Source organism: Paenibacillus sp. GSMTC-2017, from assembly GCF_016019935.1.
GTDB lineage: Bacteria > Bacillota > Bacilli > Paenibacillales > Paenibacillaceae > Pristimantibacillus.
On the sequence record NZ_JAECMT010000004.1, the window covers coordinates 115344 to 173014 of the forward strand.

Here is a 57671-nt window from a genome sequence, read left to right on the forward strand (position 1 = left end):
GGAGTATGCGGATTTATGCAGCTTTACAGAGTTTCTTGTGGAGCCTGAAATGTACCTCATTAAGTTTCTTGAGGGAGAGTTATAAATGAAGAACCGCACAGACGTTCATCCTGATAACAGTATTCGTAGGGAAGGTGATTAACTTATGAAGGATGCGTTAATGGAGAGATTACAGATTTTCCTTCATCGGGAGGATAATAGTACACTAGTAGGCATTCCGGCGAGCCTAGAGGAAATTGCTAATGCACAGCGACGGCTGAACGTAAACTTTCATGAAGATTACGTTCATTTTATTAGGACGTTTGGCGGAGCATATGCAGGTCTTGCGGTATATGCCTTCACTAATGGCTCTAGCCTCGGAAATGAAACAGTTATCGATTTGACGCTTGGGTTCCGAGAGCAATTTAAGGAATCTCCCATCGCAGAACTTTTACGAACAAGTTATGTCATTTCTATGGATGGTTCCGGCGATCCGATTATTATCAATCAGTCAGGAAAGGTTTTCATCTGTTATCACGATACCGGGGAGATCAAGTTAGTAGCGGATTCATTCGAGGTGCTGATCGAGGAAAATTTTTATGAATGGTGATTAGTCCAACTCGGTAGACCATCTGCTTGCGGTGGTTCAGGTGGCTTTTGTAACTCTTTTAGGCTACCCTTCTCATCGTTCATTAGCATATGATCCATCGCCTGGAGCAGGGTGGATTGCCTTTAATTTTGCCTATTTAAGAAGTGATAGTCGTCAACGTCTTGCGGAGTCGGGTAAAAACTATCGATTAACTCTTATGACGAGCAATAGTACAGCGGAAAAAAGAAAAACTGCCGTTTCGTCATCCAAATGCGACGGAGCGGCAGTTTTTTCTACTGTTGTTGAAAAAATTTTTATAAGTAAAAGCGACAGTTGAAGGACGAGTACTCCGATAAAAACTTAACCTGATGACAGAGTAACTGTCATGTGTTCGCCCCAAAATCTGTACAAAACGAAGTATCTGACGATTTTCAATAGCATCATTTATTATGTCATCAGTTAGGAATTATAGTGGTGGCCTTTCATATAAAAATTTTCCTCGCGGCCAAAAGTATCAATGAGCATTTAAACGTCCTTGATACTTTTCTTTTGATTCTGATCCAAATGATAACTAAAGAAAGTTAGCATACTTGCACAGACTGCAACGATTCCACCGACCCAAGTTACATTCATTAAATTCCCTTCATGGTACACAATTCCGCCTAATGCAGAACCAAAAGCGATACCTACGTTGCTTGCTACTGGCATAAGTGAAGCAGCGAGACCTACTGCCTTTGGCTGATAAATTCCGGCGAGATCTATTAAATAAAGCTGTGTAGATGTTGTTAAGAGAATGGCCATTAACGACATCAATCCAATGTTAGCAAGCCCGTAAATAAGATCATTAGTAGTCCAAAACAAAGTGGTCAGAACAACCGCTTGTACGAGAAAAATAAATCGAAGGCGGCCGATTGGATTGTGGCTGGCAACTTTTCCGGCGAGGATGTTGCTGAAAATAGAGATAAATCCGTAACCAAATATAATTAAACTGATTGACTGGTGGGGTACCTTCATTCCTTGCAAGATAGGAACAAGGTACGTAAAGACGGCATAGGTTGCACCAAATCCGAGAGCAGGAATGAAAAAGGCCATCAAAATTCTTGGATTGGTCATTAAAGATAACTGATCCCGTATCGAACTGCGAATTTGGCTGAGATTATTAGGCAAGACAAAAAATGACGCCAAAAATGCAAATCCACCTAGGAAAGTAGTTAATATGAAAGTGGCATTCCAGCCGTACGAATCGGCGATGACAATACCAATCGGCACCCCAACGACATTTGCGAGTGTGAAGCCACCGAAAACGAATGATATAGCAAGTCCCCGTTTTTTAATCGGCATCGTTTCACTTGCAACAATCATGGCTAAAGAGATTAATACACCTGTTACAATCGCTGTCAAAATTCGAAGTGAAAGGAGCATGATGTAGCTTGTTGAGATTATACATAAAGCATTAAGGACGATGAAAGAACCTATCAAAAATAACATCCATTTTCGCTTTGGAAAATGACTTGTTGCTGACATCACTAGTGGTGTGGCGATGGCAAATGTAATTGCAAACGCAGAAACGAGTGTACCTGCTTTTGCATTTGTCATGTGAAGGCTTGAAGAAATATCGGTTAATATTCCGACAATAACAAATTCGCTTGTCCCGAGAACAAATGTTAATAAAGAAAGTGACAATATGAGCAGCCAATGTCGCTTAGATAATGTTGTGGGGTCCATAATTACCTCTTTTCTTAGATGACTGTAAATGTGTGAATTAGTAGATATACGACCTAAACATCTTACCATAAAAATAGTATTTGCGATTAAAACCCTTTTTTATTAAATCGTCTCAAGGAATCCTTCACCAAGTCGGATAGTTCGACGTACCCAGGGAAGCATCCTAACTGACCGACGTCTTTGTAGTTCAATTAAAGGTATTTATTATAAAATGTAGAATACTACTCCAAATTCCAATTAAAAAAAAGTAATGTTAACAGGAAATAATAGCTGTAAAAAATAGGAGCATTTGCAGGGAGGTAAAGATGAATAGCAACCATTTTTTAGAGACGATTGAACAGTCAAATCTTGCAAGCCATAAAGAGTATCTACGCCAAGTTGTGAGACCAGCAATTGATATACTTAAGAAGAACGATGCTGAAGTACGAATGGGGTGCAGTCGTTTTGGAGGAGCACCTGATTTACCAGTTGGTAGCGAATGGCCGACATATGAGACGAACCCGTATCGCTTCCTCGGTCAAATCAATTTTGCAGAAACTGCATTCGCCGAAGCAAGTCTGCCATCAAAAGGTCTCCTATCTCTTTTTGTAGCAGATTATAATTCAGATGGAGACAGTTTTCTGGAGGCTTTTGAGAACGGATATATTCATGCTATATACATTCCTGAACCTATGGATCTAGTGACAATATCTCCGCCCCAGTCCGATATTAGCAAGACTACTGTGATTGAGTTTTTCCCGACGATGGATATTCCTTATGACGAATATCAGGTGAAGGATTGGCCTTTCGAGGAAGAACAGAATGACACATACACTGAGATTCGAGATTCTTTACATAAAAGCTCAGATTACCTTCTAGGCTACCCTTCTCATTGTTCACTAGCATATGATCCATCGCCTGGAGCAGGATGGATTTCTATGCTAACAATTGATTCCAATGATGATCTTGAATGGTGCTGGCATGACGGCGATAAATTGATGATATTCATAGAAACAGAACGACTAAAGAATTTGGATTTTAGTGCGCTTAAGTCTGATGCAGGTTAAAGATCTGGAAGTATAGGATAGAGAAGAAAGCAAAGCCGATTCGGATCATTGCCTCTAACACAAAATTCATAGAAAAGAGCGCTCGGCAGACTATTGTCCAGCGCTCTCCCAGTCCCCTAATTTCCCCAATTAAAATTTGCTTCAACCTGAGCGCTTGCTGCAGGTAGTTTCATTCCATCTTTCCATATCAAGATGTTGTCTTCCTTTGTTCCGAAATATAGAGCTTTCATTTTTATATTATCGCCCCAGTTAGCTTGCCAGATGTCACTTTCGGCTGGGTCAGACAGATAGTACATATTATGAAGTCCAAATTCAACTTTTGCCTTTCTTTTTATTATTGGACGGTATGGAGTGACGTACATGTTTCCGTCTTTGTCCAAATCCCCTTTTGTATAATTCAATTCATAACCATCGGTTAGTCTTACATGATAAGTGATCAAACCATTAGCCAATTGGCTTACTTCCTTTATCTCTACAACATCCATAGAAACGGGTACAATTTTCCAATGAAATAAGCCTATATAAGCGAAGAGGAGTATGGTACACGATAATGAAGCTATAATAAGGCCTTTCATAAACGCTTTTATTTTTGTGCGGTTCCAGAAATCGGACATCCCTCTTAACACTTTGACCTCGCTGTTATTGTTTTCGACGCTTACTCTAGGTATTGCGATATTATGTTGAAGCTTCTCCGCTCTATATTTACAATTACTGCATGAGTCGAAGTGTTCCTCAACCAATTGCCGGCTCTCTTCACTACAAACATTATCGATATATAAGGGCAGTAAATCGTTGATGATTTCACACTTTATTTCGTTCAAGCTATGATTCCTCCTCCAGCAAATCTAGAATTTTTTGTTTGGCCCTGTAAAATGTAACTCTTGCCCAGCTTTCAGTTTTCTCAAATAGCTGACTAATTTGTAAGAAGGATAATTCTCCAAACAGCCTTAACGTAAACACTTCTTTGTATGGCTCATGTAATTGGTGCAATGCCTTATGTATTCTGAATGCATCATCTTTATTCAGCAGAATCTCTTCGAAATTGTCCCCATGTATTTTTTCGAGTTTGTGATCCGACTCTAGCCGTTTTTGCTTGTCTAGATACGAATAATAAGTGTTTTTTGCGATTTGACACAACCAAACATTGATTTTGCACTGCCCCTTGAATGTATCAATGCTCTTTAAAGCTTTAAAAAAAGTTTCTTGTGTAATTTCTTCAGCAATAGATTCATTACGACTTAAGGAAAGCACAAACAGGTAGATGTCGCGAAAATATTGCTTGTAGACAGTTTCAAAATCCGTCAGATTCTCACCTCCTTACGTATATATGACTGCGATTCTATCATTTCGTTACATTTGAATAGAAAAATTATAAGAAACACGTTATTGAAGACATTTGGGGACTATGTCCTAATAAACATTAATCATGATTGTTTAAATAATATTACATCAAATAACATGAGATGGATGAGGATACGTGTTTGAACGAAGTTTTCTTTAGTTTGTGGGGTACCTGTATCTGGACAAAAAAAGCCCCATCCACTTTATCGTTGGAGGGGGCTGCGACGACTAGACACTGCCGTAGAGTCTAGTCAATTTTCAGTTCATTGTCTCGAAGCTTTTGGCCTTGCTGCGGGATAGGTTCAGCTTGGTTTTTGTTAAGCTGGCCTGGCGCCCCTGCAACGGATATAGTCAGTCGATTAAAGTTATTTGTTACATATTTTCTTCGTATTATGAAACAACCTCAAATTTCAAGGTGTTTCGATATACTATCATATATTCACCGGTTGATTTATTCATTACTTGTGACACTTCCTTGGTATGCGTGATCTCAAACCAATCATTTTGTATATCCACTAATAATTTTATTTCCACATTACTTTCTCCATCTTTTAAACCACTATAAAATAATTTCGTCATCGTCATCATTCCTTTTAATTAACATGTGTCAAATATGATTTTGTTACATCTCTTTAAAGTAGTTGTAACGGTAATATGAGTTATATCCAAGGATAAACATATAGGCAAAAACCAATAGCAGTAACACTATTAAATCTATACCCATCAAGGAAATGGCTAAAATTAAGGCTCCAAACACAAAAATCATCATGTCATATGCTTTCGCTTTTGCCCGATTAGCGATTGCCAAATTACGCTCATCATTCTTGTCAATCTCTAGCTGCTTTGCTGCAGCGGGATTACTGTTCATAGCGCTTCGGATGATAATTTCTCCTATACTGTGACCGAAAATAACACAACCAAGCCCAACACAGATATAAGGCAACGCTCGCAGCATACCTTGTGGATCTTCAATTGTTTTGATGAAGTACACACCACCTGCTAGTAGTCCTACACCAACAATCATAAGAAAATAAAATGGCATAGTTTTCTTCATATATTCTCATCCTCCTCATAAATAAAGATTTCTTCGATACTCATACCAAAAAAACGAGCAATTTTGAACGCTAAAAGGATCGAGGGGTTATAACGTCCGTTTTCCAGCGAACCGATAGTTTGCCTAGAGACTTCAAGAGCCGTTGCTAATTCATCTTGTTTAATTCCGCGCTGTTTGCGGATTTCTTCTAAACGGTTGTTCAATACGTTCATCCTCCTTATGGAAAGCTAGCTTTCCATAAGGGAAGTATATCGTGCAACGCAAGTAATGTAAAGTAAACTTTCCATTGCGATAAGACTAATAAATTCCAGATGGGATGATATTGTTTTTCGTAACTAGAAAGGACCATCCCGTAAAGGATGGTCCTAAAACCTGCCTAACTTTAATCTCGCTCTTATGATTCATTTAAGCCCTCTCTTGCAACAGGCATCTCGATATGTAGGGTAAACCCGTTCATCGGCTCGCTTTGGATATGGAGTTGACCACCTATAGCTTCAATTCTTTCTTTCATTGTCGTTAACCGTAACCCCAATAATATAGTGATGTTCCAGAACGGAAATTCTCATCATGCTTGGTTCCCCATGCTTTGAAAATGCGTACCACGGCTTATAGTGCAGTAGAATATCAGCAATAAAAAGATCAAAAACGAACATTTCAATTCCTGATCTGCTAGGGAGAAATATAAGAATAAGAAAAACAAACTCAATAAGAGGTAAAATGGTTGCCAGAAGATGATGTTTGGGATGAGTTGATACGGGTTTTGAGTGTCTTAGGAAGGTACATGCCGATAGCCATAAGGACTATTTCCAAACCCCGGAAATCGGATAAAACATAGTAGGTAACAATCATTGAGAAGTAAATACAGGCCAAACTGTGATAAAAAACAGTGAACGTTTTCGTATTGCTCAGAGTTTCAACTGTTGAAAATCGCAAATGGATATGACGCTTTTGTTTACTAAAGTTGATTATGGACAACAGGCTAATCCTATGAATTTTACACAACTAGTCTACAGGGAATGGAAAAGGAGTGATCCATCTAATTCGGTAATTGCACAGACCTAATTTAATTAAAAAGGAGATGTAAAAACGATGATGATGAAAGCGGCAAAAAAACATGTCTTGGTTTTTTGGCGGTTATCACGCTTCTATTTTCTTTCAGCGCTCAGGCGTCAGCTTACTGGCCTGGGTATACGGTAGTTCAGGAATATTCTATTCCAAATGCACATCCGAGTAATGTTTCATTTCCTTTCTTCAATGTTGCAGCGATAGTATCGGTTGCTTTCCAACCGGTTTTGGGATCAACTACTGGCTATGCAGTACTCACTCTCTGGAAACAGCAACCTAATGGGACGTGGAATGCAGTTCAAGGCGTTGATATTTTGGGACCAACCAATGGTCAAATCCAAACAGTTTCTTTTGCTGGTTTAAGAAATGATGGTCGTCAACCATATGCGCAATCAGGGTACAACTATCGATTAACTCTTATGACACATCAAACTTCGTCTGTGAGCTACAGTAATGTGAACTATAATCTTTATTGGTAGTGTCGCTAACTTGGTAATCGTGAAAAGAAAACTGCCGTTTCGTCGTTTATATGCGATGGAGCGGCAGTTTTTTTCTGATGCTGAAAAAATCTGTTATAATGTCGAAAATAAGATGGAAATGAACGATTTCCTATCGTAAGGATGATCTGCGGATGAAAATTTTGTTAGTCGAAGATGATAAAACGATTGCGTCCGGTCTGGAATATTCGCTGCAGCAAGATCGTTTTTCAACTGTTCTTTGCCATGATATCGCCACAGCAAAAATAGTACTAGACGAAGATATCGATCAATTCGTTTTATGCTTGTTTGATTTGTCGCTTCCAGACGGAAGCGGCTATGATCTGTGCAAAATAGTGAAAGCAAGGCGGGACATTCCGGTCATCTTCTTAACGGCGATTGACGATGAGGTCAATGTTGTGATGGGGCTGGACATGGGAGCCGACGATTATATTACGAAACCTTTTCGAATTCGCGAGCTTCTTTCTCGGATCAGATCCGTCTTGCGAAGATACCAGAAGCCGTCCCAAACGAAAACGATCGTAGACATCGGTGATGTCCGAATTCATACGCTGGAAGGCAAAGTACATAAAAAAGGCGCTGAAATTCAGCTAACCGCGTTAGAGTATCGCTTATTGTTGATATTCAGCAACCACATAGGTCAGGTGCTCAGTAGAAGTCAGCTTTTAGAGCAAATCTGGGATGTGGCCGGTGACTTTGTGAATGACAATACGTTAACGGTTTATATCAAAAGGCTTAGGGAAAAGCTGGAGGATGACCCAGGGCATCCGACATTGATCAAAACGGTTCGCGGTTTAGGCTATAAGGTTGGTGATTAGATGCTTCGCAATCGTGAAATTCAACTATTATTGCTCATCATGGGTTTGATCAGCTTAGCGGCTATCGTTGCCGCTGTTTTCATTACGCCTGTTGCTGCTGCACTCGTTTTCATTTTATCGATTCTGCTTATTGGCAGCAGTTTGTTATTCATGAGATGGAGATATCGAGAGCTAGAAAAGCTGTCTGTCTATTTGAGACAAATTAGCAACGGCAATGATTGGCTAGATGTTCGCGATAATCAAGAAGGCGAGCTTAGCATTTTAAAAAATGATATTTACAAAGTAACGCTCATGCTATCGGAGCACCGATCGCTTCTACAGCAGGACAAGATGCAACTGACGGATGCCATTTCCGATATTTCGCACCAGCTCAAAACGCCGCTCACCTCTATGACGGTAATGGCAGAGTTGTTAAGCGACCCCGACCTACCTCCCGCCAAAAGAACGAGTTCACCCGTAATATTCGCATTCAGCTTGAACGCATCGATTGGCTTGTTTCTTCCTTATTAAAGCTATCGAATACCTTTTTCGAAAATGCGTTATTTACGGAAATCGTCATTGCCGACAACGGGAAAGACATTCCAATAGAAGATTTGCCCTACATTTTTAAACGGTTCTATAAAGGGGAAAATGCCAGCGAAGGGAGCATCGGCATCGGTCTCGCGATGGCTCATAGCATTGTTGCCAGTCAAAACGGAGTAATCGATGTGACGAGCAATAGCGAAGATGGGACGCAGTTTCGGATTAAATTCTATAAGCAGGTGATTTAGCGGCTGGCCGCAAGTGACTAAATTGTCACCTTCATCGTCACTTGATCGTCATTTTAGAGGGATAAAATGATATCTATCAGCTTAGCTATGGAGGATTGACAATGGAAATCTTAAAAATCGAGCAGTTGTCTAAAATATACGGAGACGGCGAGTCGGCGGTGAAGGTGCTGGACGACGTTTCTTTTTCGATTCAAAAAGGAGAATTCGTCGAGATAATCGGCCCATCTGGCTCGGGTAAGTCAACACTTCTGCATATGCTGGGCGGGGTGGATCGGCCGACTCGCGGTAAAGTTTTCATCGAGAATACGGATATACATGCCTTGAACGAAACGCAGCTAGCCATCTTCAGGCGCAGACAAATCGGGTTAGTTTATCAGTTTTTCAATCTGATTCAACGAAGTCCATCTATACGAATGTTGGCCAAAGTATCGAGTTGTCGAATAGCGATAAAGAAACTGGTGCGAAGACGAAGACAAGCAGAGTGTCTGTCGCCGCGTTGACGGATCAAGTTCCTATGGGGATGAGCCCGATAGGAGTAGGCGGGTTAAATATTATCGTTTCGGAAAGCGTCATGAATCAATTGGCAGCAGGTGAGGATGAAGAGCTCCCCCGTACATTTCTCTATTTAAAAAGTAAGGAGCCGATGAAAATGGAGCAGGAAATCGAAGAGATGCACGTGACCAAGCTGCAAGCCTACAATTCCTATCAATCTAGAAAAAGCGAAGAACAGCAGATTTTATTGATGTTCGTCTTTTCTTACGGATTTATCGTATTAATTTCAGCAATTTCTATTGCTAACATTTTCAATACGATTACGACAGGCGTATCTCTTCGAAAACGAGAGTTTGCGATGCTGAAATCTGTTGGAATGACGCCAAAAGGCTTTACGAAAATGTTGAACTACGAAAGTATGTTTTATGGGGCTAAGTCACTGCTGTTCGGGCTTCCTATCAGCTTCGCTCTGATGTATCTGATCTATAGAGCATTTGCGAACAAATTTACCTATGGATTCTCATTACCTTGGGTGAGCATTTTATCTGTCATTGCTGCCGTATTTGTCATAGTTGGTTCCGCGATGCTATATTCCGGGGCGAAAATAAAAGGAGAAAACCTTATCGATGCTCTTAAGCAAGAGAGTATATGATAGGCAAAAATGATAAAGGAGCATCTATGACTACACCACAGCGTAAAATTATTTTTTCCATAACCCTAGTCTATACCATTATGATTCTTTATTTTATGTTTTTCGCTTTCAATAGAGCAGATACAGTAGAGGATGTGGCTGGTTACACTTTTATCTTTTTGCCGGACAGTTTTTTTAGGTTGCCAAGCTTATCCGATCTTCTAAATCCTACTTTAATGGATATTGTGGATTTTGGTAACATCGCAGCCTTCATCCCTTTTGGTATATTGATTCCGTTGTTATATCGGACTACCTTTATTCGATTCTTTATATTGTTTATCCTATCAATTTTCGTCCTTGAAACCATACAGGCATTAACTTTGCTCGGCAGTTTCGACATTAATGACGTCATTATAAACTCATTGGGCGCAGCAATCGGATTCGGGGCATATAGATTTGGTTTTCGTACCAAAAATGTATCAAGAAATATAGCGGTTATGGGTATTTCCATTGTTGTCCTTATGATCGGTGTTTGGGGGTGTTTCGGGATTGTTGACAAAGCGTACATCCAAGAAATGGGCCCATTTGTGGCGTTAAACGAACTAAAAGATAGTACCGGAAATACATCAACAGGAACAAAACGATACAGTTTCAAAATTGGCGGTCAGAACGTAGAACCCCAATATAATGTGTATAGCGTTAAAGAGAAAAATAAGGAAACGTATACGTTTACGTTAGGCAAAAAGGAGCTTTATCTCTACTTGAATTATGGGGTTCCCGATCAAGAGGATGTTCAGGGGAGTCTACGTATTTCCGTCGATGGGCATGAGTATCTGTTTGCATCTGCAGAAGATCAACGCCAAGAGCCGGAGATGTTCACAATTTATCTTGAACAGGCAAACGAGCTTACGATAACCATTGAGGGAAATGTAAAGCTATGGGATGTTCGATTTAGGGAGATGAAATATTTCTGGGATTGGTCAAAGCAACGAACGTCCTAAATTGCCGTTAATGATAACGCATATAACCGTATCATAAATAAAGTAGTCTCATCAAATCCACATGTTCCGCAAAGAAAAGGCCATCCAGCAAAGGACGGCCTTTTAAATTTGGCAGATGTATTTCGTCAGCTAGGAACCATAACGGCGTCCGTTCATATAAAAGTTGTCCTCGCGGCCAACCCTAAAGGAAATTTCTAGATCGGGTATACCTAGAGAACGGACATGTCTATCGATGGCCTCGGCCATCTTATCGCGCACTTCGTCCCCTCGCTCAAACCACCATACGTCGATAAAAGGGTACGAATCGGTATATTTCCCGTCGAATATAGCTGTGACGTGCAGACACTCCAAAGTGAAATTATCCGTTCCGCATTGGCATATTTCGGCCATCTCCGCTACGAGCGGTATGCTAATTGAACGAATGCCCTCGGCTGGAACTCCTCTAAAAATTAATTGCGGCATCTACTATTCTCCTATCGATATGAATTTAGCTATTTGTATCTTTTCATTGTATATGTACAGGTCTTTCTGTGGCAATCGGTTCGTACGACTAATAATTTGGTGCAAGTTCAATCATATTTTTATCTTGTTCAGGCCACTTTTCACGGCTTATGCGCAATTTGGCTAGGTGTACATCAATATTTTCTTTGGTCATATACGTTCCGAAATAAGAAGGTGCCTGATCAGTATCAGGGTTTAACATGCGATGTATGATATAATTACCGACTTTTTTAGAGAAATGTCCGAGATCGTTATAGTTTTCTTTGTCTTGCAAAGAGCTCATAGATATTTGATGATACCCAGAGAAGTCCCAGACAGGAGAAATCTGGACTAATTTTCTTTTCCATTCCTCATAGTTACTCCATTGATCAATTTGCCAATGAGTTTCTAATAGAATCGAGTGGAGTGGACTAATATACATATTTAGTGCAATACCATTTTGATCACAGAGTTCCTTAATTTTTTTTATATATAGCATACTATCTGAAGATAAATGGTAAGCTGTTTGGGACCAATGAAATGTATCTTGAATTGTATTAAACGGAGACACATAGGTTTCATCAACAGTACCGTCAGCTAGAAATTCATTGGTCGTATATTTGTTAGAATGATTTCTATTATCTATAAAAACTTTATAGCTATCTTTTAATGCCTTCTCAGAAAGCAGAGTAGAAAATAAATCATTTGTATAAAAGGTAGTGTTTAATCGTTTTTCATTATAACTAGAATTTATCGGATAGGATTCATTAAACGTTTCATAGTCTAACCCTATATAAACAGATTTCAAATTGTCATTTACTTTTAATGTATACTCCAAGTATTTGTAATATATATATGGAACAGAGCCATAAATACCAAGGTTATATGTGCTTTCTCCAGTTAAAGATTCAATGACGGAAGGTTGTAGTCTCATCGATCTTGATGTACCTAATATAATAGCCTCAGGTTGATGTTTTTTAATATGAAACGTTTTGAATTGAAATAAATCACGAAATGCAATTTTTTGAGCGTTATAGTGTTTACTAGAAAAGTGGTAGATGCCATATGGATCTACTAGGTAGTTTATAGTTGCTATGCTTAAAATTAAAAATGCAGTAAAAATGACAACAATACTTGTCCATTTTTTGCGAGATATCATAGTTTCACCCTGTTTACTAAAAATTAAAATATAAGAACTCTGTTGCCTTAGTTAAACTAATAATAGAATAGATTAAAAGGACTACAATAAACAGCGCATTTAATAGGGTTGGTTTAAACGTATCAAGTTTTTCAGAAGAATTCTTGAACCCTAATACAATAATAAAACTTATTATTATCAAACCTATTGCACGATATTTATCTTTTAATGGAGTAGCTTCAAAAGAAAAGCCAAAAGCCGTAAAGAAGTTTAACAGTGGAGATAACTGTTCAGGCAAAATAAAACCGTTTAGACCGAACATGGCTTTGAGCAGCAAGACGGCTTGATTCACTTCTTCTAATCTGAAAAATACTAACATTATGTTTATATAAATAAAGGTTATGCCCCATGATAGGATCGTAGGGAGTTTTATGTTTAGTTTGTTTTTTTTCCAAGTTCTATAGCTTACGATGCCAGTTCCAAAAAGAAGTCCCCAAATAATATAATTCCACCCTGCACCATGCCAAATTCCACTCAATAAAAATAGTAATATTAAGTTAAAAGATGTTTTTATATTGGTACTCAGTTTAATTGGTAAATTAGAATAAATTGTTTTCGAGAGCAAACGACTCATTGGATTAAAAACATAATCGTTTAGAAAACGACTTAAAGTAATATGCCAACGCGAAGCTAGGTCTTGAAAGTTAGTAGATTTATAGGGTGAATTGAAATTAATAGGTAATTTAATATTAAACAATAATGCAATTCCTATAGCCATATCTGAATAACCACTAAAATCAAAATATAACTGGAAAGTATAAGAAAGAATGACTGTCCATGCGTCAAAAAAGGTAATGGAATCTAAGTGGTGCATGCCATCTGATACAGTTAAAGATAAATTATCAGCGAGAATAACCTTTTTAAATAAGCCTATAGCAAATATAAATATTCCTAATGAAATATTGTCTACATTAATTTTTATTCGATTTGAACGATAAAATTGAGGCATTATCTCATGATGATATACAATAGGGCCTGCAATTAACTGCGGGAAAAAAGTAATGAATAATATATAATCGACAAAGGAATATTTATCGATTTTCCCTTTATAGCAATCAACGAGATATGATACTTGTTGAAATGTAAAGAAACTAATTGCTAAAGGCAGTATTATATTTAATAAAGGTAATTCTGTTGAAAACAAAAAGTTAATATTAGCAACCATAAAGTCTAAGTATTTATAGTATCCTAATAGACCTAAGTTAAAGATAATACCAATAGTTATTAGTGCTTTTCGTTTATGTAATATGAGAAAGTGACCGAGGATAAAATTAATGCTCATAGAGATAAAAATAAGTGCCAAGTAACCGTGGTTCCAAAAGCTGTAGAAGAAAAGTGAACATGCAACAAGCCATATTTTTGGGAGTATAGTATGAGTGGCAGTGGCTAATAGAAAATAACCAGCAAAAGCAATAGGAAGAAATATAAAAATAAATTCGGTTGAGTTAAATAACACAGTGTTATCCTTCCAATAATTATTATTTGCTTAATAAAGCATATGTATACTAAATAGTATATCAAGTTCCAGTTAAAAAGTATCTACTTTTTAGTTTAAGTAGTACTAGAGTTGCATTAATTTTATATAATTGTAACTTTGTAAAAAATATACAACATAAATCAATTCCATTTTAAAGAAAAAGATAGTGATTTAAAATAATAGTCTTTGTGAATATAAATTATATTGTAATCAGCATAACTAACTGTTTAAATGAAATTGGTGAGAACTTAGCGAAAAAATCCATATACGAGGTTAGTACTAGGTAGAAGATATATTAGTTTCACTAAACCCCACCAACGATTGGCATAACAAACAGGGAGGCTTACATAAGTGTTAAGTTCATTCAAAAAAGCTACATCAATCGCACTCGTTTTAAGTTTATTAATTAGCATGTTTCCTCAGATGATATTTGCAAGTGCAGGGAGTTCGGCGAAGGAGTTTCTTTCATTTTCAGTAGAGGGAAATCCAAGTGTTATTGATAACGTGAACCATACAATTGAGGTTGTGGTACCTTATCGTTCTGCGGTCAATAATATGTTTGAAATCTTTGAAGTATCTGAGGGAGCAACTGTACTTAATCATACAAGTAATGTGACTCGCACGAATTATTCTAGTCCTGTTATATTAACGGTTGTTGCCGAGGATAATAGTAGACAAGATTATACGGTGACGGTAACGATTGGACCAAGCAACTTAAAGTCTATCACGGCATTTAACTTAGTCGCTCCGGTAGCAAAAAGTTTTATTGACGACGAAGCCTTTGCAATCTATCTCACCGTTCCAAAAGGTACGGATGTAACTGCGTTAACGCCTACATTTTCGACAGATGACAGTGGTGCTCAATTATTAGTAAATGGTGATGTTCAAACGAGTGGTGTCAGCATACAAGATTTTTCACAGCCTTTAATTTATACAGTAAAAGCGTTGGACGGAAGCACACGAGACTATAGAGTAACCGTCAATATTCATATAGAACCTAGTACGGCAAAAGAAATTACCTACTTTGCTCTCGCTTCACACTCTTCCATCGGTATTATTGATGAATCTAACCAGACGATAACGCTTACGGTTCCTCACGGTACAAATAGGGCAGCGTTAGTGCCTACTTTTATTACTACTGGTACTAGAGTTCTTTTATATGGAAATCAGCAAGTTAGCGGGGAAGCAGTTGTTAATTTTACAAATCCCGTAGATTATACCGTTGAAGATGAAGCAGGCAATTCTCTTATCTATCAAGTTACTGTAAAAGAAGCTGCTAGCACTGCCAGTACAACTAAGGTATTACAAACGTTTAGCATTGATGGCGTAGAGGGTCTCATAGATGAGGATGCGAAAACAATATCTGTTGTTTTGCCGACTGGATCTACACGACAAAACAAAACCGCAACATTCACGACTAACGGTCAATCCGTATATATCGGAAACACGTCACAAACGTCTGGTGCTACGGCAAACGACTTTACAACTCCACAAACGTACACCGTATTTGCCGAAAACGGATTAACGCAAAATTATGTGGTGTCCGTAACACTAGCAAATGAACTAAAATCCTATGATCTTATCTCCCCTATACAAGCGGTAGGTAAAATCGATCCCTTAAATCATACGATTACTTTTGATATTCCTTATGGAACAGATCTAAGCGTAACGAAAGCGGTATATGTTACGACGGGAGATCATATTAAAATTAACGAAGTAGTACAACAATCGGGTGTGACGGAAACGGATCTACGGTTGTCTCCAATTATTTATACAGTAGATTCTGATAATGTATCTGTTCCCTATAGGGTTATTTTGAACATAGGTTTAAATCCTGCGAAGGAGCTTACCACCTTCAAAATAACAAATCCAGAACGTATTGGAGTTGTGGATCAGGCTGGGCGTACGATTTCAATAACGGTACCTCACGGTACAAATGTAACTCAATTGGCTCCGATTTTTACGAGCACAGGCTCACATGTAAAGGTAGGAAATGAGAATCAAGTTAGCGGGGTTACGACGCAAAACTTTACTAATCCGGTAACGTACACGGTATTCGCAGCTGATGGCACTAGGCAAGACTACGTCGTGACGGTTACGGTAGCACCGCGCGAGTCTTCCAATAATGGTACTTATTTGCCTGTACCAACTAAGCCGACTACTAATCCGTCACCTTTTTATCCTGTTGTTAATCAAGAGAAGTTGAAGGCATACTTGAAGGACAAGATTGAACAGGCATCAACTGACCCAGTTAGCGGCATATTCTCTGATGTTAATCAACATTGGAGCAAGACGAATATTGATCTTTTCGTAAAAATGGGTTTTGTTAAGGGTTATGAAGACGACACTTTCCGCCCGAATGGTTCAATTACACGTGCTGAGTTTGCTGCCATGATAGTTAGAGTATTCAATATCGAAGCTCAAAAAAATGCAACGAGTTTCACTGACGTGAAGGAAGCTCATTGGGCGATTAAATATATTGAAGCATTAGCAGTCAGCGGCATAATAACGGGTTACGTGGATGGTACGTTCAAACCGAATGACGTTATTTCTCGAGCTGAAATCATTGCAATTATTAGTCGTATAGTGGACTTCAATGCGATAGGGAAAAATAAAACGGCGGACTTCAATGACATTGCTGGCTCATGGAATGCGGACGAGATTCGTGCGGCGGCAGCTGCCGGAATTATCAATGGTCGTAAGGTAGGTTCATTTGCTCCACAAGAACAATCGACTAGAGCGGAAGCTTTGAGTATTATATTGCGTGTACTGAATTTGAATGCTGACGTTAGATTATTACTAGATCAGCCTAAAACCTAGTATAGTCAGGTTATATGCTAAGAAACCATGCTTTTGTAAATGGAGGAACATCTATTTACATTAGCGTGGTTTCTTTTTACCTTCATATAGTTGACGATCTTATAGAAAATAAAAAATGCTTAATATAAAATATAGGGGATAAACACTGGTATATTATTGCCTAATAACCATTCTATGATCATTGACAACCGTCTACTTCATACAGCATACTTAAATCAATTGAATAACACCTCACGCTAATTGTGAGGTAGAGGCGCGGTATTTAACAGTTTGTAGCAGAGCTTGAGAGGCGATGAAGCTACGAAGAAGGAAATTCCGCCGAAGTGGGTAATACTCTCCGTATTATTTGCTGGGCTTGCAGTTAATAACTGTAAGACTGTCTCAATGAATCTCCCAGTTCATTGAGTTGTGCTATCTCCAAAGGGAAAGCGGAGGCGTCTAATGTACTATAAACATAGTGCGGCCTGAGCATATCTCGGGTCGCATTTTTTTATTTTCAAGTAAAAAATAGCTAGTAATTATAGGGGGAAAAGAAAATGAAAAAGACAAAACTATTTTCGATGATGCTGATTACTGCAATGATTTTTATAGCTGGATGTGGGTCAAATGGTTCTGGTTCGAAAGATTCCGGATCTGCTGCAAAAGATACATTTACGGTCGGAATGGAAGCAGGTTACGCACCGTTCAACTGGACTCAAAATGATAATTCCAATGGCGCTGTTAGCATCTCTGGAGGCGCTGAATTTGCAGGCGGTTATGATGTAGAGATAGCAAAGAAGATCGCAGAAGGTTTAGGCAAGGAGCTTAAGATTGTTAAGACGGAGTGGGATGGACTTGTTCCAGCACTAACATCGGGCAAAATCGATGCGATTATTGCAGGCATGTCACCTACCGCAGAACGTAAGGAAACGATCGACTTCTCAGACAAGTACTATACATCGCAACTGGCGATGGTTGTGAAAAAAGGCAGTAAATATGAAGGTGCTACTTCCATTCAAGATTTTAAGGACGCTAAGATTACAGGTCAATTAAACACATTCCACTATTCAGTCATTGACCAAATCAATGGTGTATCTAAGCAAACAGCAATGGATAACTTCCCTGCGATGAGAGTAGCGCTTGAATCCGGAATGATTGATGGTTATGTTTCGGAACGCCCAGAAGCTATCAGTGCTTCTTCAGCTAATGAAAATCTAGTGATGGTAGAGTTCAAGGATGGTTTTCAAACGTTAGAGGATGACACGGCAATAGCGGTGGGACTTACGAAAAATAGTGAATATACGGCAAAAATCAATGATATTTTAAAGGGCATTTCTGAAGAAGATCGCATAAGCATCATGGATACAGCTATTAAAAATCAACCCGCAGCAAAATAGTGATTACGGGAAACCGGCTGTATACGATACAGTCGGTTTTGTAATTAGGGAATAGGAGGAATAAGCATGAGTATTGAATGGATCATAAGAATTGTAGAAGAAAACTGGCAGATGTTCCTGCGCGGCGCAGGGATGACGCTATTTATTTCAATAATCGGAACCGTAGTTGGCGCCTTCATCGGCCTATTGGCTGGAGTAATAAGAACGATACCTACGCCAAGAAGTATATTAAAAAAAGTATTGCTTAAGATTACGAATATTGTTTTGTCTGTTTATATTGAAGTTTTCCGTGGAACACCAATGATCGTCCAAGCGATGGTCATATATTATGGCTCGGCATTAGCTTTTGACCTGCAATTGAATGCCATCCACGCAGCTCTCATTATCGTTGCCATCAACACGGGAGCTTATATGGCAGAAATCGTTCGAGGTGGAATTTTATCCATTGATAAAGGCCAGTTCGAAGCGGCTCAGGCGATAGGTATGAACCACCTGCAGATGATGATTAACATCGTATTGCCGCAAGTCATTCGCAATATTTTACCGGCGACAGGTAATCAGTTTGTAATCAATATAAAAGATACGTCTGTACTTAACGTCATCGCCGTTTCAGAGCTTTATTTCATGACGAAGTCTATTTCAGGAAATAATTTCCGATATTTCGAATCCTTCTTTGTCGCATGTGTTCTATACTTTGTTATGACTTTTACTGTTACGAGAATTTTACTTTATATCGAAAAAAGATTAGATGGTTCTAAGAGCTATAAGATGGAACCCGCTAGATCTAGAAGGGGAGACATAGGCTGATGGGTAACGTTATCGACATTCAACATGTAAATAAAAGCTACGGTGCAAATGAAGTGCTGAAGGACATCGTATTTTCTGTAAAACATGGCGAAGTGGTCACCATTATTGGTTCCTCAGGATCGGGGAAATCGACGCTCCTTCGTTGTATTAACCTTTTAGAAATTCCTAGTGGTGGGCAAATTCACTACCTTGGCGAAAATATATTGGATGGTAATCATAACATTCCATCCTATCGTACGAAGCTCGGGATGGTGTTTCAACAATTCAACCTGTTTGAAAATCATGATGTGCTTGGTAATTGTGTTGTAGGCCAAGTTAAAGTGTTGAAGCGATCCAAGGAAGAAGCGGAACAAATCGCTAGAAAATATCTGAAAACAGTAGGCATGGAGAGCTATATTAATGCTAAGCCTAGGCAATTATCAGGTGGCCAAAAACAACGTGTAGCCATTGCTAGAGCTTTATCGATGGAACCTGATGTTTTGTTGTTTGATGAACCTACATCTGCTCTCGATCCTGAGATGGTAGGCGAGGTGCTTAAAGTGATGAAGGAACTTGCAGAATCAGGGCTAACGATGCTTATCGTCACACATGAAATGGATTTTGCAAGGGAAGTGTCGGACCGAGTGGTGTTTATGGATAAAGGTGTGATTGCCGAAGAAGGGACACCGGAACAAATTTTTAACCAGCCTAGACAAGAACGTACGAAGGAATTCCTAAAGCGAACGTTAGTTAATCATATCCGAACTTAATTTCGTTCAAGTGAGATCAAAGAAAGGGCCATCCTCAAAAGAATGGCCCTTTCATTTGTCATTCGGCACTGCCGCCCTCACATCATTATCCAGCGATGATTGATTCCCCCTAAAACGGAAATTGTCGTTCTTCTATTTGAATAGAAACCCACTTCGTTTCTGTAAATTCATCAATCACCCAAGGGTTGCCGAAACGGCCCATACCGGAGCCTTTTACGCCGCCAAATGGTGTATTTTCAATCGCATTGACTGTTTGATCATTGACATGAGTCATACCAAACTCTAAATCTGCGGCTAACTGCTCACCTTTTTCCAAATCTGCTGTAAAGATAGCTGAACTTAGACCGAACTCTGTGTTATTGGCAATTTCAATTGCCGCTTCATCTGATTTTGCTTTAATGATGGATACAACTGGTGAGAAAAATTCTGTTTGTGCTAAACGACTGTCAGGGAATACATTCCCGAATATTGCAGGTGTCAAAATATTTCCTTCACGTCTGCTATCCAGCAATATTTCTACACCTGTTGTTTTTGCTTCTTCTATGAAACCTTGCACTTTTTCAAGTTGACGTGTGTTAATAATCGGTCCGATTATGGTAGAAGGGTCCAGTGGATCACCGATCGGTAATTGTTTTGCACGTTCAACAAATTTAGCAACGAATGCATCATAGATATCTTCATGCAGCACAATACGGTTAATCATCATACAAATTTGACCTTGGTGAAGGAATTTGCCAAAGATGGAAGCATTAATAGCTGCATCAACATTTGCATCTTTTAAGACAACGAGTGGAGCGTTACCACCAAGCTCTAATGCCACTGGCTTTAACAGGCCACCAGCTAATTTACCAATATGGCGTCCAACTGGCGTAGAGCCTGTGAAGCTAATAAATTTTGAATGGCGATGCTCGATCATCGTATCACCAATTTCAGGAATTTCGGTTAAAATGACATTAAAAACGCCAGCTGGAATACCTGCTTCTTCAAAAGCTTTCGCCATAATAGTACCGCCTGTTAATGCTGTTTGAATGTCGCCTTTGTGCACAACTGCATTTCCTAATGCCAAAGCAGGGACAATCGTACGCATCGATAAAAATAACGGAAAGTTAAATGGAGAAATGGAAGAAATAACGCCTAGCGGCTTGCGGTATACTTTATTTACTTTGCCAGGCATCGTCATTGGTACTTCACGACCACCTAAAGAATCAACATAAGTTAAAGCTTCTTTTAAGCAAGCAAGTGTTAAATCAATTTCCACTTTTGCTTTAATAAAAGTGGAACCAGCTTCTACAGCTAATACTTTAATGATTTCTTCTTCGTTATCAATAAAATATTGTATCGTTTTGTTTAATACTTCCGTTCGGAGATTAGTATCTGCTGCCCACGCTTTGTATGAAGCATTCCCTGCTTCATAAGCTTCTTCAAGCTGCGCTTTTGTAGCGATCGGAAACGTTGCAAGTTCAGCATCGTTATATGGATTTGTTAATGTATAGCTTGAACCTTTTCCGCTTACCCACTGGCCATTAATATAGTTTTTTGTTAATTGCTCGAAGTTCATCGCTTAAGTCCCCCTTCATTATGCTTCGTATGCTTTATCCAAAATCAAAATGGGTTTAATCGCTGAACCGTTTTTCGAATCTTCAAAGGCTTCATTAATTTGCTCGAATTCATAAAATTTAACCATTTTATCAACTGGGAACTGGCCATTTTTAAAGAATCGTACAAGCTTTGGAATGATGAGTTGAGGAACTGCATCGCCTTCAATAACACCTTTTAACGTTAATGCGTTTGCTACTATTTCATTAAAAACATTAAATGTTAGATCGCGTTTGCCAACTGCTACTGTTGCCGCTACACCTTTAACACGTAGGCAGCGGAGAGAAGATAATGTGACTTCTGGTACTCCCGTTGTTTCTAGTGAATAGTCTGCACCTTTGTCGGTAATTTCTTTGATTTTTGCCACTACATCTTCATTTTTGCTGTTAATGGTATGTGTGGCGCCTAATTCTTTCGCTAATTCAAGACGGCTGTCGTGAATATCTACTGCGATAATAGGGTTGCAACCGGCAATTTTGGCAGCCATCATTCCACTAAGACCTACTGCACCTGTTCCGAATACGACAAAACTTGAACCTGGTTCTGGAGCAAGAGAGTTGAAAACGGTACCACTTCCAGTCATAATTCCACAGCCAAATGGGCCTAAGAAGCGTAGATCGACATCTTTATCTACTTTTACAACGTTTTTTTCGCCTACTGTTGCATACGTTGCAAATGAAGATTGTCCGAAAAATTGGGAAACATCTTGTCCGTCGTCTGTATGAAGAGGGGTTACACCATGATTATTTTTACCTGCAAAATTTAGCGGAATCATACTTTCACAGCCGCCCGCATTACCCTCTAAGCAGTTTTCACAATGACCACAATAGGAGAATCCTAGAACGACATGGTCGCCGGGCTTTACTGTTGTAATGTTGCTGCCTACTTGTTCGACAATACCGGAACCTTCATGTCCTAAAACTGCCGGGTACGGCACAGGTAATGTATGATCTAGAACAGTTGCATCTGTATGACAGATGCCTGATGCAATTATTTTAACAAGAACTTCATCTGCTTTAGGCTCGTCCAATAAAAGTGTTTGTTTCTGAAAATTGTTGTCATTACTTGTTACCATTGCTTGTATTTTCATGTTAGTCACTCCTTTAATGGTATGGAACAGATCCGTTTATGAAAGCGATATTTTCGGTTCAATTATGTTATATTATCTTTGACTCATTGCTTCAATCACTAAAAATCCGTTTTTGTATCGGTTTTCAACACTTTTGTCAGAATGTCTTTTTTTGTGGGGGTAATTATGGAAAAAAAAGAGGATCGGCGTATAGAGCGAACAAAAGATATATTACGAAAGACGTTTAAAGAGCTTGTTTTGGAACGAGGATATTCACGCGTCCGTGTAAAAGATATTGTTGATGCAGCGAATTATAATCGGACGACATTTTATGTCCATTTTCTAGGGAAAGAAGAGCTTGCGAAGGATGTTATCGAGCTTGAAATGAAAGATTTTGTTCATGAATTTTGTAAACCATTGCGCGATAATCCGGTACTTGATTTACGCCAAATGAGTCCGTCAGGCACGGATGTTTTTCATTATATTAAAGAAAATAGGAGCTACTTTGATTTACTTGTAATCGATGATCCCGTACCAGATATAAACCAAGCATTGCTGCGGGACTTACAAGAGATTTTTCAAAATCGAATGTCCTTTGTAGGTGATCAAGCTCCTGAAATTAATGCACAATACTTTATCCACTACAGATCATATGGTATTTATGGATTTATACTAGAATGGATTCGTAATGGCTACGATGCTACACCTTCCGAAATGGCGAGGCGTATTATTAATCTATTGCATTATCATTCGCCAATCATGATACAAATGAGAGAAGATATTTAACCTATTATACTGAGCTATCCCTGGATCTAAAAAACCAGGGGTAGCTTTTTGATATTACAGTGTAAAAAACGCAAGCAGACTATTGGCTAATCGTTGGTAATCCGATATACAGTATAACGAAAAGATATGGCAAACTTTAGGAGGATCATGCAATGAAACGATTGATAGCAGCGTTGTTAAGCTTTATTTTAATCATCATCAGTACGATTTATACAAATACGGTTCAAGCTAGTGGGAATGGCACAAGTGACCTTAGTGAAGGGCAATATACACGTGTTGGGGAGGATTACGATATCCTTGACGAGAATGTGCTACTGGCGAAAAAGGATGGAACCGTATGGGGGTGGCACATCACCGGAACTGTGGAAGATCCGATTAATCCTTCAGATACATTTTATAAAGCCAATTTGGTGCAAATTCCGGGCTTGCAGGATGTGAAGCAAATCGTAGTTGAAAGGAAGGGGAACAGCAATTTTATTTATACGACTAATTACGTTGCGCTAAAAAAAGACGGGACCGTATCGTATTGGGACGCCAAGTCTGGCGGAACTCTTCGAACCAGTTCTTCCACTGCTCCATCCAGCATCACAGGTTTGACTGACGTAATCTCAATCGCAGCAAATTTTAACGTTAACTATGATTACAAGACCTTGTTCGCATTAAAATCAGATGGTTCGGTATGGTTTTGGGGAAGTGAAATAGGGGATTCCGGGCAAGTAGCCCATGAAAAACTGCTTGATGATGTCATGTCTATAAAGTCTATGGGCGGTCATGTATACGTCGTCAAAAAAGACGGTTCTGTATGGAGCTGGAATGCAGCTTCGTTCCTTCCCTATAACCTTTCTAAAAACAAAGGTCCAGAGAAAATGGAAGGACTTTCTGGGATTGTGAGCATACAACTAGATATCTATACGAACTATGCCTACAAGCTAGATGGTACAGTCTGGTCATGGCCAAGGATTGACCCGCATAGTACTCCCATACAAGTACATACACCAACAGACACGCAATTTATTATTCAATTTAACTGGAACCAAGATCCGAATATCGACAAAATGTATGCTTTCCGAGGGGACGATCAGTTGTGGTCAGTGGAAAACGGGAACGTTCTCCCCGGGCTTAGCGATATCGTTTCCGTTCACCAAAGAGGCTCGTATGCAGCTACAAGGTATCATTATGCACTAAAAAAGGATCAAACGTTGTGGGCTTGGGGAGATCCTTCTTCTGCTTTGCCAAAGCTTGTTGTTTTTACGAAACAAACGGTAACGGGTACTCGACTTAAGCCAACTGATAAGCCAACCGATAATGGATCTGAGACAAAAGCTAAACCTACGACACAGACTTCGCCAGAAATTAGTCTTTATCCCTTTGTCACAATGCTTGAGCCTGGCGAAAAACAGTTCATTGCTGCAAAAAGTTTGCAGGGGACAAAAGTAACGTACACCATTGACGATCCTAGCATAGGAACATTGTCGAGTGTGAATGGCATACAGATCTTAGAAGCTAATAGACCTGGACAAACCATTGTGAGAGCAACCTCAAGCAGAGTGGGTTTTCCAGACGTAACTTCATACTTCATGTTATATGTCTTTGATAGCAAAATGTTATCCGAAACGTACTTTACTGCCATTAAGTCGATTCCTGCCGCTGATAAAAAAAAACCCTTTATTGTGGAGGGAGTGACTGAGGCAGGAGAGCTTATGATCACAAAATCAAGCAATGAAAAGCTAATGCCAGTTAACGGGCAATTTGTCCTTACGACCGAGTTAATGAACCGCATTGCTGGCAATGCGTTAAAGGCAAAGTCTACGGTGGAGCAGACGCTAGAGAATAACGAGATTGTTCTAGCTAGAAAGTTAACAGTTAATGGGGAAGTTTCGCCAATTTCAGAACAAAACGAATATACGTTGAAGCTATACAAGGATAGCCTAGTTGCTCGGAAAGATCTGGACTATATTACTTTTCAAGCAGGGGATGCGAAACTAATGGTTAATCTTGCGACCGCAGATGACCTGTTCCATTCGCTCCAAGTTATCGTTATTCGGCTTGTCAAAGAAAATAACGGCGGCTATCGCGTACAATTTCTTAATGAACAAGGACAGGAGCTTTCTAACGTATCAAGCAATATCAGACTGATCTTGCCTATGAACGATACAGACGCAGTGAGTAACAGCGTATTTTTCACAAATGGGGAAATAACGCAGCCAATCGGCGGAAAGTTCAATCCTAACAAAAACGGCATGGAAGTTGAAATAAACCGTTCCGGAACGTACTTCTTGTACGATAATTTCAAATCGTTCCCTGATGTTGAAAATCGGGACCCAGAGTTAAAACAAGCAGTACAATTTCTGAGTGCTAAAGGAATCGTTAACGGGAAAGACAATGGCAATTTTGAGCCTGATTCGCTGCTCACCCGTGCCGAGTTTACGGCTATGCTTGTTAGAGCTTTTTACGCTTTGGATGAAACAGCGACAGAAAGTTTTTCAGACGTGCATAAGCCGCAGTGGCATGTTCCATTTATCGCTTCATCCGAAAAAAAGCATATCGTTGAGGGCTATCCCGATGGCACGTTTAGACCAGATCATACGATATCCAGACAAGAAATGACTGCAATCGGTGCAAGATCACTGCATGAAAAGAAAGGGTATTTTTACCCTTCGAATACGGAGGACTACCTGAGTCAATTTATAGACCAAGAAACGATATCTAATTGGGCCAAACCAACTATGGCTTTAGCTGTAAAACAGCGCTTGATCGATGATCCAGCCGATAAGCAGATACGAGCTCGCGAAGCTGTCACACGCGGAGAAGCTGCTCGAATGCTATACCGGCTCTATTTACAGCTTTGATCCAATCACAGACGTTCGTCATTATAGAAATTGAGAGGGAAATGGTCATCGTCATTGTAAACTCGAAACTCATATCCTAGTTCCTTATAAAATGCGATTATGTCGGAAGTGCTTGTAAGGTTTGCTCGTTTTCATGTAAGAGAATCACTTCTGTATTTCTTTTCGTTTGCGATTTAATCGACTCTACAATTTGGTTTGGATTATCTTTAAACTTCCAGTCATTAGAATCAATTGTCCAGTCCCAAATTTTAATTCCGGCTTCTGCAATTTGATTGCGAATGTGTTGATTTTTTAAGCCTGGTACCGAACCATAAGGTGGACGAACGAGTTTAGGATTTGTACCTGTAATAGCTTGAATAAGAGACCTTGTTTCTTCCATCTCTGATACAAACAGTCCGTTATCATATATCTTTTCTTTGCTGTGTGTCATACTATGAGCACCAACATAATGGCCTTCTTCGGTTGCTCGCTTGACACTTTCTTGTAAATTGATTTTTTGTAAGTGGATTCCCTGCATAAAAAAGGTTGCTGGTATATCTTGCTCTTCTAATACATCTAAAAACTGGTTTGTTAATGTGGTAGGTCCATCATCGAAGGTTAAATAAACAACTTTGCCCGTAGGTTCCTCTGCGGGTCTTGTTTCTTTTTCTGGCAGTAGGGCACTTGGTATGGTATTTTCTTTGGCTACCACTTCTTCTTCAGGTGCAGATGTGAGCTTTCCTATTAAAAGAATCATTAGGATAATGGCTAATAAAACAACGACTAATCTTCTTCGTTTCTTTTTTAGGCTACTTCTTTTACTATAACTCTGTAATGTATGCATGCTTCATCTAGCCTTTCTGTCTGGGTTCTGTTGTGTCAATAAAACGTTACTGCCTTCCAGTACAGAGCTAGTGTAGCAAGCGAATATATGATAAGTGAGATAGACTTGTATAGAAGTCGTAAAATGTGATTCCAACAGGCTGTATAAGCGCAAAAAAGGGCCATCCCGCAAAGGATGGCCTAAAACTTGCCTAATGATTTATTTTCAAACATGTCACATTCATCGTAACGGCCGAAATTACTTTAAACTGATGGGTTGCTGTTGTGTGACACAGTGAATCATGCCGCCATCTTTATAAAGCTCTCTTACATCAATGCCGATAACTTCACGGTCAGGGTATAGCTTTTGGATGGTTTCGTTTGCTACTTTATCATGCGGATCATTATAGTTTGGAACGATCACAACGTTATTGCCGATATAATAATTGATGTAGGAACCTTTATAGCCGAGGTTCTTTCCATTATCCAAAACAACATTGTTTTTGCTAATTGGCAGAAGCACATACTTATAAGGTTTGTTGGACGTATTTTTAGCATTCATTAGCGTTTTGTAATCCTTATTTGTGAGACCCGACTCTTCTAGGTCAGCTTTATTCATTGTAACTAATGTAGATTTATCATAGAACTTTGCAATTCCATCAATATGGAAGTCTGTAATATCCATACCTTCTACACCATCTAACCAAATGAAGTTAGTGACGCCAAGGTTTTCTTTGACGTACTTTTCAATTTCGGATTCTGATAATTTAGCATTTCTATTTTTATTCGTAACAGAACTGCGTGTCGATAAAAATGTACCGTTACCATCTAGCTCAAATGCGCCGCCTTCAAGTACGACTTTATTAAGATCAATCAACTCCATGCCAAGCTGCTTGCTGAGTTTTTTTGATATTAATGCGTCTTTCTTATATGGTGTTTTCTTACCCCACCCATTAAATCCCCAGTCCATCAGTTTCATATTGTTGTCTTTGTCGTATACGAAAAGAGGTGCAGTATCTCTTGCCCAAACATCGTCTGTCGGGACGATATAGAAGTCGATTTTATTCATATCTACACCTTCATCGTACAGAAGATCATAGATGTATTCCTGTTCATATTTATCATAGGCGATGATATGGACATTTTCCCCTTCGCTTAATGCTGCAGTCATCTCAATCCAAATCGACTCCAGATTTTCTTTATGACCCTCACCATAGGTGTAATTATGTGGCCATTGCAACCATGTGCCTTCATGTTTGCTTTTTTCGTCGGGCATCGTGTATTTTCCAACAGTTTGCTGTTTCACGTCTTTCACAATCTGAGTATCTTCTTTAGCTGCGTAACCTTGCGTGCATCCTACTAAGCTTCCAGTCATTAATACTCCTCCTAAACACAACGCTATCATTTTTTTCATTTGATGATCTCCTTATGTGAAAATAGTGTGCTGTTAGAGAAGCATAAACGTTGACATTGTGTTAAGGTCAAGAGGTTAAATTATTTACTTTTTTTGATGATAGGAAAACAGACTTGTGTTACATATTCTTCTGGAGTGCAGTCACATTCTAGACTCTTTAAGTAGGTTTCGTATGGAGGGCCATCAAGAGAATAGCCATTGACTGCTATCCATTCTTCAAGTGCCATATGTGCATATCCGATATAATCGTAGCCCCCTATATGCAAAGTAGAAGCAACAAGCTTGCTCGGGAGCTGTTTAATTTCATATTTTTTTAGATCATGTTGGTCCTGTCTTTGAATGATTGGGATCATCAATTCAATGTCGCAGTTGTCAGGGGTGAATTCTTCGTCCCAAAAGATTGCTGACGGAGCGCCGAGCAACCGAAAATGATTTTTCGACGCTATTTCGAATAGGGAATCAACGTACTTGTCCATCTCCGCAATGTTAGACTGCAATCTTCGACTAATGACCGTTATTTCGTTTCTCATTCCAAACAATACATCATAGGAACTGCTTTCTCCGTGAATAACAACCGTTTTTTGTTCGATTATTCCTTGCATCTCTAAAATGATCTCTTTATATTGACTCATTCCACTCGATAATTCTTGTATCTTCGAGTTCATTAATTGGTTCAATGATTCCTCATCTGTTGTTTGGAGAATTGTTCTAATCTCCGGCAGTGAAAATGTATATTCTCTTAGTTTTTTGATTCGTAATGCCGTTTCTAATTGGCTTTTCTCATAGTATCTATAACCATTCGAAGCATCTACATGGATGGGATTTAAGAGTTGTTCCTTGTCATAGTGCCGCAACATGCGTGTGCTCATTTTGCAAAGCTGTGAAAATCTGCTGATTGTGTACATATGTCTCTTCCTTAATGTGATTTTATTTTTATAAATGCTATCGGAATGATATCAACAGTATGTATCATTTCCGTTTCACATACACGCATTTTCTGCTTTTTGAAGGAGATGCAGAAACCGGACCTGAAGATAAGGAATAAGTATACGAAATCGTTGATTGCTCATATAGTAAATTTTTTCAATTTTCACTATGATTGAAAGTATTGTTGCAAGTCTAGGATGGGAGGTTGAGCATGAAAACGAAGATGACAAGCAAAGTCTTTTTTTATAGTGTTGTAGTACTGCTTGTCATATTACTGTTCACATATTTAGTTGTGAATTGGTTATCCAGTTCTGAAAAAACGGGGCCGCATGCCTCGTCAACTCCTTTAACTGAAGTGAAAGTGGAGTCGGAAATTGGAGCGGGAAATGAAACGGAAAGTGAAGCTTTAGATGAACGGATTGTTGGCAAACCCCTTGTTCTTACAGACTCTGAGGTGACGGCTTTATGGGATGGAATTGATCCGCAATTCTCACCAGACAAAGCTGTTGCCGCCGTACAAAGTGTGCTTCCTGAGGAGGAATATGAGCAATTATTTCCCTATCGAATTGGTACGAAGGAATGGCACAAGTATGCGATTAATCAAGTAAACTACGATGAAGATCAAATCGACTATTATTCGTATGACAACTTCATTACAGCCGTTACGGAAGTAGCAAATATTAAATATAAGTTGGAGTACAGGCAGAATGATACGAACAACAGCCGCATATTTCGATTGGATAAAGAAACAAAAACAGAAACACTCATCGTTCAAAATGCTAACTTTCATACAGACATAAATAAGACAGTTCCGATTATTTCGATTATCGTCGATTTCGGCACTTTTCTTAAAGAAGGCACTGCTTTAGATCGAAAGCATGAACTGGCAGCTTTTCTCGCCAATATTTCGCACGAAACGGGTGGGGGCAAGCCCAATTCGCCAGGGGGTCCACTTGCTTGGGGTTTATATTGGAATGAAGAAATCAAATTTATTAACAGTAACGAAGTCAGCTATGTTGAACCAAATGATATTTTCTCGCCAGCCCCGGGCAAATCCTATCATGGACGAGGTCCGATTCAACTGAGCTGGAACTACAATTACGGATTAGTAAGCGGAATTATTTATGGCACCAAAGATAAGTTGCTTGAACAGCCTGAGCTTATTGTGAAAGATGGCAAGTTAGGCTTTATGACGGCTATCCTGTACTGGATGACACCACATCCTATGAGGCCTTCCGCTCACGATGTGATGGTTGGCAAATGGAAACCAACTGAACTGGAGATTTCAAAAGGGCTGACAGAAGCGGGCTTTGGTATTACGATTATGCTCATAAACGGTAATCTTGAAGGCAATTTGGATGAAACTGACCGTCGTATCGGTCGCCGCGTCGGTTTTTATCGTAAGTTTACTACACATATGGGTGTTCCTATTGAAGGAGAGAAAGTAAATACGTTAGGTATGCTTCCATTCTAAATCGGATTTGGGAATGTTCATACTTGGAAGGGGAATAACGTGAGAAATGAAGCTTTGGATGAATTTATAGTTGGCAACAGCCGCGTTCTTACTGAATTGGAGGTTACATCCTTGTGGGGTGGGATTGATCCACAATTTTCACCGGACAAAGCCGTTGCCGCTGTACAAAATATATTGCCACAGGAGCAATTTGAACAATTGTTCCCTTACCGTATTGGTACGAAGAAATGGCATAAACATGCGACCAATCAGCCCAATTACAAGGTAGATCAAGCTGACTATTATTCCTATAACAACTTGATTGCTGCTGTTACGGACATAGCAAATATTAAATATAAAGTAGAATATAGGCAGGAAGAGACTGAGAATAGACGCGTATTTCGATTAGATAAAGAAACGAAGACAGAAACGCTCATCTATCAAAGTGATAGCTTTAACACGTCTTCAAACGAGATGGTACCGATTATTTCGAAAACGGTCGATTTTGGTTCCTTTCTTAAAGAGGGGTCTGACTTGAAGCGAAAGCATGAACTGGCAGCTTTTCTCGCCAATATTTCGCACGAAACGGGTGGAGGCAGGCCCAATTCGCTAGGAGGTCCACTTGCTTGGGGTTTGTATTGGAATGAGGAAATTAATTATATTAACACCAAAACGGTCAATTATGTTGAAGCACATGATCACTTTCCGCCTGTCCCTGGGAGGTCCTATCATGGACGTGGACCGATTCAACTGAGCTGGAACTACAATTACGGATTAATTAGCGGAATTATTTATAGCACCAAAGATAAGCTGCTTCAGCAGCCAGAGCTTATTGTGAATGATGGGAAGTTAGGTTTTATGACTGCTATCTTATTTTGGATGACGGAACATCCTCTTGTTCCTTCCGCACATGATGTGATGGTTGGTAAATGGACACCTTCAGAATCGGATATTTCTAAAGGATTAACCGAGCCTGGGTTCGGTATTACTATCATGATTATTAATGGTAAACTTGAAGGTAATTTAGACAAAAGCGATCGTCGTATCGGTCGTCGAATTGGTTTTTATCGTAAAATTACAAAGAAGATGGGCATATCTATTAAAGGTGAGAAAGTAGATACATTAGGTATGAGCCCATTTTGATTTGTATTTAGCAGGTATGAAAATAAGGCTGTCCCGTCATTTTTTATGACTTTTGGGACAGCCACACTTTTTTTTTGTTACTTAGCTATTATATTATTTCATTTACCAAATCGAAACGCGATCTTTAGGTGCTACATACATCCCATCACCAGGCTTAATTTCATAAGCTTCGTAAAATTCTTCGAAGTTCACAACCGTCCGATTCACCCGAACTTTATCAGCTGAATGAGAAGATGCTCCACTGATCATCGTAGCAAACTCTTTTGTTGTCGTATATTTGTTGGTTACTGCATGGTTTTCAAAAAACGCTTTGTAGTCGGGACTTTCGAGCTTCGATGCGACTTGTAATGCAACTGCCATACCCGCCAAATCTGATGCATTTTCACTTAACGTATTTAAACCGTTGTTCATCGCACCTGGAACGATTTCTATCCCATCGTAGAATGCAATTAGTTGCTGGCATTTTTCATCGAACTTCTTAAGATCTTCGTCCGTCCACCAATTAGTAGCATTGCCATGCTCGTCGTATGCTGCTCCCTCTTTATCGAATGCATGACTGATTTCATGGCCTATCAGAGTGCCGATTCCCCCAAGATTTTCTTCAGGCTTGGCATTTATGTCATAAAAAGGAGCTTGAAGAATACCTGCAGGGAATGTCAAATCGTTATTCATCGTGTTGTAGAAAGCATTAACAGTATAGACTTCAGTTGACCATTTACTTTTATCAACCGGTTTTCCCAGACTAGCTTTCATCGCATTTTGAAGTGCGGAAGTAGCTGCATAGGAGTTGGAGAATAAGGAGCCGCCGTCCTCGTATGACTTAATTGTTACCTGATCCAGCGTCGTATCCCACTTATCTGGATATCCAACTTTAACCTTCATACTCTTTAGCTTCTTGATGGCATTGGCTTTGGTCGTTTCAGACATCCAATCAAGCTTATTAATTCTATCCTCATAGGCAACAATTAATTTCTCTACCATTTGCTCTACATCTTTTTTCGCTTCTGGGGAGAAATGTTTCTCAGCGAACATTTGCTCCAAATATCCTGCTAGTGCACCTTTTGTAGCACTTATTGCTATTTCTTTATCCGTTTTCGTTCCGACAACACCGTACAGCGCTGAGTAGAAATCGCTCGACACTTTTCTAATTTCATCTGTAAGTAGCCAGCCCGTTTCTGCAAGCAACTGTGCTTTTGCGTAGGCTTTAAGTACATCCAAGTTAGCATCCGTCATGAATTCAGCGCCTTTTTGCGCCAGCTTCACATCGGTTACGATTACTTTATCGACATGGTCTAGCTTCATTGATTTCATAGCTTGCTTCATATCCGGTTCTTTAAGCATCTCGTCAAACTGTTCGATTGTATAAGGATTATAAAATTTATTCACATCACCTTGCTCATGGACATCAAGCGAAACAGCAGCGAGGTTCTTCTCCATCTCATAAACGTTCTCGGCGCGAGTTTTGGCTGTGGATTCTTTCTCACCCGTCAAAACGAGATACTTGGTTATTTGATCAATGTATAATTGCTTCGCAGTTGCATCTTCTGTTACGTAGTTGAATTTATATAGGCCCGTTTTAAGTCCAGTATAATGTAACGCATTTTCATTGCTGTTTTTGGCATCGGCCATAATCGTAAATCGGAACAATGTACTTAGAGCTAATTCCTTCTCTATCATTAGGTCAGCTTGAATGAGCTCGCCTATTGTTTTGGCACCATCAATTGCATTTACATATTTTTTGATTGGTTCGATTCCTTGTTTGTTCCGTTTTTCCGTATCCAATGCTATGGCATAAAAATCAGTAAGCTTACGCTCTTTTGTACCTGGAGCAAATGACTTTCCAGTCAGCTCATCTATCATTTCCGTTACGTTATCATTATTGAGTTTGTGCATCTCAGGGATACCGCCGCCGAAAAAATCACCAAGGGCGATAGTTGATTGTTTCAACCAATTTTTATTAATCGCTTCATAAAAGTCGTCATTTAAATAGGAGCCTTCAAGCGCCCATACTCTTGTAACAATTTTTTGGAAGTCGGACATCGTAATCGTGTCATTAGCACCTAATGTACCATCTGGTTTGCCCGCTAGTACGCCTGCTTTTAGCAATTTATCGATATCGCCTTTAGCCCAAGCTGGTATATCAGAGAACTTTACACCAAACGTTCCAACCCGTAGATCATTTCCTACAGGCTCCGGCAAATCGCCGAATGCTCTGCTTAGCATAACTAATGCTTCAATTTTTTTAATGGGTTCATTTTCTTTTAAATCTCCATTTTCATACCCTTGAATAATCGTTCCTTTTTGAAGATAAGTGTTATAAGCATCTGCTGACGTCAACAAGGTTTGGACAATTTCGCCTCGTGTAGGTAGCGGCTTAGTTGCACCAGCATACGCTGATGCGCTTACGGATAGTGCCATTGCAATGGCTACAGGTAGGGCTAAATAATGCTTTTTCATCTTCGGACTCCTTCGTGGTGTATTTAATGAATAATTACAGATATATGTACGAAATATTCCATACATATCCTTTTATTATAATAAAACCACCTAACTTTGCAAATGATTCCAATATAAAAAATAGAAAATTTCATTAAATTTAAATGGTATAAATTATGTAATATATTATTTGGTCGAATAACGATTCTGCTCAGCACCTACGCTTTCTACAAATAGTTAAATCGCTGTAATGTCATCTTACCCGTAAATTTCGACCGCTTAGCTTGAATGCATTCCTAAATGGTAAACCATCGATTAGATTAATGTATGAAAAGTACATGAAACGAGAGGTGGTTACTATGAAAAAAGGACTTAAAATAGTGGTTAGTATTATCGCCGTAATTGCAGTTGGATTTGGTGTATTAATCTTTATGAATCGACCAATATCTAAAGAGAAAGTAAATGAAAAAATCGAAAAACAGTTAACAAAACTAGTGAAAAAGAATGATTCTTTATCTAGCGCTTTATTAACCATTTACAATAATCAGTCTGGCTATTTCGAACAGTTTGCTGTAGGTACCAAAAATAAAATGTCAGATCAGCCTGTCCAAGTTGATAGTCAATATCATTCAGCTAGTATCGGTAAAACGATGGTTGCCGTTATTTACGGCATGTTAGTAGACGAAGGCAAAATAAGCTTTGACGATAAAATAAACAGGTGGCTTAATGCGGACATCCTAAAGGGACTATTTGTAATAGACGGTACAGATTATAGTGATCAGGTCACATTAAAACAGTTACTGAGTCATACATCAGGAGTAGGGGACTATTTTGTAGGTCCAGTAAAAAGCGGAAAGCCTATATTAGACATAATTTCATCTGATCCGGATCGTTTATTTACTCCTGAAGATTTCATTGCATTTACTAGAGACAATCAAGAGCCTGTAGGAAAACCAGGACAACAATTTAATTATTCAGATACGGGCTATATTTTGCTGGGGCTTATTTTGGAGGCAATCGAGGGAAAGCCGTATTCTACTATTTTGGAAGAAAAGATATTTGAGCCACTTAATATGAAGGATAGCTATTTAATGTTTTATAATGATGAACCAGTTGATATTGTTGGCGTATATTTGAATGGTATTGATTATAGCGACAAAAATGCATTATCTGTCGACTGGGCAGGCGGTGGCGTTGTTACGACGATGAATGATCTATTAACGTTCATGAGGGCTTTGGAGCACGGAAATCTATTGTCCGATGACGTTTATGGAGAGATGACTGACTTTTCACAGCGCTTCGATAAAGGGATTTATTATGGCATGGGCATGATGTACTTTGATTTTAGTGAATTATCCTTTCTGCTAGGCTCAATGTCAGACCTTTATGGCGGGGTCGGAGCGACAGGGACTTATCTATTCTATGATAAAGAAAAGGATACCTTTTTTATTGCTAATTTTGGTTCACTTGGTTTTGTGGAAAAAGGGATACAAGAATTAGTAAAAATAAGAATGATCTATGATAGGATGATAGTGGAATAGATGATTTCATTAAAGCTGTAAATAGGAGACACATAATGGTTCAATTACTGTGTTCGCATAAAGTTTATGACAAGCTCAAACATGAATTAGCCAAATACCAAATTGAGATTAAGGACGATAGTGATTTGGTACTCGTTGAAGAAGGATACGACATACCAAGCGGTAAGCTTAGTGTTGTATTTGATGCGATTGATTACATGGATGTAGTTAAACTGTTGGTATCAGGTGTTAGAGAAGATATTCAAGGTATGTATACTGTTACAGGGTTAAGTGAAAATAAATTCGTCATTGTTGAACCAAAGGATGTTTTATATATAGAAGCAAGTGCTGAAGGTATTATGGCATGTACGAAAGTTAATCGTTATAGTATCAAAGAAACGTTGCACTATTATGAGAGCATCTGGGCTGCAAAAGGGTTTATCCGCATTAATAAATCACAGCTTGTTAATTTGCTTCATGTCAAAGAAATCATCCCGTGGTTTAATTCTAGGTATGTACTTAGAATGGACAATAACGTTGAACTGGAAGTATCGAAGATGTTCTCAAAAAAACTTAGAACCACACTCAACATATAGGAGTCCATTATGGAAAAAATTAATTTAGAAAATGTAATAAAGTCATTTTTTCTAGGTCTCTTTATAGGTGTTATCGTACAGCTTCTTAACCATACGAATGTGCGGATTGAGCATAAAGTATTAATGGTATTAGCGAGTGGAAGTATAGGCTTCATCATTGGTTTTATTTCAGAGTGGCTAACCTCAATATTACCGATCAGTATAGCCAATGCTCGCATGTACTTTTTTATAAACAACTTAATAGCACTGGTCGTTACTATATTGATTATGGTGTCCTTACTGCTTATAACAAGCACCGAAACGGTCAACCGAGAAGAATATATCCCGATGTTATTGATCGTGTTAGGTATTATATGTATAGCAAATCTAGTCGATTATTTGATGTATCGACGGGCTCAACGTAAACTGGAAACGTTCAAGGCGAGGATAAAAGATAAATAATCTGTGGGTATTAAAACAAGTTATCTATGAACTCTGCAAATGAATCAGCAACATCGTAAAGTGCTTCTTCTTGCATTTTTTCGACTTCACCACTTAATCTTTCTTTTCTTGTGCAATTGTCTACATGTACAGCTACTTCCATATCAGCGTAAACAATTTTTGGTTCATCACTGGATCTGAAATCAAAACAGATATAGTCTCCTCCAGGATCATCTGCAAATGGAATTACATTCTTAGGAAGCATTTTCTTAAGTACAGTGTATTCTTCAAGAAAATTGGGACGATCCTGCAGGCCATACGGTATAAGGTAACCAAATATTTTTTTATAGGCGTTACCTGTTTCTTTACCATATATTTTATATAGACAGGGGGTCGGACACGAACCATTATAATTCATGACTATGGTAATGTACTCATCGGGAAATGATACTCCAAGTTTTTTCTCAACCTTTGCAATAGATTCTCTAGAAGTTGTCCCATCAGATCGATCCCAAATAATTGCTGTATTCATGCTCACGCAGCCTTTCAGATATAGTTAAGTCTATATAGGTGGTATTAATTTACATGGTAATTATATACTTCATTAAATGTGATTAATAGTTTTATTTAGGAAGCGCGGATGAAAGATAAGTAAGCTATGGCGAGTATAAGCGGGGCTATTTATTTTGTATGAGGTTAGACGAGGAAAAGTAATAAACCCTGCGGTTCCGAGCGTTTGGAACCGCAGGGTTTGCTCATTATAGGCGCTAGAGATATTTTGAATCCACATAGGCATAGGAAACGCCATCGATAGTGATCTTATTTGACTACAGTTAAGATGACAACGACAATAACAGCAGCTATTACGAATTGAATAATAAAGTTTTTTAGGTTAAATTTCATGTATATAACCTCACCTTCTATTTTTTAATTACTTATCAAAACGGCGCTTGCCATAGACGATGACTGCAATGACGAGAGAACCAATCGCCCAGAGCAGCATATTAAGGAGATGCCATTTAATCTCTGAGAAACCGCCATTTTGCTCCAGACTGATGAGTGCCGATGAGAAGCTCTCGGTAGGAAGATAAGTAATGATTGTACTAACGACATCGTTGTCCAGCATCGTGCTTATCATCGATCCGTAGGTAAAGATCACGAGAAGAGGCAGACCCACAATGGAGGTTTCCATGACCGTGCGTGAGACAAGTCCAATAATGGTACCAAGTGAGATAAAAATGATTAAGGAAAGCAGAATCATAATGGTGAAATAAAAAAGCTCTGGCACCTGCATTTGGCTTATAAAGATCGAACCAATAACGACCAAAATCGTAATTAGAGAAGATAGGAAGCTCTTGCCGATCATAATTTCCATTCGTGTAGCCGGAGATAGCAATAAGGCACGTAAGGTGTTTTTCTCCTTTTCCTCAGCCATCATAGTGGCTTGAACAAAGGCACCCGTTATAACTAGTGCAAGATTGATCGGAGTACCTAATAGACTAGCGTCGTCTGATCCCGAACGAGATAACATGGCTGCAAGTCCCAATGGCAAAAATATAGTAATTAAAATAATATAAGAGTTCTTGAGTAGATCCTTTACATCTTTTGCAACGATGGCAGATACTCTTCGTATTGAAAACGTCATTGCAAAGACCTCCCTGTAAGTTGTATGAATATCTCTCCCAAAGTTGGTTCATTCGAGTGAATGGACATCAACTCCCCTGTAGTTATATATTGAGCAACGGATTGTGCGCCAGCTTCATTTTGTTCGATTTGAATACGGCTACCATTCTTTAGTACGAGGTTAATTGCAGAATCCCCATATTTCACTCGTAGGTTGTGTGGCTTGCCAATCTCTACAATTTTTCCATTATCGAGGAAAGCGAGCCGATGACAGAGATACTCCGCTTCTTGCATGTCATGGGTGCTTAAAAAAATGGTTGTACCTGACTCATTGAGCTTACGCAGGCTTGCATGAATTTGTTGCTTGTTGGTTGGGTCTAATGCAGAAGTAGGTTCGTCCAGAAACAAAAGATCAGGTTTATGCAATAAAGATCTTACTAATGTAACTCTCTGCTTCATCCCTTTGGATAGCTTGTTTACTACGGTTTTCTTGTCTTGAATAAGTGTAACTTCCTCCAGCACTTCATCAATGCGCTTTACATCTACATCATATAGCTTACAAAAGAGTTCCAAGTTCTCATACACAGTCAGTCGATCATATAAACCGCTGTTGTCAGTAAGGATGCCTATCCGTTTCAATTGCGATGAATCACGCAGCTTGCTTACATCTTTGCCGAACACTTGCACAGACCCTGATGTATGCTGTAGTTGTGAGGTTAGAATTTTCACCATCGTTGTTTTGCCAGAACCGCTAGGACCTAACAATCCGAAAATCTCTCCCCTTTGAACATGGAAGTCAACACCCTTCAGAGCCGTCTTTTTACCAAAAGATTTTACTAACTGCCTTACTTCAATCTCATGTTCCATCCTGTTAGCTCCCTTATCGATTGATCTTGCTTGTGCAAAACCAATTGTAAGGAAAACCGCATAACTGCGCATTATTTACAGGATAAAGGGAGTAATCTAGGGGTTGAATACTGCATTTTGGGTGAGGAATGGAGCTTCTGTTTTATTAAAAAAAGGCACCTTTAGATACCTAAGGTCCCCTTTAACTCATCATATTTTCCTTTGGAAAGTGGAATGGAGCTTTTCTTGTCATCATCCAATATGAGACTAAAACTATTACGTGTCCATGAAATGACTTCACGCACTTTTTGTAAATTTACGATATAAGAACGATGACACCGAAAGAAACCAAGCGGTTTTAGCCTGATCTCAAGATCACTTAAGGTAAACACACAAGGGAAAGTGGCCCCCTTAACATGAAGTAAGGATATACCCTCACTGCTTTCAATAAAATTGATTTCTGTTGGATCGAACAAGATGATCTTATCGTCTACCTTGGCGGGGATTTTCTCCACCCGAACGGGTCGAACTTCAATTGCTGTAGGTGGAAGTATTGTAGTTTGTGATGGATATTCCTCGAGGGGAGCAGTTACGTCCGTATGAAGATCAACCCCCGAATCATCGCTAACATCTAATTTTTTAAACTCATGCTCATTCAGTCTATATACCTCATTGGTGATGGAAATGGCATCTGCAAGATAGGATGTTGTAATTAGAATTGCCTTTCCTTCGTTCAGAAGTTCAGTAAGTAGTGAACGAATAATGATGTGGCTTTCAATATCCACGTTTTGTTCGGGTTCTTCCCAAATAAGCAGCACAGGGTTATGTATAATCGTTCTCCCAAGATGCAATCGCTTTTGCTCGGAGAAGGTTAATGAAGAAATTTTGCTGTTTTTTTTGTCCTCTAATCCGATTTTGTGCAATACTTCATCGATGGAGATGGTTGCTTGGTATATGTTCTTGTAAAAAGTGAGCGAATCTTTTACCTTAAGTCGCCCATAAAGTCCATCATTCAGAAGGGAAACGCCTATTTTGTGTGCGTTTTTCTTAAAATGCTGAGGTAAATTTGAGTCTTCGATAAGCACATGACCACTAGATGCCGGAATATCGCCTAGAAGCAGTTGGATAAGTAAATGCCCAAGTTCATTGTTACATTGTACAACGACACACTGACCGCTCTTAATCTGCAGATTTATCTCTGGCAATAGCAGTGCATTGCCTTGTCTCTTTATTAAACGATCAATCGTAAGTACAGCCATACATTTCTCCTCGCTGTTCGAAAGTAAAGTTTTGGCATGGGTCTCTTTTCGGACGATTATACAACAATCTATTATGCGAAAGCCATGTTTCTTTATAGACAGCTAAAAATGTGAAAGGCTAATATTAAAGTAAATTGTGAAGAGGAGTCTGATCGGAATGAGTCATGAATCAAACGGTTCATATTATGCAGTCATATTTTCGAGTAAGCGTACGGATGGGGACAACGGGTATAATGTTATGGCGGAAAAGATGGTGCAGCTTGCAAATAAGCAGCCTGGCTTTATAGGAGTAGAAAGTGTCAGAGATTCTTCAGGAGTTGGTATTACGATTTCCTATTGGGAGAGTTTAGAGGCAATTAGCAACTGGAAGCAGCATCAATCTCACCTAGTTGCGCAGGAGAAAGGCAAGCAAGATTGGTACCAAAATTACAACGTGAAAATTTGTAAAGTGGAAAGAGAGTATTCCTTTTAACAGATAGTATGAGTTTAAAAACCGTCGCCTTCTGATGTACAGGAGACGATGGTTTTTTATGAAGGCTACGATATGATATATTCAATTGAGAACGTCCTAATCCTGAATACGAATTAGTAAAAGGAAGTGTAAATAATGAATTTGGAAGCGGTCATGCAAGAGCTTGAAGCTCTAGGCAAAGAACGAACTAAGAAAATATATCAATCTAACGGCGCGCAAGAACCACTTTTTGGTGTGGCTACAGGTGCGATGAAACCTCTGTTCAAAAAGATAAAACTTAATCAGCCATTAGCCGATCAGCTTTACGCTACTGGAAATTATGACGCTATGTATTTTGCTGGTATAATCGCTGACCCCAATGTAATGACTGAGGCCGACTTTGAACGGTGGATAGATGGAGCATATTTCTATATGTTATCTGACTTTGTAGTAGCAGTGACGTTGTCAGAAACAAATATCGCACAAGAGGTTTCTGATAAATGGATAGATAGCAATATTGATTTGAAAATGTCAGCAGGTTGGAACTGTTATTGCTGGCTGCTCGGAAATCGTCCAGACCATGAATTTTCAGAGGAAAAGCTTGCTGGATTATTGACACGTGTAAAAGAGACTATTCATGAGGCCCCTGAGCGCACAAAATATGCGATGAATCAATTCTTATATACGGTGGGGATATCCTATCAGCATCTTCATGATAAGGCGATCGAAATTGCGCAGGAAGTGGGACCGGTAGAAGTTAATCAAGACAGCGCTAAAAGCAAGTTTTTGAACGCATCGTTAACCATTCAAAACGCGGTTGAAAAAGGACGGATTGGTTTCAAGCGAAAACATGTGAGATGTTAGGAGAGACGTTTATGAATGTTGAGGAAGTGAAACGAATTAGCGAAGTTTCCAACATGAAAAGTGGCCATATCCTAAAATTTTTCAACAATTGCTCGGAGCGGGAGTAATATCCTATCGGACGAGTATAGCGAGTGACCATACCGTATTCTTTGGGGGAGACAATCAGTATGAAGAAAAGGGTAGTGAGTCGGCTTTAACCCTTGAAGTTGCAGATCATTTTCAAGCGGATGCCGTAAAGAGAGGTTTGGAACATCATCAAAGAAACTTGACTCCATATACAGATTTCCTTAAAGATATGGCCGATGCGGGTGTGCACTATTATGAAGTGAATATGATCGAGAGATCGATTAATTACACTAGCGGTAGGGCTGGAGAATCGTATGTTGAAGGAGTTCCGACTTTTGAATAAGTGATTAAGAAGGGGGGCCCAAATGCCATAGGCATTTGGTGCAACCTCTTCTTTAATTATAGTTTACTTAAGCTGTATGACCTAGTTTTATAAACCAATATAAGGTAATATTAAAGTTGTTATTTAAAGCTTTAAAGTGATTAAGCAGATACATCCTATTGTAAATGTTAGCTAATTTTGGTAGTAAGGGGATATGCTAGTTTATGAAGGATCTTGCTTGCAGAGACCAGGGGCAAAGATTTTTTTAAGAGTACACAAAGGTTAGTATGACTAAGGATATCTAAGAGAGTAAGGAGAATTAGTCGTGAATATGATAATAGAGAATGACCGATATATGGTGTTAAATGGAGTTAAAATCGAACGAGACCATGTGACTGTAGATAAAATAAGTAACTGGTTTGAGATAAGTGTTCAAGATTTTGATGCTTTTCAGAGGATCTCAGAAGTAGTAATAGACGAAATACCAAAAGAGATAGAAAGTATAATGTTTTATTTTGGAGAAGAAGATCAGATTTTTAATTTTTATATATCAAGAACAGAAAATGGTCTCGAAAAGATGTCTATTTTCTTCTATTTACAAGCAAATAAGTGGAGAAATTTATATAGTATTGATGAATTTTTTGAAGGGCTAAGAAGAACTGTGGAATTACAGTGTGAGGATAAAGGTTTTGATTTAGCAATAGATGCTACTGAGTTGTCTTATATCTTTGGCTTTACTATTACAACAAGAAGTACATTAAAAGAAGTTTATGAAATAAATTCAAAACTTATTTGTGAACTCGTTAATAAAACTAAAATGAGACTTTTAGAAGAGTTAAATAAGGGTTCCGTAATTAGTTTATTTCAGTTTCCCGAGCAGGTTCGGACTTCTTGTGAACAGTACCTTATCTACTTTACCGATTTCCTAAAGAATTTAGGAATAAATGCTACCTCTAATTTGAATCATGAGGCAGGCCAAGTTCTGTTTTCGGTAACACCAACTTCAGATGAAGTGGCATTATATAAAATTTATGATGCACTTGAAATTTATCTAAGACTACCTAATGTAATATCAAATAACTACTATAATTCAGATGTTGGACCGAGTGAATTACAACTAATGGCTAATATTCAGCATTTAAAAAGCCAGATACTTTTAGCAAACGCGATTGCTCAGTCACAAAACATTACTATTGAAAATTTAAGGACGACAGTCGATCAGCAGCAAAAAATAATTGATGCATCCATTCTTCAACATTCATTAATAATGGATAACATGAAAAATGAAGAAAATAATAGCGAAGAAATTCTTGGTGGTGCAGTTACACTTACAAAATTTGAGGGGTATGGTTTTGAAATAAGCTTATCCAATATATACAGAAGAATTAAGGAAGGTATTACTAAGAAATAGTATAATGCGTGTAATTAGCTTAAATCAGATCACATAAGTTTTACGTATCTTTCTCAGCATATAATTATGATAATACACTGCTGTAGATAAGATTATCGGTTCCACAACCTGTTTCTACATACTTGAACAATGATAGTGATAATAGCTCTGCAAGGCTAAAATGGGGCTTAAGATTCGATCATGGCTAACATTTGTCAACGAAAAGGATGTCATTTCGAAATACCTAACGATTATGTCTGCAAAGTAGAATGATAGTATATAGTAGTTGCATGGTAACTGAGCTTTATTTGGGGTTAGCTAGCTTAAAAGCAACACATTGCAATAATCAATCGTGTTGCTCGTTTTTTATAAATAATAGAATTGTGAAGTTTAACTAATCGCCATCTATGCTTCGTTAATAAGTACCTTTTTCTTAGAAGAGTTCACCATGTAAATCCATCCGATTAGACCGAATAAAACAAAACCAAACGCGTGAAGCGATCCGTAAATCGGTATGAAATCGAGTATCGTTAAGGAGAATAACCTTTTCAGTAACGGATAACAAATCGAAATAACGACAATAGCATAAAAGGCTAAGCAAGAAGCTACTAAAAATAAGGATGATTTATTTCGTACAGAGCTTTTCCGTAAGTAAGCAAGCAGATAAGTTGTGTAAATGGCAATGTTGCAAGCGAACAAGGTGACACCAATGTACTCAATCGGCTTCGAGAAAATAATGCCGACAGCGATGAGGATGGGTCCAATGATATCGATAGCAACGATCCACGGGTACCAGCTTTTTTTCGTCATGATCCGTCCGAGCATACCTATAAAGATTGGAACGATAGCAGATGAGAAATGAAAATGAACTGAATTTAGAGCGTGCGTTGAAGGACTAACTTGGTAGATGTGAATTTGATACTGATAGAGCGCGAACCAAATACCTCCGACAAAAAAGTAAACGAGCCCCGCACCAATTGCTAATTCTCCTACTCTTCCTTTGTGATTAGTAATAATGGTTATGCCGTACACGCAGAGCAGTAGAGTGAATAGTACCCATCCAAGGGAGAGTGTTCCCGGGATTACTGTGTTACCAAGCCCCCACGTCTTGTTACTCATAATAGAAGCTAACGTAAGAAGAGCTGCGGGAATATGAAGCAGTTTAATAGCCGTGAACATTTTTTGTTGCATATTGTTTTTTTCGTCACGGTCCAAAAGTAAAATGACAAGAGGTACGATGACGAATACCGCATAGATGAGAAATTTTTCGACAAGATTAAATGCTAAGCTATCTAGAAAAAAGATAACGAGCGTAATGATTCCGCCAATAATCGTAGGTAATACCGATGTTTTCATGAATTGCCCCCAAGAAGTTTGCCTTTGAATAGATAGGTGATGCCTTCTAGTAGTTTAGCACATTTTGCAGGTTCTTTATTGACTATACATGAACGGGACCACAAGTGATGAAGGAATGGTTTATAATAAATGAAGATAAACATCATTTTCGTATACTCAGTTAAACCTACAACGTTTTTGCATCGGAAGGGGTGATGGTTTGATGTTGAATAGTAAAAAAAGTGGATCTGATAAATCCGTGATGGCCGCAATTGAAACAATTGAGGAGGTGGATTTTCTTCTCATGACGCAGTTGACGGTTTGGTTTGTTTTGTCTGGTTATTTGGAAATTATGCGAAATGGTTCGGATATATTGATTCGGACAGGTGACATTTTCGTGTTGAATAAAGGTGATATCGTTCGTGTAATTGGTAGCAAAGAAAATGCGACGCTTACGGTTAAGTTTCTAACTAATGAGTATCAAGATGAGTTTCCGTCATTTAAGCAAAGTATTCCACTATCGATGGTGTACAAAAAAGATGGTTATGAGCTTGTGAAAAATAGTATGGCATATTTGTATATCGAAATGATATATCCAGGTGAAGGTTCGGATTATATCATCGAAGGATATTCGAAACGAATAATCGGATTGTTGTATCGATATCTTGGGTCAGCAGATGAAAAGGAGCAAGCACACGCTACTTCGGATAAGGTGAAAGAAATTGTATCGTATATTAATGTTAATTATGCTGAAAAACTTAGCTTGGATGAAATTGCTGAAAAGTTCTATAGTAGCAAATACTACTTAGCACATTCCTTTAAGAATCAGTTAGGTATTTCAATCGGTAACTACATCAAAGAAGTGCGATTGTTTCATAGCTATCAAATGTTGGAGAGCACGCACGACAAGATTGTAACGATAGCTTTAGCGAGTGGCTTTCCTAATGTACGCTCATTTAACGAAGCATTTAAAATAAGATATAAGCTCACACCTGCTGAATTTCGTGAAAAGAGCCAACTAAGAGAGGTACAGAGTCGTGCTGACGTGGCACTATCTCAAGATGTATTAGCGTTACTCTCGCCATATGTGGCTCTAGGTGAGTTACCGGCAGCTTCACCTATTGTACCCGAACGAATTGAAGTTCAATTAGATTTGAATGAAACGGCGGGCCGATATCATAAGGTCAACCATATATTAAAAGTAAAGGGCGAACTTAGCGATAGTCGTTTGTACGAAGTCCGTGATCGTCTTGGGGTGAAGTGGGTAGCCGTTACTCGATTATTCGAAAAAGTGGATATTAAGATGAATGACGGTAAACTCGTTTGTTCATTTAGAGCGCTGGATCACATGTTGCAGCAGATCGTGTCGGTGGGCATGTATCCGTACCTTCAATTTCAATCCATCGATTTTGATGATTGGAAAGAGCGTGGTTTCCCTAATAACGAATCATTTGAATCGGTAATGACTGAGCTGAGTGTCCACCTGCAACAAAATTATAGGACAAGCCCGCAGTGGATGTTTGAATTCCGCTGCTTCTATGAATGGCAAAGTGGCGGTGAATTATGTCTACCGATAGCGAATGCTATCTCAATTTTTAAAGGCTATAACAATATTGTTATTCATTTCCCTGTGCAGCCTGTGGATGAAGTACTGCTTAATGATAGTAACAGCCACAACACTGTCTATTGGATTGATGACTGGACGCGTATGCGCAAGATTCAGCTTGATGCTGCACTGAATCATCTATTTGACGAAGTTCATATACAGGTCATTGGTAAAAATACGAACATAAAAGCCCAAAATCGTATTTTGGACCGAATGATGGTTTACGAACAAGACGATTATATGCATGCATATTCGGATCTAGCGCAAGCAAACGCGAGCATTTGGAACTACATAAAACAAATGAATCAATTCGAAATTGCAAGTCACTACTTCCCGCCACTGTCACTAGATTCAGCCAAGTTGTTTGAATATTTTCCAGATGAGCTGGCGAGCAGGATGTCATTATGTACACCGGATGGTCGTTATAAGGATAATTGGTATGCGACAGAGTTTGTGAGCCGATTGTACGATGGGCTTGTGTACCAAAATAATTCGTGTATCGTAACGAAGCAACAGGAAAATTACCGCATTTTGACCGTGTATCCCGAAGAAGAGCTGCATCTCATTATGAATCAAAATAATGAACAAATCGAATTGGCTTGGCGTAAAGCTAAAAGTCCGTATCTTTTTGTAAAATTGGGGTTAGAAAATATTGAAGGAACATACCGATTGATCAAGCAACGATTAACGCCGGAGCAGATCGATCAGCGATTGGATCTTGCCGATTTAAGAAAATGCAAAAAGTTGTCTTTCGATGATATTGCCTACTGGAATGCGATTAATCGACCGTCAAGAAGTGTGGAACAGCTTAAAATAAAGGGGAATCATACACTGGAGTTCGAGGTTCCGATATTCGGAATCGTAATGATTGACCTAGAAAAAATCAACGCCTAATGCTAAATGTTGCTCTTTCGATTTTGCTGTAAAATCGGATGAACGCAATATTTAGCTTTTTTTTCAACAAGATCCTCATAGTTAAAATGTAAGCGCTATATTACACTTGAAAAAAATGAGTCACTAAACCGGAGGGGATCGCCGTGTTGGATTATTTTAAAGCTAGAAAAGCAAAGAAAAATGAAATTGTGAAAAAAGTGAAAGAAGATAAAGTTAAGCTCCGCGCACGAAAAGAACAAATTAATGCGTTACCGGAAGCGGAGCGCCAAGCTGCAATAGAGCAGGATAAAAAACTACAAAAAGAGCATAAGCAACAAACTAAATTGGAGCTGAAAGCTCTCAGCCGTAAAGATCGTAGAGCGATGAAAAAGGAAGCAAAACGCTACAAAAAAATTAAAAACAGACCAAGGCGTTTTGCTGGCTGGTCGATCGTGGCGGTTATTGCGGTCATGTTGTTCGTACAGTTTGGTCCAATCGTGTCTGGTCTTATTGATGCACTGACAGGGAAACACATTACAGCCGTAACGGATACACCTGAGGGACTTGCAGCACGTGAACACGGCGGGAAAATAGCGGAAGAAATTGCGAATGAAGGTATTGTCCTCCTGAAAAATGAAGACAAACAACTTCCCTTGCAGGACAAAAAGGTTAACGTCTTCGGTGTAGCAGCATTGGAGCTGCGTTATGGTGGCGGTGGATCGGGTGCGGGCGATACTTCCCGTGCGGTTAATCTGTTCAAAGGCTTAGAGAATGCAGGAATTTCTTATAATACAGAGCTTCATAAATTGTATGAAGAAGTTGGTGCAAAAGCAGGAGTCGGTGCCGGGGCCAAAACAGGTATCGTTCAAGTTGTAAAAGGCATGTTAGCCGGAACTTCAACGGATGAGCCGAAAGTAGACTATTTGACGGACGAAGCAATCGCACAAGCAAAAGCTTATTCGGAAAATGCAGTCATTGTTATTGCTAGTGAGAGCACAGAAGCAAGCGATGCGACTTCTGAACAATTGGAACTAACAGCAAACAAACGTGCTCTAATTGAGAAAGTTTCAAAGAACTTCAAAAATGTAACGGTTGTAGTTAATGCGGGCAATGCGCTTGAGCTTGGTTTCGTAGAAGAATATGAGTCAATCAAATCTGTATTGTGGATTGGAACACCTGGACCTTACGGAGCAAACGCGTTAGGAAATATTCTTGCAGGTAATGTCAATCCATCGGGTCGTATTACGGATACGTATGTATATGACAACTCATCGTCTCCCGCAAGCGAAAATTTTGGGGACTACAAATATAACAACTTGAAATATTCGTTCCTAAATTATCAAGAAGGTATCTATGTTGGTTACCGCTTCTATGAAACGTTCTATTTGAACGACGAAGCAGGCTACAAAAATGCGGTGTTATATCCTTACGGACATGGACTAAGCTACACCGATTTCGAATGGAAAGTTCTAAATCAGTCACTGAATGAAGAGAAGATTGAGCTTCAAGTTGAAGTGAAAAACGTTGGTGATAGAGCCGGAAAAGATGTTGTTCAAGTTTATTATTCCGCTCCATATATTGCAGGCGGCATTGAGAAATCAGCAATCGAGCTCGCTACCTATGCAAAGACGTCTCTACTGGAAGCTGGTCAATCCGAAGTGATCACCCTTTCCTTTGCAACTGAAGAGATGGCTTCTTATGATATGAACACAGAAGAGGCGTATGTACTTGATCCGGGAACGTATACGGTTAAAGTGGCTCGCAACGTTCATGATATTGTAGCAAGTTATGACCTTGAGCTAGCAGAGAAAAAGGTGTATAGAGAAGATAAAGATACGAAGACAGCTTACGAAAATCGTTTTGATTTAGCAGACGGCGAAATTACGTATTTGTCACGAAATGATTGGAAGGGTACTTATCCTTCCGATAAAAATATTAGTCATGAAGCACCGCAATATGTGCTGGACGCATTCTCGAATAAGAAAGAAGCTTCTAAGCAGGAAATGCCGACAGTTGGCGCTGATAATGGTATAAAGCTGGAGGATTTGAAAGGTTTAGCTTTTGATGATCCGAAATGGGATGCCTTTATGGATCAATTTACGATGGACGAAATGATCGATTATGTAGCAAATGGTGCTTATCGCACGATGGCAGTAGATCGTTTGGGCGTACCGAAAACGTTGTTGATGGATGGACCTGCTGGATTCAGTTACTTCTTCAAACCAGTTGAAGCAGCATCATATCCGTCTGAGATTGTTATTGCAGCAACATGGAACAATGATTTGGCATATCGCATGGGTGAAGCGGTTGGTAAAGAGGCACGTGCTTATGGTATTCAAGGCTGGTATTCACCAGGTATGAATATTCATCGTACGGCACAAGGCGGTCGTAACTTCGAATACTTCTCTGAAGATCCAGTACTTTCAGGGAAAATGGCAGCAAATATGATAAACGGTGCAGAAGATCAAGGCATTATTGCCTTCATGAAGCACTTTGCACTAAATGATCAAGAAACAAATGCTCGTTCTGGTAACCTGATCTGGGCAAACGAACAAGCGATTCGCGAAATTTATTTGAAGCCTTTTGAAATTACAGTGAAAGACAGCAGTCCTCTAGGCGCGATGTCCAGCTTCTCGATCATCGGCACGAAGTGGGCTGGAGCAAATTCTGTCTTGCTAAATGATATTTTGCGCGATGAATGGGGCTTTGATGGATTCGTTTCTAGTGATGCAGTGTTTGGCTTTATGAAAGCGCCGGATGCGGTTGTAGCTGGTAATGACATCATGCTCGACATTATGACACCAAGTAAAAACGAAAAATTGCTGCACAAAGCATACAAAACTGATCCTTCAGGTATCGCAAACGGAGTCCGCACAAGCGTTCAGCATGTGTTGTACACGATATTGCAAACCTACTTGTTCGAAAAATAGGCGTTTAAAAGCGGGGTGAAAACAATTGAAGTATAAATCACTAATTGAAAGTATGACGCTAGAAGAAAAAGCGTCGTTAATGTCTGGCGCGAACTTCTGGAATACAAAAGCGATTGAACGACTGAATATTCCTAGCATTATGCTGACAGATGGACCGCATGGACTTAGAAAGCAAGGTGGAAAGGCAGATCATTTGGGCTTAAATAAAAGTCTGCCTGCCACTTGTTTCCCAACAGCAGCTACGCTAGCCAATAGCTGGGACAGAGGATTGATTTATGATGTCGGTCAGACGATCGGCAGAGAAGCAGCAAGCGAAAAGGTGAGCGTGCTGCTTGGGCCTGGATTAAACATTAAACGAAATCCGTTATGCGGACGCAACTTTGAATACTTTTCCGAGGACCCTTATTTAACGGGTGAACTAGCGAGCGAGATGGTAAAAGGTATTCAATCAAACGGCATTGCTGCTTGTCCTAAACACTTTGCGGTTAATAGCCAAGAGCATATGCGAATGACGATTGATGAGGTCGTTGATGAGCGCTCGTTAAGAGAGCTGTATCTAGAAGGATTTAGACGTGTAGTTGAGAAGAGTAAGCCGAAAACAATTATGACCTCATACAATAGAGTAAACGGCACGTTCGCCAATGAAAACAACTATTTGCTGCAGGATATTCTGAACGGCGAATGGGGCTTCGATGGCGTAGTCGTTACCGACTGGGGCGGAAATAATGACCGCGTAGCAGGGCTGAAGGCAGGAAATCAGTTAGAGATGCCTTCAACAAACGGCATTACGGACAAAGAGATTGTGCAAGCTGTTAGAAACAAAGAGCTTGCTGAAGGAGTGCTTGATGAAGCAGTCGATCGACTGCTTGAGCTGGTCTACACTACCCAGCTTCATGATCGCGACGCGTCGCACATTGATTATGAAGAGCACCATAATGAAGCGGTCGACGCTGCTAAACGTTCCATTGTTTTATTAAAAAATGACGACAATATATTACCGCTTGCTCGGAATAATAAAGTTGCTATCATTGGGGATTTCGCCCGAAATCCTCGCTACCAAGGTGCTGGCAGCTCGCTTATTAACCCTGCTAAGCTATCCAATGCTGTCGATGTTTTGAATCAATCGGGACTGTCGATTGTTGGACATACAAAAGGCTTCAAGCGAATGGGCGGCGCTGATAATGGGCTGCTAAGGGAAGCTGTAACGTTAGCTGCACAAGCAGATACCGTTCTGTTGTTCTTAGGGCTAGATGAAGGTAGTGAAGCGGAAGGTATTGACCGCGTAAACTTAAGCTTGCGCGAGAACCAGCTCGACTTGCTTCGTTCACTTACGAAAGTAAATTCCAACATTGTGGTCATTCTTGCGGGCGGTGGCGCTATAGAAATGCCGTTTGTACACGATGTGAAAGCGATTGTTCACACCTATTTGTCCGGACAAGGAAGTGCAGAAGCGTTAGCGAGTATTTTGCTTGGGGAATACAACCCAAGCGGTAAGCTCAGCGAAACATTCCCGATCGCATACGGCGATGTTTCTTCTGCTCCTTATTATCCGGGCAAGGAGGCAACGGCAGAACATATTGAAGGTATTTTTATCGGCTACCGCTATTTCGATACCGCTCAGAAACCTGTGTTGTTCCCGTTTGGTTATGGACTGTCCTATACAACTTTTGCATATTCGGATTTAGCGGTCGATCAATATCAGGCTTCGTTTACGATTACGAATACTGGATCGGTTGCAGGGGAAGAAGTTGCTCAGCTGTATATCCAGAAACAAAATTCGTCTATCTTTAGAGCGAAACGTGAGTTAAAAGGTTTTGAAAAGGTATTTTTAGAGCCTGCTGAAAGCAAGCGTGTCACGATAATGTTAGAGGAACATGATTTTGCCTACTTTAATCCGACGGCTCACAGATGGGTGGTTGAACCTGGCGCGTACGACATTCAAATCGGCAGCTCAATCCAGTCTATTCATTTGAATGAAGAGATTACGCTTGAAGGCGATTCTATTCCTAGTGATCATACGAAGGAGAACTTCCCGCATTATTTCAGCGGTCAAGTTCATAAAGTAACGGCTGTGGAATATAAGCGACTACTGGGTTACGAACCACCAGCACCTTACTGGGACCCGAAACAGGACCTTGGATTAAACGATACGATTGCTCAAGCTAGATATAAGAACCTACTAGGGAAATCAATCTATCACGTGGTGTTTTTCTTCAAAAGATTTTTTGACGCGGTCAATAAACCTTTGTTAGCTAACAATGTCTACTTCGTTCTGAATATGCCGTTTCGACAAATTGACCGCTTTACCGGCGGCAAAATTAGTCGGAAGCAAATTTTGAAGGTGTTGAAGTGGATCAATCGATAGGTTAGGCGTGGCTGAGCTATATGATGAAGTAAACGCAAAAATACACTTATTTTCGATTGTCGGGCGATATTTTCTGATTTTAGATGCAAATATGTGCTTATTTTTCGATAAAGATCGATTTGTATGAGAAACTAAGTGTAATAGTACGCCTATTTGTTCGGGGAATATGGCTACGTTAAGTTGTATTCCGCTTACTAATCGTTCACAAGATATTGTACTAGAAAGAGGGTGCACCTGAGGCTTATGGCTATTGGTGCGCCTCTTTTTAATTCCGTAAGAAAACGATAAACTTCCCGCCTATTATTTTGGTAATGCATAAATAGCAGGTGTGATAAAGGAGATGTAGAAATTCAATGAGCGAAATAATGATCAATAAGAATACAGGACTGATCGGTTTTTGGAATAAACAGAAAGAACTTCATCCTGGCATTACACAATTCCTAGTATTCTTTATACTGAGTGCCGGAATAACGGTATTACAACTTATTTTGATGCCTTTAATTAAACTCATATTCGAACAGACATCATTACTATCGATAAGCTTTCAAGTATTTCAACTGGGACAAAACGTTGATGGAAGTCCATATTACATTTTTGATTATGGAGCAGGCTCACTTGCATCAGGAGGTGGCGGAGGACTGGGTTATTTCCTTGCCGTTCAACTAGCAATCGGAATTGCACAGATTGTTAACTTTTTTGCACAGAGAAACGTTACATTTAAATCAAACAGTAACATTTGGACGGCTGCATTTTGGTATGTATTAGCGTACATCGTAATCACAATTGGTGCTGCCGCAGCTCAAGGACTTTACAAAGCTCCGATATATAACTTATTCATTAATACATGGGGATGGGGCTCATTTGGTGAAACAACTGCGGACGTTATTACGATGGTTATCAATAGCACCATTTCATTTATGGTATTCTACCCAATATTTAAAGTTATTTTCAAGCAAAAGTCTTCAAAATAGGGCTAACCTGGCCATTGGCCAGGTTTTTTCTATAAAGCTGTACACGTCAACTAATAGAGGTACTAAATTAAGTTAACATGATAAACTAATAGATAAAGACGAAAAGTTTACATAAAAAGGGTGAATTAAACGATGAATAGTCTTCAATCCAGTAGAAATTACTGGAATTTTATGGAAGACTATCATTTAAAAGAGGTGTATCTATGAGGAAAATGATATGGCTAACGGGGCTGTCGGGTTCAGGGAAGTCAACGATTGCGGAGGCATTGAAACAGCAAATAGAAAATAGTTACATTTTGGATGGAGATACGCTTAGGAAAGGTATTAATAGTGATCTTCAATTTAGTGAAGAGGATCGATTAGAAGTAGGTAGAAGAATTGGTGAGATTGGCAAAATTCTGCTTGATGCAAACTTAAATGTGATCGTCGCTTCCATCTCTCCCTATCGCTCCACTCGTGATAAAGTACGCTCTCTAATAGGAGATTCGTACATGGAGGTTTATGTGCAATGTTCTTTGGAGGTATGCGAGAAGAGAGATCCAAAGGGACTTTATAAACAAGCAAGAGCAGGGCTGGTTAAGCATTTTACGGGTATTGATTCCCCTTATGAAGTGCCTGTACACCCCGAAGTAATTGTAGAGACAGATAAATGGTCTGTAGATGAGTGTGTATCGAAAATCATGCAATACCAGTCAGCTTGCGTGACTCTACCATTATTTTGACGATGCTTATAAACTAAATCTTTGTTATGATTCCTGAATTAGTGTCAGGAGTGATAATGTGAAAAGTTTAGTTGGTAGATTACCTATAATAACGATCACTATTTTAATAGTAATAAGCGGTCTTCTTTCGTATATTTCAGTTGCAAAAGCGTTGCCCTTTGACGATATAAGCAAAAGTTATGCCAAAAAAGAAATTATAAACTTATATAATAAAAATATTTTAACAGGAACATCTGAAACTAGTTTCTCGCCTGCTAGATCGGTTACTAGAGCTGAATTTATTACGATATTAAGCCGTTTGCTAGCGCTTGAGCCGGTGATGAGTCCAGTAACACCTTATACGGATGTGAAGCAGAATACTTGGTATTACGGCTTTGTACAAGCTGCTGTTCAATTAGAACTCGCAAAGGGGAAATCGGCTACAACCTTTGCACCAGGGAAATCCGTTACGCGTCAAGAAGCGGCAGTATGGATGGCAAGAGCTTTGAAACAGACAGGAAATAATCCTATCGCGAGTACAGTGTTCAAAGATGGAGAGCAAATTGCGGATTGGGCGAGCGCATCTGTTGCAGCCGTTCATAAGCTAGGTTTAATAAAAGGTGATAATAACGGCCACTTTAGGCCAACTGCTCCTATTTCGAGGCAAGAAACAGCTGTATTAATTGATCGTGTCCTACAAAACAGTAAATGGGCTGCCGAGCTTGCGGCAAAACCTAATAAACGGATCGTGCTCGGCTGGCAGTATGGTCAAACGACGGAACAGTATGGGAATAGTATTTTACAATCGAATGTAAATACACTATCTCCCCGTTGGTACTTCATGGATAAAACAGGTTTAGTAACCGATAATACCGATACGAAGCTTGTTACGTGGGCGAAAAAGAATAATAAACAAATTTGGGCTATGGTCGGTAATCGATTTGACCAAGAAGCTACACATGAGATGTTGTCTAGTGCAGCAGCTAGAAATAAACTAGTGAATCAATTAGCCGAAATCGCAAAAAAATACGGTTTACAGGGTCTTAATATTGATTTTGAAAATGTGGCTTCGAAAGATCGTCAATCGTTTACGACTTTTATTACTTTATTAGCTGATAAACTGCATGCCCAAGGCACAGTGCTGTCGATAGATGTTTCCCCTGATCTGGGTACCGATTGGACGGAGGCATTCGATTATGCTGCACTTGGCAAACAGGCTGATTACATGGTAATGATGGGCTACGACGAGCATTACGGAGCGCTTTCTGGTGCAGGCTCGAATGCTTCGTTGCCTTATGTGACTAACGCAGTGAACAAGCTTCTTAAGGTTGTACCAAGCAATAAGGTGATACTTGCCTTGCCTTTCTATAACCGCGATTGGACGTTAAAACAGGATGGCTCTGTAGCGTCCATGGATTTTATTTCTCTTACGAAGCAAAATGAGATACTAAGTGCCTATTCCCTTAAACCGGTATGGAATGAATCATTAGGGCAATATGTGGCTGACTATACGAAACAGTCTACAAAACATACGATTTGGTTTGAGGATGGTCGGTCGCTAATAGCTAAATATCATTTCACTGTGAATAAAAAATTAGCTGGAGTGGCCTATTGGTATGTTGGTGGAGAAAGTAAGGATATATGGCCAAGCTTACGGAACGCAGAGAAATATTATGATTATTCCTTCTGAAATTAGCAGCAACCGTGGGTTGCGGGGCTTCGCAACTAAAGCGATCTTTACTTTTGCACGCAGAGAAGCCAATATTGGTTTGTAAGTTGCGGAAAGGTAGTGGTTGTGATGATATTTGGAGAAAAGCTAAAAACGGAAAGAAACAATAAAGGCTGGTCACAAGAAGAACTGGCCGAGAAGTTGTTTGTAAGCAGGCAATCAGTATCAAAATGGGAGAATGGTCAAAACTATCCCAGTATAGAGATCCTTATTAAAGTGAGCGATCTATTTGAAGTAACTATAGATGAGCTTTTAAGAAGTGATGCGAATTTGACTAATAAGGTGATAAAAGATAGTAGAAAATTGGCCTATCCGAGATTGAAATTATTTTTTGATGTTTTCGTATTAGTTGGGCTTGTGCTGCTAGTGATCAAGCTTGGCGTTCTCCTTCTAAACAAAGTGACAACGATGGATATTACCTTGTATGGAGGGAAATTTTTTTGGAACTTCGCTCCTCTAATTATCGGTATCGGTGCAGGGATTGGGTCAAGCATTCTTAAAGAAAAATATAAAGAAAACTAATGAGAACAACGTATGTCTAGAAGAATGTTTGTACATTACGGATGATCTTAAAGATTGCCTTACAGATGATGAGGGAAACCTAGTCATGAGTAGGGCTTTTTTTTGCACGTTCACCATTTTCTTAAAATAACAACAAATATATATTGTAAAACGATAAACATCATGATATAGTCAACTTGAAAATAGTTAAGTGAGGTGCGTATGATGGAACGAGGAACAACTCTTTTTTTGAAGGTAACTGTTATTTTGATTGGGCTACCGATTCTTGCTTTATGTATATTTGGGTTACCGCTCTTAGCTAAAGAAGCACCAGAACAGTTTCCGGCGTATTGGCTATATATAGCGATAGTAGCAACATATTTAGCGGCGATACCGTATTTCGTTGCATTGTATCAAGCGTTCAAATTGCTAACCTACATTGACAAGAACAATGCATATTCGGAATTATCAGTAAAGGCTTTAAAAAATATTAAATCTTGTGCAATCACAATTAGTATCTTGTTTGTGGCAGTTATGCCGTTTTTATATCTCATTGCGGAAGTTGATGATGCGCCAGGAATTATCGTATTGGGATTAATCATTATTTTTGCTTCCATGGTCATTGCGGTCTTTGCTGCTGTTCTTCAAAAGTTATTAAAAAATGCCATAGATATAAAATCTGAAAATGATTTAACAGTCTGAGGTGAATGACATGGGGATAATAATTAATATTGACGTGATGCTGGCCAAAAGGAAAATGAGCGTTACAGAGCTTTCGGAGAGGATTGGAATTACGATGGCTAATCTTTCTATACTGAAAAATGGAAAGGCAAAAGCGATTCGGTTATCGACTTTGGAGGCGATTTGTAAAGCTTTAGATTGTCAGCCTGGAGATATTTTGGAGTATAGAAATG

The 57671-nt window shown here is 39.2% G+C and carries 50 protein-coding genes, 4 pseudogenes and 1 riboswitch (2 of these 55 cut by a window edge); of the genes and pseudogenes, 34 read left to right on the plus strand and 20 right to left on the minus strand.

Going from position 1 to position 57671, the window contains the following annotated elements:
* The 3 genes in view from I6N90_RS16475 to I6N90_RS16485 are tightly spaced (at most 60 nt apart) and all read left to right on the plus strand, a layout consistent with a single transcriptional unit that may run on beyond the window.
* Positions 1 to 85, plus strand: the 3' portion of a protein-coding gene (locus I6N90_RS16475; protein ID WP_197936727.1) for an ankyrin repeat domain-containing protein. The gene continues 995 nt to the left of window position 1, outside the view; the window shows 85 of its 1080 coding nt (coding positions 996-1080); its start codon lies off the left edge, out of view; the stop codon is at positions 83 to 85.
* A gap of 60 nt (positions 86 to 145) precedes the next feature.
* Positions 146 to 589: an SMI1/KNR4 family protein gene (locus tag I6N90_RS16480; RefSeq protein WP_197936728.1), complete on the plus strand. Its 444-nt coding sequence runs from the start codon at positions 146 to 148 to the stop codon at positions 587 to 589.
* Positions 590 to 629: 40 nt separating this feature from the next.
* Complete coding sequence (locus I6N90_RS16485) at positions 630 to 905, plus strand: hypothetical protein (RefSeq protein WP_197936729.1); 276 nt, start codon at positions 630 to 632, stop codon at positions 903 to 905.
* 188 nt (positions 906 to 1093) lie between these two features.
* On the opposite strand, the gene I6N90_RS16490 is transcribed toward I6N90_RS16485, so the two are convergent.
* Positions 1094 to 2293, minus strand: a complete 1200-nt coding sequence (locus I6N90_RS16490) for an MFS transporter (protein WP_197936730.1) — start codon at positions 2291 to 2293, stop codon at positions 1094 to 1096.
* 305 nt (positions 2294 to 2598) lie between these two features.
* Here I6N90_RS16490 and I6N90_RS16495 point away from each other — a divergent pair, with 305 nt between their 5' ends.
* Positions 2599 to 3339 (plus strand): YwqG family protein, encoded by a 741-nt coding sequence (locus I6N90_RS16495; RefSeq protein WP_197936731.1) that lies wholly within the window; start codon positions 2599 to 2601, stop codon positions 3337 to 3339.
* 116 nt (positions 3340 to 3455) lie between these two features.
* On the opposite strand, the gene I6N90_RS16500 is transcribed toward I6N90_RS16495, so the two are convergent.
* The 5 genes from I6N90_RS16500 to I6N90_RS16520 all read right to left on the minus strand — a co-directional run bounded on the left by I6N90_RS16500 (position 3456) and on the right by I6N90_RS16520 (position 5937).
* Positions 3456 to 4160, minus strand: coding sequence for a zf-HC2 domain-containing protein (locus I6N90_RS16500; RefSeq protein WP_197936732.1), 705 nt, complete (start codon positions 4158 to 4160; stop codon positions 3456 to 3458).
* Position 4161: 1 nt separating this feature from the next.
* Positions 4162 to 4644 carry an RNA polymerase sigma factor gene (locus I6N90_RS16505; RefSeq protein WP_197937176.1) on the minus strand — a complete coding sequence of 161 codons (483 nt, stop codon included), beginning with the start codon at positions 4642 to 4644 and terminating at the stop codon, positions 4162 to 4164.
* A 426-nt stretch (positions 4645 to 5070) separates the two neighbouring features.
* Positions 5071 to 5259, minus strand: coding sequence for a hypothetical protein (locus tag I6N90_RS16510; protein WP_197936733.1), 189 nt, complete (start codon positions 5257 to 5259; stop codon positions 5071 to 5073).
* A 43-nt stretch (positions 5260 to 5302) separates the two neighbouring features.
* On the minus strand, positions 5303 to 5734 hold the full coding sequence (locus I6N90_RS16515; RefSeq protein ID WP_197936734.1) for a hypothetical protein: 432 nt from the start codon (positions 5732 to 5734) through the stop codon (positions 5303 to 5305).
* Positions 5731 to 5937 carry a helix-turn-helix transcriptional regulator gene (locus I6N90_RS16520; protein WP_197936735.1) on the minus strand — a complete coding sequence of 69 codons (207 nt, stop codon included), beginning with the start codon at positions 5935 to 5937 and terminating at the stop codon, positions 5731 to 5733. The genes I6N90_RS16515 and I6N90_RS16520 overlap by 4 nt, the downstream gene beginning before the upstream one ends.
* Positions 5938 to 6861: 924 nt before the next feature.
* Between I6N90_RS16520 and I6N90_RS16530 the strand changes: the two genes are divergently transcribed.
* From I6N90_RS16530 to I6N90_RS16555, 6 genes and pseudogenes are all read left to right on the plus strand, one after another.
* Entirely contained in the window at positions 6862 to 7278 is a 417-nt protein-coding gene (locus tag I6N90_RS16530) for a hypothetical protein (RefSeq protein ID WP_197936737.1), read from the plus strand.
* 152 nt (positions 7279 to 7430) lie between these two features.
* Complete coding sequence (locus tag I6N90_RS16535) at positions 7431 to 8114, plus strand: response regulator transcription factor (protein WP_197936738.1); 684 nt, start codon at positions 7431 to 7433, stop codon at positions 8112 to 8114.
* Positions 8115 to 8884, plus strand: a pseudogene (locus I6N90_RS16540) (sensor histidine kinase).
* Between the two features lie 101 nt (positions 8885 to 8985).
* Positions 8986 to 9276 (plus strand): annotated as a pseudogene (locus tag I6N90_RS16545) (ABC transporter ATP-binding protein); the annotation flags it as partial.
* Positions 9277 to 9278: 2 nt separating this feature from the next.
* Positions 9279 to 10028, plus strand: a pseudogene (locus I6N90_RS16550) (ABC transporter permease); the annotation flags it as partial.
* Between the two features lie 26 nt (positions 10029 to 10054).
* Positions 10055 to 11008 carry a VanZ family protein gene (locus tag I6N90_RS16555; RefSeq protein WP_197936739.1) on the plus strand — a complete coding sequence of 318 codons (954 nt, stop codon included), beginning with the start codon at positions 10055 to 10057 and terminating at the stop codon, positions 11006 to 11008.
* Between the two features lie 129 nt (positions 11009 to 11137).
* On the opposite strand, the gene I6N90_RS16560 is transcribed toward I6N90_RS16555, so the two are convergent.
* The 3 genes from I6N90_RS16560 to I6N90_RS16570 form a co-directional block, all read right to left on the minus strand.
* Complete coding sequence (locus tag I6N90_RS16560) at positions 11138 to 11470, minus strand: DUF1904 family protein (RefSeq protein ID WP_197936740.1); 333 nt, start codon at positions 11468 to 11470, stop codon at positions 11138 to 11140.
* 88 nt (positions 11471 to 11558) lie between these two features.
* On the minus strand, positions 11559 to 12647 hold the full coding sequence (locus I6N90_RS16565) for a hypothetical protein (protein ID WP_197936741.1): 1089 nt from the start codon (positions 12645 to 12647) through the stop codon (positions 11559 to 11561).
* Between the two features lie 16 nt (positions 12648 to 12663).
* Positions 12664 to 14142 carry an MBOAT family O-acyltransferase gene (locus I6N90_RS16570; protein ID WP_197936742.1) on the minus strand — a complete coding sequence of 493 codons (1479 nt, stop codon included), beginning with the start codon at positions 14140 to 14142 and terminating at the stop codon, positions 12664 to 12666.
* Between the two features lie 372 nt (positions 14143 to 14514).
* Between I6N90_RS16570 and I6N90_RS25110 the strand changes: the two genes are divergently transcribed.
* The 4 genes from I6N90_RS25110 to I6N90_RS16590 all read left to right on the plus strand — a co-directional run bounded on the left by I6N90_RS25110 (position 14515) and on the right by I6N90_RS16590 (position 19915).
* Positions 14515 to 16983: an S-layer homology domain-containing protein gene (locus I6N90_RS25110; RefSeq protein WP_197936743.1), complete on the plus strand. Its 2469-nt coding sequence runs from the start codon at positions 14515 to 14517 to the stop codon at positions 16981 to 16983.
* Positions 16984 to 17223: 240 nt separating this feature from the next.
* Positions 17224 to 17405, plus strand: a riboswitch (Lysine riboswitch).
* 114 nt (positions 17406 to 17519) lie between these two features.
* Complete coding sequence (locus I6N90_RS16580) at positions 17520 to 18359, plus strand: transporter substrate-binding domain-containing protein (RefSeq protein ID WP_197936744.1); 840 nt, start codon at positions 17520 to 17522, stop codon at positions 18357 to 18359.
* Positions 18360 to 18425: 66 nt separating this feature from the next.
* On the plus strand, positions 18426 to 19166 hold the full coding sequence (locus I6N90_RS16585) for an amino acid ABC transporter permease (protein WP_197936745.1): 741 nt from the start codon (positions 18426 to 18428) through the stop codon (positions 19164 to 19166).
* Positions 19166 to 19915 (plus strand): amino acid ABC transporter ATP-binding protein, encoded by a 750-nt coding sequence (locus I6N90_RS16590; RefSeq protein ID WP_197936746.1) that lies wholly within the window; start codon positions 19166 to 19168, stop codon positions 19913 to 19915. Before I6N90_RS16585 ends, I6N90_RS16590 begins: the two co-directional genes overlap by 1 nt.
* Positions 19916 to 20024: 109 nt before the next feature.
* Here I6N90_RS16590 and I6N90_RS16595 read toward each other — a convergent pair whose 3' ends face one another.
* Both I6N90_RS16595 and I6N90_RS16600 read right to left on the minus strand, forming a co-directional pair.
* Complete coding sequence (locus tag I6N90_RS16595) at positions 20025 to 21473, minus strand: aldehyde dehydrogenase family protein (protein WP_197936747.1); 1449 nt, start codon at positions 21471 to 21473, stop codon at positions 20025 to 20027.
* 18 nt (positions 21474 to 21491) lie between these two features.
* Complete coding sequence (locus I6N90_RS16600; RefSeq protein WP_197936748.1) at positions 21492 to 22601, minus strand: NAD(P)-dependent alcohol dehydrogenase; 1110 nt, start codon at positions 22599 to 22601, stop codon at positions 21492 to 21494.
* Between the two features lie 165 nt (positions 22602 to 22766).
* Here I6N90_RS16600 and I6N90_RS16605 point away from each other — a divergent pair, with 165 nt between their 5' ends.
* Both I6N90_RS16605 and I6N90_RS16610 read left to right on the plus strand, forming a co-directional pair.
* Positions 22767 to 23366, plus strand: a complete 600-nt coding sequence (locus tag I6N90_RS16605) for a TetR/AcrR family transcriptional regulator (RefSeq protein WP_197936749.1) — start codon at positions 22767 to 22769, stop codon at positions 23364 to 23366.
* Between the two features lie 152 nt (positions 23367 to 23518).
* The gene (locus tag I6N90_RS16610) at positions 23519 to 26215 is read left to right on the plus strand and encodes an S-layer homology domain-containing protein (RefSeq protein WP_197936750.1); all 2697 of its coding nucleotides are present in this window, start codon (positions 23519 to 23521) and stop codon (positions 26213 to 26215) included.
* A 5-nt stretch (positions 26216 to 26220) separates the two neighbouring features.
* Here I6N90_RS16610 and I6N90_RS16615 read toward each other — a convergent pair.
* The 3 genes and pseudogenes from I6N90_RS16615 to I6N90_RS16625 form a co-directional block, all read right to left on the minus strand.
* Positions 26221 to 27038: pseudogene (locus tag I6N90_RS16615) on the minus strand (polysaccharide deacetylase family protein).
* A 237-nt stretch (positions 27039 to 27275) separates the two neighbouring features.
* The gene (locus I6N90_RS16620) at positions 27276 to 28430 is read right to left on the minus strand and encodes an agmatine deiminase family protein (protein WP_197936751.1); all 1155 of its coding nucleotides are present in this window, start codon (positions 28428 to 28430) and stop codon (positions 27276 to 27278) included.
* 80 nt (positions 28431 to 28510) lie between these two features.
* Positions 28511 to 29335, minus strand: coding sequence for a MerR family transcriptional regulator (locus I6N90_RS16625; protein WP_197936752.1), 825 nt, complete (start codon positions 29333 to 29335; stop codon positions 28511 to 28513).
* A gap of 233 nt (positions 29336 to 29568) precedes the next feature.
* On the opposite strand from I6N90_RS16625, the gene I6N90_RS16630 reads away from it, so the two are divergent.
* Both I6N90_RS16630 and I6N90_RS25295 read left to right on the plus strand, forming a co-directional pair.
* A complete protein-coding gene (locus I6N90_RS16630; RefSeq protein WP_197936753.1) occupies positions 29569 to 30831 on the plus strand; it encodes a chitinase in 1263 nt (420 codons plus the stop codon).
* Positions 30832 to 30870: 39 nt separating this feature from the next.
* Positions 30871 to 31953, plus strand: coding sequence for a chitinase (locus tag I6N90_RS25295; RefSeq protein WP_332262467.1), 1083 nt, complete (start codon positions 30871 to 30873; stop codon positions 31951 to 31953).
* A gap of 102 nt (positions 31954 to 32055) precedes the next feature.
* Here the strand turns inward: I6N90_RS25295 and I6N90_RS16640 are convergent, their stop codons facing one another.
* Positions 32056 to 34410, minus strand: coding sequence for a M13-type metalloendopeptidase (locus tag I6N90_RS16640; RefSeq protein ID WP_197936754.1), 2355 nt, complete (start codon positions 34408 to 34410; stop codon positions 32056 to 32058).
* A gap of 338 nt (positions 34411 to 34748) precedes the next feature.
* On the opposite strand from I6N90_RS16640, the gene I6N90_RS16645 reads away from it, so the two are divergent.
* From I6N90_RS16645 to I6N90_RS16655, 3 genes are read left to right on the plus strand one after another with little or no spacing between them, the layout of a single operon-like run.
* Complete coding sequence (locus I6N90_RS16645) at positions 34749 to 35930, plus strand: serine hydrolase domain-containing protein (RefSeq protein WP_197936755.1); 1182 nt, start codon at positions 34749 to 34751, stop codon at positions 35928 to 35930.
* Between the two features lie 35 nt (positions 35931 to 35965).
* Entirely contained in the window at positions 35966 to 36505 is a 540-nt protein-coding gene (locus I6N90_RS16650; protein WP_197936756.1) for a LytTR family DNA-binding domain-containing protein, read from the plus strand.
* Positions 36506 to 36514: 9 nt separating this feature from the next.
* Positions 36515 to 36946, plus strand: coding sequence for a hypothetical protein (locus I6N90_RS16655; protein ID WP_197936757.1), 432 nt, complete (start codon positions 36515 to 36517; stop codon positions 36944 to 36946).
* Between the two features lie 10 nt (positions 36947 to 36956).
* Here the strand turns inward: I6N90_RS16655 and I6N90_RS16660 are convergent, their stop codons facing one another.
* The 4 genes from I6N90_RS16660 to I6N90_RS16675 form a co-directional block, all read right to left on the minus strand.
* The gene (locus I6N90_RS16660) at positions 36957 to 37457 is read right to left on the minus strand and encodes an SMI1/KNR4 family protein (RefSeq protein WP_197936758.1); all 501 of its coding nucleotides are present in this window, start codon (positions 37455 to 37457) and stop codon (positions 36957 to 36959) included.
* Between the two features lie 399 nt (positions 37458 to 37856).
* Positions 37857 to 38570, minus strand: coding sequence for an ABC transporter permease (locus I6N90_RS16665; protein ID WP_197936759.1), 714 nt, complete (start codon positions 38568 to 38570; stop codon positions 37857 to 37859).
* Positions 38567 to 39415 (minus strand): ABC transporter ATP-binding protein, encoded by an 849-nt coding sequence (locus I6N90_RS16670; RefSeq protein ID WP_197936760.1) that lies wholly within the window; start codon positions 39413 to 39415, stop codon positions 38567 to 38569. The genes I6N90_RS16665 and I6N90_RS16670 overlap by 4 nt, the downstream gene beginning before the upstream one ends.
* Positions 39416 to 39576: 161 nt before the next feature.
* Entirely contained in the window at positions 39577 to 40653 is a 1077-nt protein-coding gene (locus I6N90_RS16675; protein WP_197936761.1) for a LytTR family transcriptional regulator DNA-binding domain-containing protein, read from the minus strand.
* Between the two features lie 157 nt (positions 40654 to 40810).
* On the opposite strand from I6N90_RS16675, the gene I6N90_RS16680 reads away from it, so the two are divergent.
* The 4 genes from I6N90_RS16680 to I6N90_RS16695 all read left to right on the plus strand — a co-directional run bounded on the left by I6N90_RS16680 (position 40811) and on the right by I6N90_RS16695 (position 43767).
* Complete coding sequence (locus I6N90_RS16680; RefSeq protein WP_197936762.1) at positions 40811 to 41125, plus strand: antibiotic biosynthesis monooxygenase family protein; 315 nt, start codon at positions 40811 to 40813, stop codon at positions 41123 to 41125.
* Between the two features lie 135 nt (positions 41126 to 41260).
* Positions 41261 to 41968: a DNA alkylation repair protein gene (locus I6N90_RS16685; RefSeq protein WP_197936763.1), complete on the plus strand. Its 708-nt coding sequence runs from the start codon at positions 41261 to 41263 to the stop codon at positions 41966 to 41968.
* A gap of 76 nt (positions 41969 to 42044) precedes the next feature.
* Complete coding sequence (locus I6N90_RS16690) at positions 42045 to 42377, plus strand: DUF1398 family protein (RefSeq protein ID WP_332262473.1); 333 nt, start codon at positions 42045 to 42047, stop codon at positions 42375 to 42377.
* Between the two features lie 304 nt (positions 42378 to 42681).
* Positions 42682 to 43767 (plus strand): hypothetical protein, encoded by a 1086-nt coding sequence (locus I6N90_RS16695; protein WP_197936765.1) that lies wholly within the window; start codon positions 42682 to 42684, stop codon positions 43765 to 43767.
* Positions 43768 to 44151: 384 nt separating this feature from the next.
* On the opposite strand, the gene I6N90_RS16700 is transcribed toward I6N90_RS16695, so the two are convergent.
* Positions 44152 to 45102 (minus strand): YndJ family transporter, encoded by a 951-nt coding sequence (locus tag I6N90_RS16700; RefSeq protein ID WP_197936766.1) that lies wholly within the window; start codon positions 45100 to 45102, stop codon positions 44152 to 44154.
* 202 nt (positions 45103 to 45304) lie between these two features.
* Between I6N90_RS16700 and I6N90_RS16705 the strand changes: the two genes are divergently transcribed.
* From I6N90_RS16705 to I6N90_RS16745, 9 genes are all read left to right on the plus strand, one after another.
* On the plus strand, positions 45305 to 47581 hold the full coding sequence (locus I6N90_RS16705; protein ID WP_197936767.1) for a helix-turn-helix transcriptional regulator: 2277 nt from the start codon (positions 45305 to 45307) through the stop codon (positions 47579 to 47581).
* Positions 47582 to 47724: 143 nt separating this feature from the next.
* Positions 47725 to 50490 carry a glycoside hydrolase family 3 protein gene (locus tag I6N90_RS16710; protein WP_197936768.1) on the plus strand — a complete coding sequence of 922 codons (2766 nt, stop codon included), beginning with the start codon at positions 47725 to 47727 and terminating at the stop codon, positions 50488 to 50490.
* 25 nt (positions 50491 to 50515) lie between these two features.
* A complete protein-coding gene (locus I6N90_RS16715; RefSeq protein ID WP_197936769.1) occupies positions 50516 to 52855 on the plus strand; it encodes a glycoside hydrolase family 3 C-terminal domain-containing protein in 2340 nt (779 codons plus the stop codon).
* Between the two features lie 353 nt (positions 52856 to 53208).
* Positions 53209 to 53826, plus strand: coding sequence for a hypothetical protein (locus tag I6N90_RS16720; protein WP_197936770.1), 618 nt, complete (start codon positions 53209 to 53211; stop codon positions 53824 to 53826).
* Positions 53827 to 54029: 203 nt separating this feature from the next.
* Positions 54030 to 54548, plus strand: a complete 519-nt coding sequence (cysC, locus tag I6N90_RS16725) for an adenylyl-sulfate kinase (RefSeq protein ID WP_197936771.1) — start codon at positions 54030 to 54032, stop codon at positions 54546 to 54548.
* A gap of 58 nt (positions 54549 to 54606) precedes the next feature.
* On the plus strand, positions 54607 to 56217 hold the full coding sequence (locus I6N90_RS16730; protein ID WP_197936772.1) for an S-layer homology domain-containing protein: 1611 nt from the start codon (positions 54607 to 54609) through the stop codon (positions 56215 to 56217).
* A 108-nt stretch (positions 56218 to 56325) separates the two neighbouring features.
* The gene (locus I6N90_RS16735; RefSeq protein WP_197937179.1) at positions 56326 to 56778 is read left to right on the plus strand and encodes a helix-turn-helix domain-containing protein; all 453 of its coding nucleotides are present in this window, start codon (positions 56326 to 56328) and stop codon (positions 56776 to 56778) included.
* Positions 56779 to 56982: 204 nt separating this feature from the next.
* On the plus strand, positions 56983 to 57459 hold the full coding sequence (locus I6N90_RS16740) for a DUF2975 domain-containing protein (protein ID WP_197936773.1): 477 nt from the start codon (positions 56983 to 56985) through the stop codon (positions 57457 to 57459).
* Positions 57460 to 57469: 10 nt separating this feature from the next.
* Positions 57470 to 57671, plus strand: partial view of a helix-turn-helix domain-containing protein gene (locus I6N90_RS16745; protein WP_197936774.1) — the 5' portion only. It continues 14 nt past the right edge of the window; only the first 202 of its 216 coding nucleotides appear in the window; the start codon lies at positions 57470 to 57472; its stop codon lies beyond the right edge, outside the window.

Bases quoted from the DNA above. Each gene is read 5' to 3' on its own strand.
- I6N90_RS16620 (WP_197936751.1), bottom strand. From the start codon at position 28,430: ATGAAAAAAATGATAGCGTTGTGTTTAGGAGGAGTATTAATGACTGGA.
- I6N90_RS16600 (WP_197936748.1), bottom strand. From the start codon at position 22,601: ATGAAAATACAAGCAATGGTAACAAGTAATGACAACAATTTTCAGAAA.
- I6N90_RS16660 (WP_197936758.1), bottom strand. From the start codon at position 37,457: ATGAATACAGCAATTATTTGGGATCGATCTGATGGGACAACTTCTAGA.
- I6N90_RS16565 (WP_197936741.1), bottom strand. From the start codon at position 12,647: ATGATATCTCGCAAAAAATGGACAAGTATTGTTGTCATTTTTACTGCA.
- I6N90_RS16650 (WP_197936756.1), top strand. From the start codon at position 35,966: ATGGTTCAATTACTGTGTTCGCATAAAGTTTATGACAAGCTCAAACAT.
- I6N90_RS16740 (WP_197936773.1), top strand. From the start codon at position 56,983: ATGGAACGAGGAACAACTCTTTTTTTGAAGGTAACTGTTATTTTGATT.
- I6N90_RS16700 (WP_197936766.1), bottom strand. From the start codon at position 45,102: ATGAAAACATCGGTATTACCTACGATTATTGGCGGAATCATTACGCTC.
- I6N90_RS16480 (WP_197936728.1), top strand. From the start codon at position 146: ATGAAGGATGCGTTAATGGAGAGATTACAGATTTTCCTTCATCGGGAG.
- I6N90_RS16655 (WP_197936757.1), top strand. From the start codon at position 36,515: ATGGAAAAAATTAATTTAGAAAATGTAATAAAGTCATTTTTTCTAGGT.
- I6N90_RS16705 (WP_197936767.1), top strand. From the start codon at position 45,305: ATGTTGAATAGTAAAAAAAGTGGATCTGATAAATCCGTGATGGCCGCA.
- I6N90_RS16685 (WP_197936763.1), top strand. From the start codon at position 41,261: ATGAATTTGGAAGCGGTCATGCAAGAGCTTGAAGCTCTAGGCAAAGAA.
- I6N90_RS16605 (WP_197936749.1), top strand. From the start codon at position 22,767: ATGGAAAAAAAAGAGGATCGGCGTATAGAGCGAACAAAAGATATATTA.
- I6N90_RS16735 (WP_197937179.1), top strand. From the start codon at position 56,326: ATGATATTTGGAGAAAAGCTAAAAACGGAAAGAAACAATAAAGGCTGG.
- I6N90_RS16665 (WP_197936759.1), bottom strand. From the start codon at position 38,570: ATGACGTTTTCAATACGAAGAGTATCTGCCATCGTTGCAAAAGATGTA.
- I6N90_RS16560 (WP_197936740.1), bottom strand. From the start codon at position 11,470: ATGCCGCAATTAATTTTTAGAGGAGTTCCAGCCGAGGGCATTCGTTCA.
- I6N90_RS16585 (WP_197936745.1), top strand. From the start codon at position 18,426: ATGAGTATTGAATGGATCATAAGAATTGTAGAAGAAAACTGGCAGATG.
- I6N90_RS16680 (WP_197936762.1), top strand. From the start codon at position 40,811: ATGAGTCATGAATCAAACGGTTCATATTATGCAGTCATATTTTCGAGT.
- I6N90_RS16610 (WP_197936750.1), top strand. From the start codon at position 23,519: ATGAAACGATTGATAGCAGCGTTGTTAAGCTTTATTTTAATCATCATC.
- I6N90_RS16630 (WP_197936753.1), top strand. From the start codon at position 29,569: ATGAAAACGAAGATGACAAGCAAAGTCTTTTTTTATAGTGTTGTAGTA.
- I6N90_RS16625 (WP_197936752.1), bottom strand. From the start codon at position 29,335: ATGTACACAATCAGCAGATTTTCACAGCTTTGCAAAATGAGCACACGC.
- I6N90_RS16580 (WP_197936744.1), top strand. From the start codon at position 17,520: ATGAAAAAGACAAAACTATTTTCGATGATGCTGATTACTGCAATGATT.
- I6N90_RS16535 (WP_197936738.1), top strand. From the start codon at position 7,431: ATGAAAATTTTGTTAGTCGAAGATGATAAAACGATTGCGTCCGGTCTG.
- I6N90_RS16515 (WP_197936734.1), bottom strand. From the start codon at position 5,734: ATGAAGAAAACTATGCCATTTTATTTTCTTATGATTGTTGGTGTAGGA.
- I6N90_RS16595 (WP_197936747.1), bottom strand. From the start codon at position 21,473: ATGAACTTCGAGCAATTAACAAAAAACTATATTAATGGCCAGTGGGTA.
- I6N90_RS16720 (WP_197936770.1), top strand. From the start codon at position 53,209: ATGAGCGAAATAATGATCAATAAGAATACAGGACTGATCGGTTTTTGG.
- I6N90_RS16510 (WP_197936733.1), bottom strand. From the start codon at position 5,259: ATGACGAAATTATTTTATAGTGGTTTAAAAGATGGAGAAAGTAATGTG.
- cysC (WP_197936771.1), top strand. From the start codon at position 54,030: ATGAGGAAAATGATATGGCTAACGGGGCTGTCGGGTTCAGGGAAGTCA.
- I6N90_RS16495 (WP_197936731.1), top strand. From the start codon at position 2,599: ATGAATAGCAACCATTTTTTAGAGACGATTGAACAGTCAAATCTTGCA.
- I6N90_RS16555 (WP_197936739.1), top strand. From the start codon at position 10,055: ATGACTACACCACAGCGTAAAATTATTTTTTCCATAACCCTAGTCTAT.
- I6N90_RS16670 (WP_197936760.1), bottom strand. From the start codon at position 39,415: ATGGAACATGAGATTGAAGTAAGGCAGTTAGTAAAATCTTTTGGTAAA.
- I6N90_RS16640 (WP_197936754.1), bottom strand. From the start codon at position 34,410: ATGAAAAAGCATTATTTAGCCCTACCTGTAGCCATTGCAATGGCACTA.
- I6N90_RS16590 (WP_197936746.1), top strand. From the start codon at position 19,166: ATGGGTAACGTTATCGACATTCAACATGTAAATAAAAGCTACGGTGCA.
- I6N90_RS16645 (WP_197936755.1), top strand. From the start codon at position 34,749: ATGAAAAAAGGACTTAAAATAGTGGTTAGTATTATCGCCGTAATTGCA.
- I6N90_RS16490 (WP_197936730.1), bottom strand. From the start codon at position 2,293: ATGGACCCCACAACATTATCTAAGCGACATTGGCTGCTCATATTGTCA.
- I6N90_RS16675 (WP_197936761.1), bottom strand. From the start codon at position 40,653: ATGGCTGTACTTACGATTGATCGTTTAATAAAGAGACAAGGCAATGCA.